This is a genomic window from Rhodosalinus sp. FB01 (genome assembly GCF_041365715.1).
Lineage (GTDB): Bacteria > Pseudomonadota > Alphaproteobacteria > Rhodobacterales > Rhodobacteraceae > Rhodosalinus.
In genome coordinates, this window is sequence record NZ_JBGFSH010000002.1 from 164625 (window position 1) to 219207 (window position 54583).

The following is a 54583-nucleotide window of genomic DNA, read 5'->3' on the forward strand; positions in this document are numbered from 1 at the left end:
GCGCCAGGCGTCAACCAGCGCGAGGGACAGGACAGATGGCCACCGCCGCAGATTTCAACGACCGCATGCTCTCGCTCGGGCTGGCGCGCGTGGCCGAACAGGCCGCCATCGCCGCCGCGGACCTCGTGGGACGGGGCGACGAGACGGCCGCCGACCAGGCCGCCGTGAACGCCATGCGCGAGCAGCTGAACCGGCTCGACATCGCGGGGCGGGGGGTCATCGGCGAGGGCGAGCGCGACGAGGCGCCGATGCTCTTCATCGGCGAGGAGGTCGGCACCGGGAACGGCCCCGCCGTCGACATCGCGCTCGATCCGCTCGAGGGCACCACGCTCACCGCCAAGGACATGCCCGGCGCGCTCACCGTCATCGCCATGGGGCCGCGCGGCTCGATGCTGCATGCGCCCGACGTCTACATGGAGAAGCTCGCGGTGGGGCCCGGCTATCCCGAAGGCGTGGTGACGCTCGACATGGCCCCGGCGGAGCGGGTGCGCGCGCTCGCCGCCGCGCGCGGCTGCGCCGCCGCGGACATCACCGTCTGCATCCTGGAACGGCCGCGCCATGCCGGGATGATCGCCGACGTGCGGGCCACGGGCGCGGCGATCCGGCTCATCACCGACGGGGACGTGGCGGGCGTGATGCACTGCGCCGAGGCGGAGATCACCGGCATCGACATGTACATGGGCACCGGCGGCGCGCCCGAGGGGGTGCTGGCCGCCGCCGCGCTTCGGTGCATGGGCGGGCAGATCCTGGGGCGGCTCGTCTTTCACGACGACGACGAGCGCGAGCGCGCCGCGCGCGCCGGCATCACCGACCTGAACCGCGTCTACGCGCTGGGGGACATGGTGCGCGAGGACGTGATCTTCGCCGCCACGGGTGTCACCGACGGCTCGCTCCTGCCCGGGATCCGGCGCCGCCCCGGCTGGGTCGAGACCGAGACGGTGCTCATGCGGTCCCGCACCGGGTCCGTGCGCCGGGTGAGCTACCGCTCTCCCCTGCGCTGAGGCATGCCGGCGGCGGCCCTCATCCTGATCGACATCCAGACCGGTTTCGACGCCGCGAGCTGGGGCGAGCGCAACAACCCGGACGCCGAGGCACGCGCGGCCGCCCTGCTTTCGGCGTGGCGGGCGCGGCGGAAGCCGGTCGTGCATGTCCGGCACGTCTCGACCGAACCGGGCAGCCCCCTCGCCGGGGCGGGCACGCGGTTCAAGCCGCAGGTCGCGCCGGTCGAGGGAGAGACCGTCATCGAGAAATCCGTGAACGCGGCCTTCATCGGAACGACGCTCGAGGACCGCCTGCGGGGGCTCGGCGTGCAGGATCTCGTGCTTTGCGGCCTGACCACGCCGCATTGCGTCTCCACGACCGCGCGCATGGCCGCCAATCTCGGCTTCTCCGTCCGGCTCGCTCATGATGCCTGCGCGGCCTTCGCGACCAATGCGGACATGAGCTGGTGCGGCGGCGAACCGATGCCGCCCCAGGCCGTCCACGATGCGGCGGTCGCCCATCTGCATGGCGAATTCGCGCAGGCCCTGTCCGTCGCGGATCTGCTGGAGGCGCCCCGGTGAGCGCCTATCTCGGCGTCGATCTCTCGCTGACCGGTCGCCGCTGGGAGGGGCCGGACGCCGAACTGCTCCGGCAGGCCGAGGCCATCGCCCAGCGCACCGATCTCGCGCCCGCCGTCTGCGCGACGCTGGCGCGCGCCGGCGTCGCGCCCGAGGCGGCCGAGGGCTACCTGTCGCCCCAGCTTCGCGAGCTTCTGCCCGACCCGAAGGGCCTGCGCGACATGGAGCGCGCGGCGGCGCGCATCGTCTCGGCCGCGACCCGGGGCGAGCGGATCGCGATCTTCGCCGATTACGACGTGGATGGCGGCGCTTCGGCGGCGCTGCTCCTCGACTGGCTCGCCGCTGTGGGGCGCGGCGCCACGCTTTACGTCCCCGACCGCATCGACGAGGGCTACGGACCCAACGTCCCGGCCATGCGCGCGCTCGCGGCCGAGCACGACCTGATCGTCTGCGTGGACTGCGGCACCCTCAGCCACGACCCCGTGGCCGCCGCCGAAGGCGCGGATGTCGTCGTGCTCGACCATCACCTCGCCGGAGAGACGCTGCCGCCGGCCCATGCCGTGGTGAACCCGAACCGCCAGGACGAGGACGGACGCCTGGCGCATCTCTGCGCCGCCGGGGTGGTCTTCCTGATGCTGGTAGAGGCGGGCCGGCAACTGCGCGCAGCGGGGCGCGCGGGGCCGGACCTCGTGCCGCTTCTAGATCTCGTGGCGCTCGCGACCGTCGCCGACGTTGCCCCGCTCACCGGGGTCAACCGCGCGCTCGTGCGCCAGGGGCGGAAGGTGATGGGCTGGCGCGAACGCCCGGGCCTGGTCGCGCTCGCCGACGTGGCGCGCCTCGACCGCGCGCCGGATCCTTACGCGCTGGGCTTCGTGCTGGGGCCCCGGATCAACGCGGGCGGACGCGTGGGACAGGCCGACCTGGGCGCCCGGCTTCTGGCCACCCGCGACGCGGCCGAGGCCGAGGCGCTCGCCCGCAGGCTCGAGGCGCTCAACGAGGAACGGCGCGGGATCGAGGCGTCGGTGCGCGCCTCCGCGATGGCCCAGGCCGAGGCGCGCGGGCTCGACGCGCCGCTCGTCTGGGCGGCGGGCGAGGGCTGGCACCCGGGCGTGGTCGGCATCGTCGCCTCGCGCCTCAAGGAGGCCGCCAACCGGCCCGCGGTGGTGATCGGGCTCGAGGGCGGCGAGGGCAAGGGCTCCGGCCGGTCCGTCGCGGGCGTCGATCTCGGCGCGGCGGTGCAGAGGCTCGCCGCCGAGGGGCTTCTCCTCAAGGGCGGCGGGCACCGCATGGCGGCCGGCCTCACGGTGGCGCGGGAGCACCTCGAGCCCGCCATGGCCCGGCTCGCCGAACTTCTCGCGCGGCAGGGCGCGGGCGCGGCGGGCCCGCGGGCGCTCAGGCTGGACGGCACGCTGATGCCCGGCGCGGCGACGCCCGAACTCGTGGAGGCGCTCGAGACGGCAGGCCCCTTCGGCGCCGGCGCGGCGGCGCCGCGGTTCGCCTTTCCCGCCCTCGCCATCCGCCACGCGAAGCGCGTGGGCGAGACGCATCTGAAGCTTTCGCTGTCCGACGGCATGGGCGGCACGATCGACGCCATCGCCTTCGGCGCCTTCGACGGCGATCTCGGGCCGCGCCTCGAAGCCCATGGCGGCGTCCGCGTGCATGTCGCGGGGCGGCTGGAAATGAACCACTGGCGCGGCCGGTCGACGGTGCAGCTTCGCCTCGAGGATGCCGCCTTCGCAAGCGCCTGAGCCGCGCCCCGAGGGCGAGCGCCGCGCAGGCCGGAACGGCACATTTTCCCCTTGCAAGCCCGCGCCGGTTTTCCTATTCACCCGTCACGCTGGGCCAAGGCCCGTTCGTCTATCGGTTAGGACGCCAGGTTTTCAACCTGGAAAGAGGGGTTCGATTCCCCTACGGGCTGCCAGCGCCTTCATCCCCGCTCACTAGCGCCGACGCCCATTGACCCGCGCGCATGCTTCGTGGTTCAGCTTTCGCGCGCCCGCCGCGAGGTTTCCGATGCCGCCCATGACGTCCGACGACCACGTTCTCGATCTCTTTGTCGTGGGCGGGGGCGTGAACGGGTGCGGGATCGCGCGGGATGCGGCCGGGCGGGGGCTGTCGGTCGGGCTCGCAGAGAAGGGCGACATCGGCGGCGCGACCTCCTCGGCCTCGACGAAGCTCTTTCACGGCGGGCTGCGCTACCTGGAATATTTCGAGTTCCGCCTCGTGCGCGAGGCGCTGGCCGAGCGCGAGACCCTGCTCGCCGCCATGCCGCATATCGCCTGGCCCATGCGCTTCGTGCTGCCGGTGGACCCGGCGCTGCGCGTCGGCGCGGACACGCCCGCGGGGCGCTGGCTCGGCCGCCTCATGCCCTGGGCGCGGGGGCGGCGGCCGGCCGCGATGATCCGCGCGGGGCTTCTGCTTTACGACGCGATGGGCGGGCGGAAGGTGCTGCCGGCGAGCCGTGCGCTCGACCTTGCGCGCGACCCGGCGGGCGCGGCGCTGCGGCCCGGCCTCGGCCGCGCCTTCGAGTATTCCGACGTCTGGGTGGAGGATAGCCGTCTCGTCGCGCTCAACGCGCGCGACGCCGTGCGCCTCGGCGCCCGCATCTGGCCCCGGCAGGAAGTCGTGGAGGCATGGGCTGTGGACGGTTTCTGGCGGGTCCGCCTGCGCTGCACGCGGCCCGGCGCGGCGCGCGAGGTCCACGCCCGCGCCCTCGTCAACGCCGCCGGGCCCTGGGCGGCGGAGGTGCTGTCGGGCGCGATCGGGCGCAACGCCGCGGCGCGCGTGCGCCTCGTGCGCGGCAGCCACATCGTCACCCGCCGCCTCTTCGACCACGACAGGGCCTACTTCCTGCAGGGCGAGGACGGGCGCATCGTCTTCGCCCTGCCCTACGAGCGCGACTTCACCCTGATCGGCACCACCGACGCGCCGCACCCCGACGCCGATACCGCCCCGGTCTGCACCGAGGCGGAGGCCGACTACCTTCTGGCCTTCGTGAACCGCTGGTTCCGCGCGCCGGTGTCGCGGGACGACATCGTCTGGCGCTTCGCGGGCGTCCGGCCGCTTTACGACGACGGCGCGGCCTCGGACACCGCGGCGACGCGCGACTACGTTCTCGATCTCGACACGGCCGTCGGCGCGCCGCTGCTCAGCGTGTTCGGCGGCAAGATCACCACCTACCGGCGTCTCGCCGAGGCGGCGCTGGCGCGGCTCGCGCCCGACCTGCCTGCGATGGGCGGGGCCTGGACGGCGGCCGCGCCGCTGCCCGGCGGCGATCTTCCGCTCGACGAGGTCGAGGCGCGGATCGCCGCGCTGCGCGCCGCGTATCCATTCCTTGCGGACGACGGGGCGCGGCGGCTTTTCCGCGCCTACGGCACCAACGCCGAGACGATCCTCGGCACCGCGCGGTGCGCCGAGGACCTCGGCCGGTCCTTCGGCGCCACGCTCACGGAGGCGGAGGTCGCCTGGCTCATGGCCCGCGAATTCGCCATGACGGCGGAGGATGTGGTCTGGCGGCGCTCCAAACTGGGCCTGCGGCTCTCGCCCGACCAGATCGCGGCGCTCGACGACTGGATGCGCGCGGCCCGTGGGGCGGTCGCGGCCGCGGAGTAGGGACCCATGCGCCACGTTCTCGCCATCGACCAGGGCACCACCTCCACACGCGCCGTGGTCTTCGACGAAGCCCGCCGCCCCGTCGCCCAGGCGAGCCAGGAGTTTCCACAAAGCTACCCCGCCCCGGGCTGGGTTGAGCATGACCCCCTCGACCTGTGGTCGACCGCCGCGGCCACGGCGCGCGCCGCGATCGAGCAGGCCGGACTGCACGCCGGCGACATCGCCGCGCTCGGGCTGACGAACCAGCGCGAGACCACGCTTTTATGGGACCGCGCCAGCGGCAAGCCGCTTTACCCCGCCATCGTCTGGCAGGACCGGCGGACCGCGCCCGCCTGCCGCGCGCTTGCCGCGGCGGGCCACGAGGCCGCCGTCACCGCGCGGACGGGACTTCTGCTCGATCCCTATTTCTCGGCCACGAAGCTCGCCTGGCTTCTCGACAACGTGGAAGGCGCGCGGTCGCGGGCCGCGCGCGGCGAGCTGGCCTTCGGCACGGTGGACAGCTGGCTTCTCTGGAACCTCACCGGCGGCAAGGTCCACGCGACCGACGCCACCAACGCCGCGCGCACCATGCTCTACGACATCCACGCGGGCGAATGGTCCGCGGAGCTCTGCGCGCTCTTCGACATCCCCGAGGCCGTGCTGCCCGAGGTCCGCGACTGCGCGGACGATTTCGGAGAGACCCGGGCGGACCTTTTCGGGCGGCCGATCCCGATCCTCGGCGTGGCGGGCGACCAGCAGGCGGCGGCCATGGGGCAGGCCTGTTTCGCGCCCGGCATGGTGAAATCCACCTACGGGACGGGCTGCTTCGCGCTTCTCAACACGGGCGAGACGCCGGTGGCGTCGCGCAACCGGCTGCTGACGACCGTCGCGGCGCGGCTGAACGGGCGGACGACCTACGCGCTCGAGGGCTCGATCTTCATCGCGGGCGCGGTGGTGCAATGGCTCCGCGACGGGCTGGGACTCGTGCGCCGCGCCGAGGAGACGCAGCCCCTGGCCGAGGCGGCGGATCCCGAGAGCGGGGTCGTGCTCGTCCCGGCCTTCACCGGGCTCGGCGCGCCCTACTGGGCGCCGGACTGCCGGGGCGCGATCTTCGGGCTCACGCGGAACTCCGGCCCGGCGGAGCTTGCCCGCGCGGCGCTGGAAAGCGTGGGCTTCCAGACCCGCGACCTCCTGGAGGCGATGCAGACCGACTGGCCCGAGGCCGGGGAGGCGGTGCTGCGGGTCGACGGCGGCATGAGCGCGAGCGACTGGACGATGCAGTTCCTGGCCGACATCACCGGCGCGCCGGTGGATCGCGCCGAGGTCCTCGAGACGACGGCCCTCGGGGCGGCCTGGCTCGCCGGCCACCGGGCCGGGCTTTATCCCGGCCCAGAAGAGGCGATGGCGGCCTGGGCGCGGGACCGCCGCTTCGCGCCCGCCATGGGCGACAAGACCCGGGCGGCGAGATACGCGGCGTGGAAACGGGCCGTCGCCGCGGCGATGGCCGCCTCGGGCGCGGATCAGCCGGCGTAGAAGTCCCAGACGGCGCGGCTCGCGAGCGTGCGGTCCATGAGCCGCGCGCGATCGGCCAGAAGCGCCTCGGCCTGGGAAAGCCGCGCGGGCGCGAGCGCGGGGTCCGCCGCGCGGTTCACCAGGCAGTCGGGATCCTCGTCCAGATCGTAGAGCGCGGGCGGCAGGCCGGGGCTTGCCATGTAGAGGTGCCGCCCGTCCATCCGGCATTGGAGCACGCAATCCTCCGGGGCGAGGCCGAAGCGCGCTGCGTCCTCGCCCAGAAGCAGGCGGAAATCGAACTCCCAGAGCGCGGCCGCGCGCCAGCGGCGGGGCGCCTGCCCGTCGAGAAAGGGCGTCAGCGAGGCGCCGTCCGGGGCATGGCCGGGCGCCACGCCCATGAGATCGCAGAGTGTGGGGAAGATGTCGGCGGCCGAGGTGAACGCGTCCACCTGCCCGGCGCCCCGCCCGGGGATCCGCATGATCAATGGGATGTGATAGCTTTGCGGGAAGAAGCCGCCCTTTCCCAGCATCCAGTGGTCGCCCATCATCTCGCCGTGGTCGGAGGTGAAGACGATCACCGTCTCCTCCCACTGCCCCGCCGCGCGAAGCGCCTCGAAGATCCGGCCGCACTGCGCGTCCACTTCCGAGACGAGACCGTGGTAGAGCGCGCGGAGCCGCGCGAAATCCCGCGGCGCGAGATCCCGTGCCCGTCCCGCGCCGCCTTCCACGAAATCCGAAAGCTGCTGGTAGCCTTGTATCGCCGCCACGAAGGGATGCTGCGCGGCCTCGGCATCCGGGTCGGCGTGACGCGCGAATTCCGGTCCCTCCTCCTCGCCATACATAGAGGCATAGGGCTCGGGCACGGCGAAGGGCGGGTGCGGGCGCAGGAAGCTCAGATGCGCGAACCAGGGCCGGTCGATGGGCTGCTCGGCCCGCCACTGAAGGAAGGCATCGGCGAGGAAGGCCGTCTGGGTCTCCTCGCTCGAATAGACCGGCGGACGGCGCGAGATGCGCGCGCCCTCCTCGGGCGGCACCCGGTGCATCGCGCCCGGGTCAGAGATGTCATGGCCCCGCGCGCCGAGCCAGCTCACCCATGGCCGCTCCGCATCGTCGAGGTTGAGCCGTACCCGGAACCCCGGCAGCACGCCTTCGAACGTGGCAAGCGCGGGGTCGGCCGGCGCGAGGTGGCGGGGATCGGGCGCGGTGTCGGTGTAGCCGAAGAGGGTGGGCAGGTAGCCCGCGCGCCGGGCGGCGAGCGCGAGGTTGTCGAAACGCGCGTCGAGCCCCGCGCCGTTCCACACCACCCGGTGGTTCATCTGGTAGAGCCCGGTATAGAGCGACGCGCGCGCCGGCGAGCAGGGCGCGCAGGTGGCGTAATGCCGCGCGAAGAGCGTGGCCTCCTCCGCCAGCCGGTCGAGCGCGGGGGTCCGCACGACATGACCGAGCGCGCCCAGCGTGTCGCCGCGCCACTGGTCGGCGGTGATGAAAAGGATGTTGGGCCGCATCACGCCACCTCCAGCCGGTCGAGAAGCGCGGGCAGGTCCGCCACCGTGTCGATGACGTGATCGGCGCCCGCCTCCTTCAGCATTACCGTGGCGCCCGCGCGCCGCCGCTCCACCTCGTGCGCGTGCATCGCGGCAAGCTCCCCGGGCGTGCACCCGACCGCGTTGCCCGAAAGCGCCACGCCCACGGTGACGCAGCCCGCCGCCACGCCTTCGGCGATGCCGGGCGCGGTGTCGTCCACCGTGATCACGGACTCGGGCGGGTAGACGACGAGGTCGATGAAGCACTGGTACATGCAGAGCGGGCCGGGCCGCCCCTCGGGCAGGTCGTCGGCACAGACGCGATTGTCGGGGGCGTAGCCCTGTTCGGCCGCCTTCGGCAGCACCCGCTCCATGATCGAGCGGGTGTAGCCCGTGGTGGAGCCTATCTTCATGCAGCGCGCCCGCAGGTTTTCGACGGTCTCGACGGTGCCGGGCACGAGGGTGGCGTAATCCGCGACGACCTCCTCGTTCATCGGCACGAAGACCTCGTAGACGCTGTCGACGTCGGCCGCCCGCGGCGCGTGGCCGAAGCGCGCCTGCCACTGATCGGCGATCCCGGGCATCTCCAGCATGGCCCGGACATGGTCCCGCTTCGCCGCGCCCATGGGTGCGCGGGCCTGTGCCACGCTCGCCTCGATCCCGAAGCGGCGGAACGCCTCGACGAAAACGGCCATCGGCGCGAAGGATCCGAAATCGATCGTGGTGCCCGCCCAGTCGAACACCGCCGCCTTGAACCGTGCCATGAATCGCCCCCTCTCAGCCCGCCAGGCGCGTGCGACGCGCGGCCCTGACCGACGCACCGCGCGCGCCACGCCCCTTTTCCTGCAACACTTCGCAGGCCGCCGCCACCATCTCGTGTATCGCCCCGGCATCGAGCGGGCCGATGCCGCCGCCCGGCCGACCACCGCCGCCTTGACCCGGCCCCCGCCGGGCCTTGGAGGGGGGCGAGAAGGCGGCACGCCGCCAGGACGCGTGTCGCCGCCGGGCGCAGGGGCGCGAGCGCCACGCCTGCCGGCGCGCACCGGCGCACTGCCGACGCGGCAAGCTGGTGTCGGGGGAGCGCCGTGCCGGCGCAGCGGAATTGCCGCGTGTGCTGCGCGGTCACGAAAGACGGCCGGCCCGCCACGGGAACAAGCCTTCGCAGGCGCCGCGGGGCGCTTGCCGGCGACGGGGCGGGCCGCGCCCGGCATTCGGGGTGCCCGCGGCACGGGGTCAGCCGCTGTCGGCCTCCCGTGGCGCGCCGAAAAGATGCCGGCCGCGCCCTGCGTTCTTCGCAGCGTAAAGCGCGGCATCGGCGTCGGCGAGCATCCGCGCGGGCTCCGGCCGGGGATAGTCCCCGGACATGACAGAGCCCGCACTGGCCGCGATACGCGCCGCGCGGCCGTCCACGACGATGGGCCTTGCGAGCCGATCGATGATGCGCCGTGCGACACCTGCGACGGCGGCGCGGTCTTTCGGAGCCTCGAGCACGAGCACGAATTCGTCGCCGCCGATGCGCGCGACCGTATCGCGGGCGCGCGTCTCTTCCACCAGGACACGCGCCACGACCTGAAGCACCTGGTCCCCCGCCGGGTGGCCCAGCGTGTCGTTGACGTCCTTGAAATGATCGAGGTCGATCTGCGTGAGCGCGAAACGCACCCCGCCCGCGGCCAAGCGTTCCAGCACATGCTCCAGCGCGCGGCGGTTCTTCAGGCCGGTCAGGGTGTCGGTGAAAGCCTGTTCCTCGGCCGAGATGCGCGCGGCCTGAAGGCGCAGGTTCAGCCTGCGCGATGCCTCCATCGCCGCGGATTTCGCCTCGATCAGGTAGAGCATCTCCACCGCGAGATCGGTGGCCGCGAAATCGGCGCTGGTCAACGAGAAATCCCGCACGCCGTCGAGGATCGAGATCCCGAAGGACAGGTTGACGACGGCGCCATCGCCGCCCGGCAGGGCCACCAGCACGCCTTTCAGCTTGGTGTGCGGCGCCGCGCAGCGCCGCAGGTGCAGCTTCGTGGAGGCCATGGCCATGAGTTCGTCCATGTCCTGCATGGCGCGCGGGCGGGTCACCTCGAAGAGGTCGAGAAAGCGCCGGCCGGCCAGCCGCGCGTCGGGAAAGAGCTTCGCGAGGGTCGGGCCGGCATGCGCGACGCGCCCCCCGGGGTCGAGCCGCGCGTGCATCGGGCAGAGCGCATCCAGTATCCCGTCCGGAAACCGCATCCGTTTCAGAGCGCTTGCGCGCCGAGGTCGAAGCGCCGCCCCTCGGCGAAGGAGGATTCGTAGAGCGTGATGTCGATGATGTCCTCCTCGTCGGATGCGAGGGCGAGTTCGAGGTAGGCGAGCGCGCCGTAGTCGTCCGCCATGGCGCGCAGAAGCCCGACGAAAACATGCCCGACGCCCGCAGGCCCGCCGCGGCAGGACAGGCGGAACCGGCCGGATCCCCGCTCGGCCAGTTCGAGTTCGGGCAGGTCGAGGTCGGCCACGGCGAGGCGCGCCCGCTCGGGCAGATCGTCCAGCGAATGGAGGAAGTCGAGAAAGCTGTCGCCGCCGAAGCGCATCAGCCGGCGCAGCGCCTCGGTGTTGCGGTGGGAGACGAGGTAGGTTCCCAGATCCTCGAGCAGCGCCTCGCGCGGCTTGTCCAGCACATCCTCCGCCGCAGAGAGAATGCGCGGCGCGAGCGCCGGATCGTAGCTCAGCATCGCCTCGAACCCGGCCATTTCCAGCCCGGCGCGGTGCGCGATCCCGTCCCACCGCGATGCGCCATAGGTGTCGATGATGAACGATTGTATCGCCCGGTTGATCAGACCATGCATTCCGCGTCCCGCGCCGGTGAAACCGCGGCGAGGATGCCGCTCGCGGCTTAAGATTTCCCGAACGCGTTCAATTGTCCGGAACGAGGCGTCGGCCGCCGATCGACAGGGCGCGCGCACCGCTGGGCACGAGCTCGAAACGGCCCTCCCGAAGGGCTTCCAGCGCATCGGCGGGAAGAATGGCGGGTGTGCCGGCGGCAAGATCCCGCGCCGCACCGGCAGGCCGCAACCCGCCGTCGTGAAGGTCGTAGGCGCGCACCTCCACAGGGCCGTCCGCGCTGCGAAGGAAGGCGAGCACCTGCGCGGGCCCCTCGCCCGCGCGCAGCCGCGCGGCCAGCAGCGCGCAGCCCGGCCGGCCCTCGGCGTCGCGCCGGGCGCAGGCGTCCTGCCAGTCGCGCAGCACCGCGGACGGAAGCGCCGCGAGCGCGCCTTGGGGAAGCTCGGCGTCGCCAAGCACCGGCATCACGCCCGCCAGCGCCGCGGCGAGCGCCTCCGCCTCGGCGCGTTCGATCGTTCTCGCGAAGCCGCGCGGTCCCTCCGCCTCCTCTAGCGCGGCAAGCCTTGTCCGGAGCGCCGCACCGTCGCGCTCCTCCGCAAGCGCGGACAGGTGCGCGACCGCCCGCGCGCCGGGTTTTCCCCACTCATGCGCCATCTCCCACAGCGGCACCTCGTCGAGCGGCAGGCGCGCTTGCTGGTACCGGACGAGCTGGCTTTGCGCCGACCACCGCTCGGGCGCGACAAGCGGGGTCAGCCAGAGCGCGCCGATCACCGCGCTTGCGGGCATCAGCACGACGGCCGCGCGCCGAAGCCGTGCCGGCCAGTCGCCGCCGGGCAATGCGGCAAGCGCGAAGGAGAGCGTCCAGGCCAAAAGCAGCCCCGCCCCGAATGCCGCGGGCACGCGCGGCGGGGTCCAGCCATAGGACCCGACCCGCTGCGCGATCGACAGCGCCGCGGCGCCGGCGAGGACCGGCAACAGGAGCGCGAGCATCCGCGTGGCGCCCCGCATCGCGGCGCCCCGCACCTCGTCCTGCGGGCCGCGATCCACCGCCCCCGCGACGAGGACCAGGCCCGCCGCCGCCATCGACATCAGTACCGGGGCGGGCGACAGGCCGCCCAGAAGCAGCCCGAGCCCCCGCAGCGGCAGGGCGAGCACGAAAGCCGCCACCACCGGAAGAAGCGCCGGGACGAGAAGCCGCAGAAGGCGCAAGACAAGCACCGGCGACAGAAGCGCCGCGTAGTCCTCGGCGACGGCAAGGCCGAGCCCGATCGCCGCGCCGCTGAAAATCCACGGCACCGGGTCGATCTCGAGGATCCGGTCGATCGCATCGACGCCCACGAGACCCAGAAGCGCGTCGGACAGGCCGATCACCGCCCAGGCCAGCCCGAGGAACACCGCCGCGGCCGCCGTCCGCATAGCGATCGACCAGACCGCGTCGAAGACCGCCGCGGGATCGCGCCAGCCGCCTGGCGCCGCGAGCCCGGCCAGCGCGACCGGCGCTCCGAAGCCGCCGTAGAGGCCGAGCGCGACGAGCGGATGGCCCGCCAGCAGGGTTTGCGGGACGGAGACGAAACCCAGCGCCGCCCACCACATGAGCGCCGCGGCCGGGACCGCGAGCGCCGCCGCCCCCGCCGCGGCGCGCCGAAACCCCAACGGGCCGGTGAAGAGCAGCGTGAGCCCGAACCAGCCCGCCGCGGCGATGACCGACACGAGGTGCAGCCGGGGTTCGGCGAAGGCGTCGCGGAAGACGTCGAGCAGAAGCCACCCCGCGCCGCCCGCCGCGCCCCCGAGGCCCGCGAGCGCGACGCGCCGGAGGCGCCGGTCAGCCGCCATCGGCACGCCCCAGCAGATCGTCGAGGACCTCCGAGAACAGGGCCACGCCCTCGGCGATGAGCGCGTCGGGGAAATCGTAGCCCGCGTCGTGAAGCGGCGGCTGGTCTGCCCCGGCGCCCCGCAGCAGAAGCGCGCCGGGCGCCGCCGCACCGAAACGGCCGAAATCCTCGGAAAACCGCATGGGCAGCCCGTCGGCCGAAACCGAGAGGCCTGCGGCCGCCGCGCCGCGCGCGAGGGCCCGGGCCGGTTCCCGCGCGTTCACGCAGGCGGCGAAGACATCCTCCCACCCGACATCCAGGATGAGGCCGTGCCCCGCGGCCGCCGCCTCGGCCAGCGCCCGGGCCTCTTCCACGAGCGCGTCCATCTCTTCGTCATCCCGGGTGCGAAGCGTGGCGAAAAGCTCGGCGCGCCCGGGGGAGATGCCGAAGGCGGGCGCGCCCATCCGCGCATGGGTGAGCGTGACCATGCGAAAGCCCGGGTCCGCGGGGCCTGCCCCGGCGCAACGCGCGGGCAGTTCTTGCAGCCGGCGCGACAGGGCCGGGGCGGGTGACAGGCCGGTCTCGGGGCTGGAGGCGTGGGCCTCGCGGCCGCGCAGCCTGATCCGCATCCCCCGCGACGCGCAGCAGGCCGGGCCGGGCGCCACCCGGACCGCGCCGCGCGGCAGGCCCGGCAGGTTGTGAAGCGCCACCGCCATGTCCGGCGCGATCTCTGCGAAGCGCGGATCGGCGAGCACGGCCGCCGCCCCCGCGCCCGTCTCCGCGGCGGGCTGAAAGAGAAGGATCGCGCGGCCGCGCGCGGGACGGACCCGGCCGAGCCGTCGCGCCAGCCCGGCGAGGATCGCCATGTGCCCGTCATGGCCGCAGAGATGGGCCCGCCCCGAGAATTCCGAGACATGCGGCGCGCTGCTTTCCTCGGCGATCGGCAGCGCGTCGAGTTCCGCGCGGACCAGAATCGCGGGGCCCGGCGCCGCCCCGGCCCACGTCGCGGCCACGCCGTCCCCGCCGAGCCCCGTCCATATCCGGTCGGGCCCCTGCGCGGCGAGCATCCGGGCCACGGCCGCGGCGGTCTCCGCCTCCGCGCCCGAGAGCTCCGGTCGGCGGTGAAGGGCGCGGCGCCAGTCGGCGAGCGCGCCAAGGTCTTCCGGGCCGAGATCGCTGGGGTGCACGGTCATGGCCGCCACTCCGCCCCGCCCCCGCGGTGGTGTCAAGCCCGGCGGCCGCGCGCCGCCGCCGGGTCAGAAATCGGTGGGCGCGCCGCCCTCGGCCTTGCGGAGGCTGACGAAGGCCTCGAGCTCCTCGCGCACCGCCGCGTCCATCGGCGGGGCCTCGAAGCTGCCGATGATCTCCTTGAAGACGCGGTGCGCGCGCTCGGCGGTCCAGACTGCGCCCGCGGCTTCCCATGCCTCGTAATTCTTCCAGTCCGAGACGAAGGGCTGGTAGAAGGCCGTGGTGTAGCGATCCTGGGTATGCTGGATGCCGAAGAAATGGCCCTGGTCGCCCACCTCCGCCACGGCGTCGAAGGCGATCTCTTCGGGTCCTGTGGCGCAGATCTCGGGCTCCATGTAGCGCTGGATCATCTGCAGGATCTCGCAGTCCATCACGAATTTCTCGGGGCTCGCGATCAGCCCGCCCTCGAGCCAGCCCGCGGCGTGGTAGACCATGTTGGCCCCCGACTGCACCGCCGACCACAGGCTGTTGGAGGTCTCCCACATCGCCTGCCCGTCGGGCACGTTGGCCGCGCAGACGCCCGAGGCGCGCATCGGCAGGCCGTAGAACCGCGCGAGCTGGCCGGTCATCTGGGTGGCCCTCATGTATTCCGGCGTGCCGAAGGCGGGGGCGCCCGACTTCATGTCCACGTTGGAGGTGAAGGTGCCGATGGCGACGCAGGCGCCGGGCCGGATCGCCTGCGCCAGCACGACGGCCGAGAGCGCCTCGGCGAGACTCAGCGACACTGCCCCCGCCATGGTCACCGGCGCCATCGCGCCAGCCAGCGTGAAGGGCGTGACCACGAGGCCCTGATTGCGCCGGGCAAGGCGCATCCAGCCATCCATCATCGGGTGGTCATGCTTCAGGGGCGAGGTCGAGTTGATGTTGGTGTACATCTTCGGCCCGGACTCGAACGCCTCGTGCGAGTGACCGCCGGCGATGCGTACCATCTCCATCACGTCGTCCACCCGCTCGGCGCCCAGCGCATACGCATGCATCGCCTTGTCGGTGAGCGTGAGCTTGTCGAAGAGCACGTCGAGGTGGCGCACCGACGCGTGCAGGTCCACCGGCTCGACGGGATAGCCGCCGGCGAAGTGGATGCAGTTGAAGTACTGCGTGAGCTTCAGCAGGTGGGCGCATTGCTCGCGGGTGCCGGGCACCTTCCGGCCGATCTCCATGTCCCAGTAGTTCGGCGGAGAGGAGACGTTGCCGAAGAGGATGTGCTTGCCGCCCATGGTGATGCGCCGCTCGGGGTTGCGCGGCGTGATGTCCCACTGGCGGGGCGCTCTCGCCACCATCTCCATCACCATGTCGCGGCCCATGCGCACGTTCTGGCCGCTCACCGTGCAGCCCGCCCGGGCGAGAATGTCCACCGCCTCGGGATTGAGGAAGGTGATCCCGATCTCCTCGAGGATGCGCATGGCGCCGTCATGAATGGCCTGAACGCCGTCCTCGCTCAGCGGTTCCGTGGGGCGGTCGATGTTCACGGGCAGCCGCCAGGGCATCTGCTCGATCACGGCGGTGCCGCGTCGTGCAGCGTTGCCCGCGCGCCCGCCGCCGCGGCGGCGGCGCTCGGGCGCGAGGGTCTCGGTGGGTCTGGGCATGCTCGAGGCCATGGGTCCCTCCTGCCGGTGTCCGGGCCAGAAGAAACGCCGCGCGCGGCCCGGTCGTGCCGGTTTGCGACGGATATGGTCGCGATTCTTCATCCCGCTCCGGAATGCGGCGATGCCGTGACGCAAGGGCACCCATCGCGCGGGCGCGTGCCCGGAAACGCCCCCGGACGGGCGCGATCCGATCATCCTTTCGCCGCAACGGGCGGCTATCGTTCAGGTTGGGAATGACCGGGGAAAGGCGCACGGATCGTGACGGTGGTCGTCGGACAGGAAAGGCTCGCTCCGGATTGGCGGCTTCTGCGCACCGCCGACGGGGTGGTGCGTATCCTGCGCGATCCGCCCTGTGCGAGGCGGGCCTACGACCCGTTCGGGCCGAGGGGGCGCTGCCCGGCAGAGGACATCCTGATGACGCTCTTCGGAGATTTCGTCGTGCCGCTCGGGCCACTTTCGACGGAAGACGAGGTCGTGGTGGGGATGTGGCGGGCGCTGCCCTGCAACGACAACCGCGATCCCGGCACGGGCGCGACAGCGACGCCGTCGCGCCGGCCGCGTCTGAACTAGCCCGCACCCCGTCAGGCGGCCGCCGCGGCGCACGCCGTCACGCCGTGCCGAGGCCAAGCCACGCCGGCAGATGCCCGATATCGGGCAGAACGACATCGGCGAGCGGTGCGAGCGACGCCTCGCCCGCCGGCCCGGTCAGCACCGCCACCGTCTGCATGCCCGCCGCGCGCCCGGCATGCAGATCGTGCGGGCTGTCGCCGACCATCACCACCCGCGATGGCGCGACCCCCGCCGCACGCGCGAAGGCGAGAAGCGGCCCGGGCGCGGGCTTGGCGCCATGACCGCTGTCGGCCCCCGCCACGAAGGCGAAGGCCTGCTCCACCCGCGCCGCGGCTAGATGCGCGCGCGCCGAGGCCTCGCTGTCGTTCGTCATGACGCCGAGGGTCATGCCCGCCGCCCCGAGCGCCTGCATCAGCGGCGCGAGCGGCACCGCCTCCGAGAGCGGCGCCTCGGCGGCGCGATCGGCCAGCCAGAGTTCGAGCGCGGCGGGGTCCGCGCCCGGAAGCGCCGCGGCCAGCAGTTCGGCCGCCTCGCGGTTGGTGCCCGCGATCACGGGACTTTCGGGCAGGAAGGCCCCGGCCGTCAGGTCGTAGCCCACCGCGCGGGCCAGAACGGTCGCCCGCGCCGGCGCGCCGCCCGACAGCGCGCCGATCACCTGCTCGGCCCAGGGGCCCCAGGTCGCCTCGAATCCGAACAGAGTGCCGTCCTTGTCGAACAGCACCGCGTCGGCGCGCCGCGCGGTCATGTCCAGTGCACCTGCGTACCGCCGGGAAGCCGCGCCCGCGCCTCGGCCGGGCGCGTGCAGGGATGGCCGGTGGCCTCGCAGAAGGCGGTCACCCAGAGATCGTCCATCAGCAGGAAGTCGAGGACGGCGGCCAGCGTCTCGGGGCGGTCGGCCTCGCTCCGCAGCGTGTCGGCGTCCAGCCCAGTGGCCCCCATGAACACGCCCAGAAGATCCGCATCGGCGGCAAGCCACGCCAGCGCCTCCGCGGCGAGCGCCTCTGCCGCGTCGTCGCTCATCGCCATGCCGATCCTCCTACCGAAAGATTTTCTTAACCAGTTTCATAAAGAGTGGGCATTAGGAAAGACAAGCGCGCCGCAACCGCGCGAGGAGCGAGCATGCCGGGCAGATTGCTCATCGTCGAGCCGGAAACAACCCGCCGCATCGCCTTGCGCGCGCGGCTCGCGGGCACCTTCCCCGACCCGGTCCTCGCCGCCGACGCGGACGAGGCGCGCGCGCTCACACGGGCGGACGCCCCGGATCTCGCGGTGCTCGGCGCCGGGCTGGCCGGCGCCGAGATCGAGCGCCTTGCCGCCACGCTCCGCACCCTGCCGGGCGAGGCCCCCGCGATCGTGGCGCTGCGGCCCGCCGCCGACGGCGCAGGCCGGCGCGCCGCCCTCGCCGCCGGGCTCGACGACGCCCTCCCGGATCTGCGCGACGGCGCGCTTCTCCTCGCGCGGCTGCGCAGCCTGCTACGCGACCGCGGCGACGGGCTCGCGCCGGAGGTGCGCCGCAGCGCCGAGGCGGCGATGGGCTGCGCCGAGGCAGCGGCGGGCTTCGCCCCCGCGCCGCGCATCGCGCACGTCGCCGCCGAAGGGGTGTGCGCACGGGCGCAGGCCGATGCGCTGTCCGCGGCGCTGGGCGTACCGGTCCCGCTCACGCCCGCCGCGGCGCTGCTGACGGCCCAGGGGCCCGCACCCGACGCGGTGCTGATCGGGCTGCCGCCCCACGCCGACGCGGAGCTGGAACTTCTTCCGGCGCTCCGCGCGCAGCACGCCCTGCGCCGCGCGGCCATCGTGGTCCATGGCGGCGACGCGGGCGGCCGCGCCGTCGCGCGCGCGCTCGACCTCGGGGCGCATGACGGAATGCCCGGCCCCTTCGAGGTCGAGGAGCTCGCCCTGCGGCTGCGGGGCAGGCTGGCCGCGAAGCGGCGCGCCGACCAGATGCGCGCGGCGCTCGAGGCCGGTCTTGCCGCGGCCGTCATCGACCCGCTCACCGGCCTGCACAACCGCCGATACGCGGTCCCGCAGCTTGCCCGGATCGCGGCGGCGGCGCGCCGGGAGGATAGGCCCTTCGCTGTGATGATCGCCGATCTCGACCATTTCAAGCAGGTCAACGACCGGCACGGCCACGCCGCCGGCGATGCCGTGCTGACCGAGGTCGCGCAGCGATTGCGCGCCGGGCTCGGGCCCGACGCTCTCGCAGCGCGGATCGGCGGCGAGGAATTCCTCCTCGTGGTGCCGGACATGCAGCGCCACGCGGCCGAGGCCGCGGCACGACGCCTTTGCGCCGCCGTCGCCGAAAGACCCTTCGCGCTGCCCGATGGCCAGGGTGCGGTGCGGGTGACGATCTCCATCGGTCTCGCCGTCGGGCCCGACCCGATGGCGGCGGGACATGCCGAACCCGAAGCGCTGCTCGTCCAGGCCGACCGCGCCCTCTATCGCGCCAAGGCGCGCGGACGGAACTGCGTCCGCCTCGGCCGCCCCGCCGCGTGACGCCCGACGCGCCTCAGGGGCGACCCGCGCCGCCATGGCGGCCGCCGCGCATGGCCTCGGCAAGCCGGTCGGCATAGCGCGCACGCTCTTCCGGGCGCATCGCCGCGATCTTCGCAAGAAGCGCGCGCCGACCGGCGTCCTGTACGAGACTCGCCGCCGCGAACTGGCGGGAGAGAAGCGCCTCGAACCGCTCGACCGAAAAGGGATCGTCCCGAAGGAGCGAAAGCGCCTCGTCAAAACTCGACCGTCGCGCCTCGCGGGTCATGCCGCCGGCCCGCAGGGCCTGCCGGATGTCCCGGCCCACAGCCAGGCGGTCCCTCACCGGCAGTGCCGCGACGTAGGGCCAGCCGCCGTCGCGTGCCATCGGCGCGCGCCCCTCGCCCCGCAGGGCGAAGCCCGCCACCATCCCCACCACGAGGAGATTGAGCGCAAGCGAGCCCACAAGCAGGATCCTCACCCAGAGCGGCGTCCCCGGGCGGCCGTCGCCGCCTTGGCTGCCGCGTTCCGCTTCCGACTCGGTCATCGCTCAAAGCTCCTCCAGCGCCAGCTCGAACCCGGCCGCGGGCCCGGGCATCGCCGCGCCGCCGCCCGCGAGGGCGGCGAGGCCACCGTCGAGCGCCCGCGGCGCCGCCACCCCGATCCAGACCCCGGCGAGCGCCGCCGCGGAGAGCCCCGCCGCCGCGGGCCAGCCGCCGAGCGTCCGCCAGATCTCCAGAAGCGGCCCCGGCGCCCGGGCGCGCCGCGAGGCGGGCGCGGGATACAAGGCAGCGGCATCGGCACGCACGCGCTCGGAGAGACCCGCGGGCGGCTCGGGCCTCGCGGCCCGAGCGGTAGCGAAATGGCGCTCGAGCAGCGCCTCGGTCTCGCGGTCGATGTCATTCATCGCGGTATCCCAGTGCATCGCGCCGCCCGGACAGACTGCGGGCGAGCGCTCTCTTGCCCCGGGCGGTGAGACTTTCCACCGCCTCGGGGCCGATCTCCATGATGCGGGCGATCTCGGCATTTCCAAGCCCCTCGATATGGCGCAGCACCACCGCCTGGCGCTGGCGCGGCGGGAGCGTGGCGAGCGCGGCCTGGAGCGCCTCGGCGCGCGCCGTCTCCTGCAAGGCCGCCTCGGCGCCCGGCCGCGTGTCCGCGGGCTCCGGCACCCGGTCGAGCGCGAGCGCGCCGCCCGGTCCCGGCCGGGCCGTCCGGCGCTGTCGGTCGATGCAGAGATTGGCCGTCACCCGGTAGAGCCATGTCGTCACCTTCGCTTCGCCCGCCCGCCACTCCGGCGCCACCCGCCAGAGCCGGAGCATCGCCTCCTGCGCCACGTCCTCGGCTTCGGCCGCATCGCCCAGAAGGCGGACGGCATGGGCGTAGACCACCGGCAGGAGCCGATCCGTCAGACGGCACGCGGCCGCCCGATCGCCCCGGGCGGTCGCGGCCAGCAGCGCCGCGTCGTCCAGTTCCGGGCCAGCGTCCTGAGGCATCGCCATGTCGCTCCGGCGTAGTCGCAAGTCCTGCCCGGCGCAATCGGCGGGAAGCGCGCCCCCGCCGGATGTGGCCCGCGCCGCCCGATTCAGGGCCGGCCGACCCCGCCGTGATGCGCCCCGCGCATCCCGCGGATGGCGGCGAACTCCTCCCGCGTGAGCGCGCCGTCGGAATTCGCATCGAGCCGCGTGAACATGCGGTCCGCGCCGCGACGCGCTGCAAGCTCGGCCCGGTCGAGCGCACCGTCGCCGTTCATGTCGAGCCGCGCCACCATGCGCGCGATGCGTTCGGCGCGACGCCGCTCGGCCGCCGCCTCGAGTTCGGCCGGCGAAAGCGTGCCGTCGCCGTCGGCATCGGCCGCGGCGAAACGGGACGCCGCGCGGGCCTCCAGCTCTTCGCGGGTGAGCCGGCCGTCGCCGTCGGCGTCGAGCGCCTCGAAACGGGGCATCTCCCGGGCGCCGTCTTGCGCGCGCGCCGCGCCGGCCGCGGAGGTCAGGGCGAGGGCCGCCAGCGCGCCGAGAAGGGCGGCGGGGGTCAGGAACGAACGGGTCATGTCTGTCTCCTTGGTGTCGCGTTTCGGTCAGGACCCGGGTCCTTTGCGTCCGGGGTCGCAGGCTGATACGACGCGCGGCGCGCGTTCCGTCGCCGAACGCCGCGGCAAGGTGGCCGCCGCGAGCGCGGCATCCCGCCGCAAGGACAGGCTGCCGCGTTTCGGGCAAGGGCATGGCAGGGCAGTGTTGGCGGCACGCGAGCGAGGTGAGACGATGCAAGATCACACGACCATTCCCGACCCGCGCCCGGCCCTTCCGGCGCTCTGGCACGGATGGCGGCGGCGCTGCCCGAGCTGCGGCCAGGGCCCGTTGCTTTCGGGTTACCTCGAGGTGCGCAACGCCTGCACCGTCTGCCGCGAGGAGCTGCACCATCATCGCGCGGATGACGGGCCCGCCTATCTCACGATCCTCATCGTCGGACACGTGATGGCGCCGCTTCTGCTCATGGTGTTCATGGCATGGCGACCCGAGCCGCTGGTGCTCTTCACCATCTTCGCGGTTGGCTGCGTCGGCCTCTCGCTGTATCTCTTGCCGAGACTGAAAGGGATGGTGGTGGCCTTCCAGTGGTCGCGGCTGATGCACGGCTTCGGCGAGGATCCGGCCTGACCCGCCATCCGGGGGGAGCCATGACCGCCGACAGCACGCCGATCCGCGACGCCGCCTCGGTGATCGTCCTGCGCGACCGGGCCACGGAGCCGCGCATCCTGATGGGGCAGCGCGGGGCGGCCGCGGCCTTCATGCCCAACAAGTTCGTCTTTCCCGGCGGCGCGGTCGATCCGCGCGACGCCGGGGTCCCGCTGGCCGAGGGGCTTCACGAGGTCTGCGCCGCGCGGCTGGCCGAGGACGCGGCGGCGAACCTCGGCCCCGCGCTCGCCGCGGCGGCCGTGCGCGAACTCTGGGAGGAGACGGGCCTCATCCTGGGCGCGCCCGGACGCTGGCAGGGCACGCCCGGCGTGGACTGGACGGAGTTCGCCGCCACCGGCCACGTGCCCAGCGCGGCGGGGCTCAGCTTCGTCTTCCGCGCGATCACTCCCCCGGGCCGGCCGCGCCGCTTCGACGCGCGCTTCTTCCTCGTGGACGCCGACCGGCTCGCCTCGGACCCCGACGATTTCAGCCGCGCGCAGGACGAACTGAGCCATCTGCAATGGGTGCCGCTCGCCCGCGCGCGGGAGGTGGACCTGCCCTTCATCACCGAGGTGGTCCTCGCAGAGGTGGCCGGGCGGCTCGCCGATCCCGGCCCGCCGCCCTCGGTCCCCTTCTTCCGGAACACCGACGAGGAAAGCCTGTTCCTGCGGCTGCGGGGCAAGAGCCCGCTCGCGGCGGGCTGAGGCGCGTCAGGCGACGAGGACGAGGCTCACCACGGAGGCCGAGAGCAGCGCGATCCCGGCGAGTTCCGTGCGGCTCACCCGCTCGCGGAACACGAGCACGGTGATCGCCAGCGAGAAGATGAGCTCAACCTGCCCCACGGCCTTCACGAGCGCCGCCGTCTGAAGCGTGAAGGCGAGGAACCAGCAGAAGCTGCCCGCCATGCTCGAAAGCCCGACCCAGAGCGCCACGCGGCGCGCGCCCCAGACCGCGGCGAGCTGGCCGGGCTCGCGGGCGCGCAGGTAGAACGCCATCCCGATCATCTGCGCCGCGGTCACGGCCGCCAGCGTGACGCCCGCGCGGAGGAGCGGGTCTTCGCTCGCCACCTCGAGGGTCGCGCCGCGGTAGCAGACGGAGGAGATCGCGAACAGGAACCCCGAGCCCAGCCCGAGCGCCGCGGCGCGGTTGGCCAGGCGCCGCCAGCCGCGCACCACCTCGCCCGGCGCGGCCGAAAGGAGCCGGACGCCGAAGAGCCCGAGCAGGATCGCGGCGAAGGCCGCCCAGGAGATGCGCTCGCCCAGAAGCGCAACCCCCACGACCGCCGTCTGAACGACCTCGGTCTTCTTGAAGGTGATGCCGACAGCGAAGTTCCGCGCCCCGAAGAGCGCGACCACGCAGGCCGTGGCCAGCACTTGCGCGGTGCCGCCGGCCAAGGCGTAGGCCCAGAAAAGCGCGCCGGTTGCAGGAAGGCCGCCGCCGGTGACTGCGAGGTAGGCCGAGAGCGCGAGCGTCACCAGCGGCGCGGAGTAGGCGAAGCGCGCGAAGGTCGCGCCGACGGTGCTGAGCGCGCCCATGCGCAGCACCTTCTGCAGCGTGAAACGCAGGGTCTGGAACGCGGCGGCCAGGAGGGTGACGAGGATCCAGAGCTCCATCGCTTCCTACTGGCGCGGTTTCAGCCCCTTGGCCAGAGCGGATGCGGCACGGGATCCTTGGCGCGGCGGAAGTACCGCGCGAACACCTCGCCATAGCTCGCGTAGCGGTAGCTGTCGTTCCGCGCGAGGTAATGCGCGCGATTCGCGGCATAGACCGCGGGAAGCCGGTACCAGGGCACGCGCGGGTGCAGGTGGTGCACGACGTGCAGGTTGTTGTTCAGGAAGAGCAGGGAAAGCGGCCCGCGATCCTCCACGATCACGGTGCGCGCGCGGGGTTTCTCATGCGCCTGGTGTTCGAGGAAGGTGCGGATCTTCAGGATCGAGAGCGCGCCGTAGACCGAGGCGAGATAGGCCCACCACGGCATCGCCGCGACCGCGCCCATCCAAAAGACCACCAGCGCCACCGCCGGCACGTGCAGGAGCCAGCCGGCCAGCACCCGGCGGTCGCCCGCGCGGATCGCGCGCCAGTCGGCGGCCATGAAGGCCCACTGCCCGATGGCGGGCCCCACCAGAAGCCGCCCGGCGAGCGTGTTGTTGAACGCCAGCAGGCGCTTCTGCCACGCGGGCAGCCGCGCCCAGACCCGCGGATCGCGGTAGTTGCTTTCCGGATCGTCGTATGGGTCGGTGATGATCGCGTCGTTGTGGTGGGCGAGATGCGTGTCCTTGAAGCGCAGGTAGGGCACGACGAGCGTCAGCGCGGGGAAGACCAGCGCCGCGTTCAGAAGCGGATTGCGGAACGGATGGCCGTGCAGCACCTCGTGGCTGAGCGAGGAGTGCAGCGCCCCCGAAAGCGCCACCAGCACGATGCCGAGAGGAAGCCAGAACGCCGCGGCCCAGGTGGTGCCGAGCGCCCAGACGCCGTAGGCACCGACCAGAAGCGCGAGCGTGGGCCACTCTACCCTCCGGGCGGTGCGGGGATGCGCGCGGGCGTCCGGAGGGGCCTTGGCGGAGAGAACGGGCCGCGAAAGGTCCGTCGTCGCCGCCCGGGCATCCGGGCACAGGGCGTCACGTTGCAAGCCGCGTGGTTGCGTCGTCATTCACGTCTCCGATTGTCTGAAACCGCAGAACGAGTATCAGCGGACGATGTGCTGCGGAATTCCGTATGTGATTAACAAAACGCCGCGAACGTGATACAAATCACCACATGACGCAGATTATCGACAAACGCCGCCGCGCGGAACAATTCCGCCAACGGCTCCGCCAGGCGATGGACGTCACGCAGACCAGCCAGAGCGCGCTCGCCCGCGCGATCGGCGTGGACCGCTCCACCGTCTCGCAGCTTCTCAAGGAGGGCGGCGCGCGGCTCCCGAACGCGCAGGTGGTCGGCGAATGCGCCGCGGCGCTGCGCGTCTCGGCGGACTGGCTGCTCTCGCTCTCCGACCGGCCCGAAAGCGCGGCCGAGATCATGGCCAATTCGCTCACCCTGACAGAGGCGCCCCGGGCGCTCGTGGACGAGCAGATCTTCGCCTGGCATCGCGAGGCGGAGGGCTACAAGATCCGCCACGTTCCCGCCGGGCTGCCCGACATGCTCAAGACCCAGGCGATGCTCGAATGGGAGTATTCGCCCCATCTGGGCCGCACCGCGCAGCAGGCGATCGGCGCCGCGCAGGACCGGCTGGCCTGGATGCGGAGCGCGCAATCGGACTACGAGATCGCGATGCCGCTTTTCGAGATCGACAGCTTCGCCGCCGCCGAAGGGTATTATTCCGGCCTGTCACGAGAGATTCGCCTGGGCCAGATCGACCGTCTGCTGGAGCTCAACGACCAGTTCTATCCCCGGCTGCGGATCTTCCTGTTCGATGCGCGGCGCGTCTATTCCGCGCCGGTCACGGTGTTCGGGCCGATGCTGGCGGTGCTCTATGTCGGGCGGAACTACCTCGCCTTCCGCGACAGCGCGCGGGTGCAGGCCTTCGTACAGCATTTCGACTGGCTCGTGCGCGAGGCCACGGTCTCGGACCGCGACTTCGCCGCACATCTCGCCCCGCTGCGCGCCGCGCTCGCCTAGACGCGCGACCTTGCAGGGAGGGCTCTTGCCCTTTTCCTTTCGCCCGGCTGCGGGCAAGACTGCGCGGGGAAAGCCAGCAAAGGGAACGACACGGATGGCGGAACGCATGGTCGGGGTGATCGGGGGCTCAGGTCTCTACGAGGTGGAGGGGCTTGCGCAGCCGCACTGGCGCACGGTCGAGACACCCTGGGGCGCGCCCTCGGATTCGGTCCTGACCGGACGGCTCGACGGCGTGGCCATGGCGTTCCTGCCCCGCCACGGGCGCGGCCACCCGCTCGACCCCGCCTCGGTGCCCTATCGCGCCAACGTCGCGGCGATGAAGATGCTGGGCGTGACCGACCTCGTCTCGGTCTCGGCGGTGGGCTCGTTCCGCGAGGCCATGAAGCCCGGCGACTTCGTGATCGTGGACCAGTTCATCGACCGCACGAAGGGCCGGGCGCAAAGCTTTTTCGGCCCCGGCTGCGTGGCGCATGTGAGCCTCGCCCACCCCACCTGTCGCCGGCTGATGGACGCGGCCGAGGCCGCCGCGGCGGCGGCGGGCGCGACCGTGCACCGGGGCGGCACCTACCTCGCCATGGAGGGCCCGCAGTTCTCCCCCCTGGCCGAAAGCCGCCTCTACCGCGAGGTGTGGGGCGCGGACGTGATCGGCATGACCAACCTGCCCGAGGCGCGCCTCGTGCGGGAGGCGGAGATCTGCTACGCCTCCGTCGCCATGGTCACAGATTACGACAGCTGGCATCCGGACCACGGGGAGGTCGAGGGGACCGAGATCCTGAAGACCGCCGCCGCCAATGCCGAGACCGCGCGCCGCATGCTCGCCGCGCTGCCCGGGCTTCTGGGCCCGCACGCGCCCTGCCCGGAAGGGTGCGACCGGGCGCTCCAACACGCGATCATCACCGCGCGGGACGCCCGCGACCCCGAGATGGTGGGCCGGCTGCGCCCGATCGCGGGCCGGGTGCTGGATTGACACCGCAAGCACGCCGACGCGCGCCGCGCCCCCACATTCCTGCAGGAAGAGTTTCTCATGAACGACGTCAAGGATTACATCCGCACCATCGTGGACTTCCCCCATGAAGGAATTCTCTTTCGCGACGTGACGACGCTGTTCGCCGACCCGCGCGGGTTTCGCATGGCGGTGGATCGGATGCTGCATCCCCATGCCGGCCGGCGCATCGACATGGTCGCGGGCCTCGAGGCGCGCGGCTTCATCCTGGGGGGCGCCGTCGCGCACCAGATCGGCGCGGGCTTCGTGCCGATCCGCAAGAAGGGCAAGCTTCCGGCCGCCACGATCTCGGAAAGCTACACGCTCGAATACGGCGAAGCGGTGATGGAGGTGCACGACGACGCGATCGCGCCCGGCCAGTCTGTGCTGATCGTCGACGATCTGCTGGCCACCGGCGGCACCGCCGAGGCCGGCATCCGCCTCATGGAGCGGTTGGGCGGCGACATCGTCGGCTGCGCCTTCGTGATCGAACTGCCGGAACTTGGCGGACGCCGCAAGCTCGAGGCGCTGGGCATGGACGTGCACGCGCTTTGCGCGTTCGAGGGCGCTTGAGACCCCCAGGACCGCATGCGCCGCCACAAATTCGTGAGGCGCGCGCAAGTCGGCTCGACAGGCCGCGGGGACCGCGATAGCCAGCTATGCAACCCGTCCAAGATCGTGCGAGTGCCGTGACAATCCTGCCTGCCCTGGCTCGTCTTTGCCTTCTCGTCACCGCGCTTGGCCTTGCGGGGTGCGCCGCACCGCGCGAGGGCCCGCCGCCCCCCGGCACCGCCGCCGAGATCGATGAGCTGCGCCTCGGGCTTCTGGCGCTCGGCCCCGACGTCGACCCCGAAGAGGCCGCCCGCGCGGCGCGGCTGACCTATGACACGACGCATCGCCTCGCCCTCGAATACCGGATCGTGGATCCGCCACTCGTGCACAACGCGAAGGTGAATGCGGGTCTTAAACCGCGCGGCCTTTGCTGGCACTGGTCAGTGGATCTGGGCGCGCGGCTCGAGCAGGAGAACTTCGAGACGCTCGAGGTGCATTACGCCATCGCCAACGCCTTCAACCCCTTCCGGATCGAGCACAGCACGGCCATACTCAGCAGCCGCGGCGACAGCATGTATGACGGCATCGTCGTGGATCCGTGGCGCAAGGGCGGCGTTCTCTTCTGGTTGCCGATCGCGGAGGATGTCCGCTACGACTGGCAGCCGCGCATGGAGGTGTTCGCGCGCAAGCGCGCGGTGCAGGAGCGGCGCGAGGAGCTTGCCGCGCGCGAAAGCTTCTAAGGCAGGCGCGCGTCAGGCCCGCAGCATGGCGCCCGGGTTCATGATGCCCATCGGATCGAGCGCCGCCTTGATCGCGCGCATCGCGGCCAGTTTCGCAGGGTCGGCGTAGCGCTCCAGATCCTCGACCTTGAGGCGCCCGACGCCGTGCTCGGCACTGACCGACCCGCCGAGCGCGTGCACCAGGTCGTGGACGCAGCGCTTGATGTCGTCGCGCCGGGCCGCGTGGTCCGCGCGCCCCTGCCCCGGGACGGGAAAGACGTTGTAGTGCAGGTTGCCATCGCCCACATGGCCGAAGCAGTTGAGGCGGAACGCCCCGATCTTCGCCAGCGCGGGGCCCGCGCGGTCGATGAATTCGGGGATCGCGGCCAGCGGCACGGAGATGTCGTGGCTCGAGATCGCGCCGATGTGGCGGTTGGCCTCGGGTATGCGCTCGCGCACCGCCCAGAACTCGGCGCGCTGCGCCTCGGACTGCGCCACGATCCCGTCATCCGACAGACCCGCCTCGAGCGCGTGTTCGAAAAGCGTCTCCAGTGCCGCAGCGGGGTCGAGCCCGCGGGGCAGCCCCACCTCGATCAGCACCGACCATTCCGGCGGCTCCGGCCAGGGCAGGCGCGTCTCGGGCATGGTCTCGGCCAGGAAGTCGAAGCCCTGCCGGTGCATCAGTTCGAAGGCGCTGATCCCGTCGCCGAGCTGGTCGCGGGCCAGCGCGAGCAGCGCAAGCGCGGCCGCGGGGCTTTTCACGGCCAGAAGCGCCGTGCCTTCGCCCGCCGGGCGCGGGTGCAGCGCGAGCGAGGCCGCGGTGATCACGCCGAGCGTGCCCTCGGAGCCGATCAGCAGGTCACGCAGATCGTAGCCCGCGTTGTCCTTCCTGAGCGGCGTGAGGCCGTGCCAGAGCGAGCCGTCGGGCAGCACCGCCTCGAGGCCGAGGCAGAGCGCCCGGGCGTTGCCGTAGCGCAGCGTGTTGACGCCGCCCGCGTTGGTGGCCAGAAGCCCGCCGATGCGCGCACTGCCTTCCGAGGCGAGCGAGAGCGGGAAAAGCCGCCCGGCGCCGGCCGCGGCGGCCTGCACGTCAGCGAGGATCGCGCCCGCCTCGGCCACGAGGACGTTCTCTTCCGGCGTGACCGAGCGGATCGCGGTCATCCGCTCCAGCGACAGGATGACCGGGGCGGGGCCCTCCGGCGCGATCTGCCCGCCCACCAGCCCGGTGCCGCCGCCATAGGGCAGGACCGGCACCCGTGCCTCCGCGGCGGCGCGGATCACGGCCGCGACCTCCTCGGCGCAGGCGGGGCGCACCAGCACGCCGCCCTGCCCCTGCCAGCGTCCGCGGGGCTCTTCGAGATAGCCCGGCGCGAGCGGGCCGATCGCGCCCGCCCCCAGCCGTGCGGAAAGGCGTTCCGCGAAGCCGGCGTCGGCGGAGACGAGATGGGGCTGGCCGTCCGCCATCACTCGTCCCGCAGCCAGGCGGGCTGGAGGAAGACGACGGTGGGCCGGTCCGGAAGCGTGGCGAGGCTGATGTCGATGTAGGGCGCGCCCTGGTCCACGATGGCGAATTCGTCGGCCATGCCCGCGCGGAACGCGCCCAGAGAATGGCCCGAGAACCAGTGCATCGGCAGCACGACCGAAGACCGCAGGCGCTTCAGCGTGGCGACCATGTCCGACAGCCGAAGCGTATAGCCCCCGTCCACCGGCGCCATCACGACATCGAGCCGTCCGAGCGCGGCGAACTGTTCGTCGGTGGGAACGTGGTGCAGGTGCCCCAGATGCCCGATGCAGAGCCCCGCCACCTCGAAGACGAAGATCGAATTGCCTTTGGGTTCGTCGGCCCCGCCGAAGCCCGAGCGGATGTCGGTGGACACGTTGCGCACCAGCATCTCGCCGAGATCGAGGTGATGGTCGACTCCTTCCCCGAACGCCGCCCCCCAGCCGCGCAGCACATGGGGGATCGCCGGGTCGGGGTTGGCCGTCCAGTGGGTTTCATGGGCGTGGTTCATCGTCACGACATCGGGAATGAGCGCGGTGTTCCCGATGAATCCGGTGTAGTCCGTGACCGCCGTAAGCCCGCCATGGGTACGCAGCAGAAAGGAGGCGTGCGCGATGAAATGCAGCCGCACCGTGTTTTCTGGCAAGGGCTCGGTATGGGAGGCCGTGCCGCCTGCCGCGTGGGTGCCCTCGTGGGCGCGCCAGAGGCGTTCGGGCCCGGCGGCCGAAGCGCGGTGCAGGTAGTGTAGCCCCGGCGCCTGCTCGGCGACGGCGATGCAGTGGCTGGCGCGGCGCTCCTGCGCGGCGGCCGGCAGGGCGAAAAGGACGAGCGCGACGGCAACGGCAATCCGGATCATCAGGGCACCTCCTGATTGAAACGATAGCACGGATGGCGCGATCCTCCATCCGAAGGTGTCCCTCGGCCCGGCCGGTCCGCGGGCGCCGCGCGGCCCGGGACCGCCGTGTCCGCGCAGCGCCCGTTCATCCCGCATCCGTCCGGCCCCGGCGATCGGCGCGCAGCGCCGCGTAAAGCACATGGGTGCGCCATCGCCCGGCGATCTGAAGATAGCTCTGCGCGACACCCTCGTATTTGAAGCCCGCGCTTTCCAGAAGCCCGCGCGAGGCGACGTTCTCGGGCAGGCAGGCGGCCTCGATCCGGCTGAGGTCGAGCCGGTCGAAGGCGTGGTGGACCACCGCGTCGATCGCCTCGCGCATGTAGCCCTGCCGCGCGTAAGGCGCGCCCGTCCAGTAGCCCAGCGTCCCCGACTGCGACGGCCCGCGCCGGATGTTGTCGAGCGTGATCGCCCCCACGAGGACCTGATCGTCGCGCCGGATCATGAAGAGCGGCACGCCGGTGCCGCCCGAGACCGCCCGGCTGGCCCAGTAGACCCGGTTGGTGAAGGCCTTGCGCGAGAGGTGGTCCGTGGCCCAGGCGGGTTCCCAGGGCGCGAGGAAGGCTTCGCTGTTGCGGCGCAGCGTGGTCCAGTTGCGGAAATCGGCGTGCTGGGGCGGGCGCAGGGTCAGCCGCTCGGTCTCGAGCCGCACCGTACGCCGCGCAAGAAGCATCACGCCGCCCGTCGCGCCTGCAAGTCGTCGAGGCCGGGCGCGCCCGCGACGGGCCCGTAAAGCGTGAGCGCGGCGCGCGACCCGGTGACGAGCCGCGCACCGAAATCGCGCACGTCACCGGTGGTGACCGCATCGACCCGCGCCACGGTGTCCTCGACCGTGGGCACCTCGCCCCAGATCTGCACCATGCGTGCGAGGCGCTCGGCACGGTTCGACGGGCTTTCGAGGCCCATCAGCAACCCCGCCTTCATCTGCGCGCGCGCCCGCGCCACCTCGTCCGGGGTCATGTCGTCGGCGGCGCGCTTCATCTCGTCGAGTGTGATCCGCGCGAGCCCCCCAAGCTGGTCGCCGCCGGTGCCAGCATAGATCGTCATCATGCCGGTGTCGGCATAGGCGCCGGCCTGGGCGAAGATCGTGTAGCAGAGGCCGCGCCGCTCGCGCAGTTCCTGAAACAGGCGGCTCGACATGCCGCCGCCGAGTGCGACGGAATAGACCTGCGCGGCGTAGACCTCGGGATCGGTCTGCGCAGGGCTTTCGAAGGCCAGGGCGAGATGCGCCTGCTCGAGCGGTTTCTCGCAGCGCATTTCGCCGCCGCGGAACTCGGCGCCGGCGGGCGCGGGCGCCTCGCGCGGGACGAGATGCCCGAACCGGTCCCCGGCCGCGCGCAGCAGCCAGTCATGGTCGATATCCCCCGCCGCGGCGAGGATCATCCGCCCGGGCCCGTAATGCTCGGCCACGAACCGCGCGAGGTCCTCGCGCCCGAAACGGCCCACCTTCTCGGCGGGGCCGAGGATCGGCCGCCCGATGGGCTGGCCGGGATAGGCCACTTCCTGAAGCCAGTCGAAGATGATGTCGTCGGGCGTGTCGAGCGCCTGGCCGATTTCCTGAAGGATCACGCCGCGCTCGAGCTCGATCTCGCGCTCCTCGAAGCGCGGCGCGAGCAGGATGTCCGAGATGAGGTCGAGCGCCAGCGGCACGTCCTCGCCCAGAACCCGTGCGTAGTAGGCCGTGGCCTCGCGCGAGGTATAGGCGTTGATGTAGCCGCCCACGTCCTCGATCGCCTCGGCGATCTGCAGCGCCGTGCGCCGCTCCGTGCCCTTGAAGGCCATGTGCTCGAGGAAATGGGCGATGCCGTTCTGCTCTTCCCGCTCGTCGCGCCCGCCGGCGCAGACCCAGATGCCGATGGCGGCGGATTGCAGCCCGGGCATGTGTTCGGAAACCACGCGCAGGCCGTTGGGCAATGTGTCGAGTCGGGTCGTCAATTCCGGATACGCTCTCTTACGATGTCTTCCAGCGCGGCGAGGTCGTTGGGCGCCTCGGTCACGCGTTCGTCAAGCTCATAAAGGTTCGCCATGCGCGGGGGAAGCCCCGGGCGGATCCCGGTGGCCTTTTCCACCGCGTCGGGAAACTTCGCCGGGTGCGCCGTGGCGAGCGTGACCATCGCGGTGCCGGGCTCCCGCAACTCCTCGGCGACCTTCACCCCCACCGCGGAATGGGGGCAGAGAAGCTCCCCGGTCCGGCCGAGCGTGCGCTCGATCGTCTCGAGCGTCTCCGCCTCGGTGGCGCGGCCCGAGGCGAAGACCTCGCGCAAGCGCTGGAGCGCGCCCTGGCTGACCGCAAAGCCGCCCTCGGTCTTCAGCTCGTCCATCAGCGCGGCCACGGCGCGGCCGTCGCGGTCATAGGCGTCGAAGAGCGCGCGCTCGAAGTTCGAACTCACCTGGATGTCCATGGACGGGCTGACCGAGGGGATCACCGCCTCGGTGCGGTACTCGCCGGCGGCGAGGCACCGGTGCAGGATGTCGTTCTGGTTGGTGGCGACGACCAGGCGCTCGATCGGCAGCCCCATGGCGCGGGCCACCCAGCCCGCGAAGACGTCACCGAAATTCCCGGTGGGCACCGTGAAGCTGACGGGGCGGCCGGGCGCGCCGAGGCTGGCCGCGGCGGAGAAGTAGTAGACGACCTGCGCGAGGACCCGCGCCCAGTTGATCGAGTTGACGGCGCCCAGCCGCACCGCGTCGCGGAAGGCGAAATCGTTGAACATGTCCTTCACGCGCGCCTGGCAGGCGTCGAAGTCGCCGTCGAGCGCGATCGCGTGGACGTTCTCTTCCACCGGCGTGGTCATTTGCCGGCGCTGCACCTCCGACACCCGGCCGTTCGGGAAAAGGATGAAGACATCCACCGCCTCGAGCCCGCGGAACGCCTCGATCGCCGCGCTGCCGGTGTCGCCGCTCGTCGCGCCCACGATGGTCACCCGTTCGCCCCGGCGCTTGAGCGCCGTTTCGAAGAGCTGCCCGATGAGCTGCATCGCGAAGTCCTTGAAGGCCAGCGTGGGCCCGTGGAAGAGTTCGAGCAGGAAATGGTTCGGCGCCAGCTGCTTGAGCGGCGCGCGTGCCGCGTGGCCGAAGCCCGCATAGGCGCGCGATGCAAGCTCGGCGAAGGCGTCCTCGGTGAAGCTTTCCGAGACGAAGGGATACATGACGCGCACCGCCGCCTCCTCGTAGGGAAGCCCCGCCAGCGCGGCGATGTCGCCCTCGGCCATGCGCGGGATGGCCTCGGGCACATAAAGCCCGCCGTCGCGCGCAAGCCCCGTCAGCATCGTGTCCTCGAAGCCAAGAACGGGCGCCTGCCCCCGCGTGGAAACGTATCTCATGACCGGGTGTCCCTCCGTCCCGTCCTGCCGAGCGTGCGCCAGACAAGAAACATGCTCATCGCCGCCCAGACCGCCGCCAGCCCGAACCAGGTGACCGCGTATTCGAGGTGATCGTTCGGGATGCCGGCAGTGTCCACCGGCAGCGGCGTCAGGCCCGGCGCCGAAAGCGACGTTTCCCGCACCACGACGAGCACCGGCTCGGTTCCGAGCGCCTCCGCCATCCGGGGCACGTCGCGCGCGAACCAGATGTTCGCATCGGGGTCGGGCTCCGGCGTGAAGCCGTCCACCTCGTCGGGCCAGTGCAGGTTGCCGACGATATCGGCCGCGCCGGTCGGGCGATCGGCCTCCTTGGCCTCGTTGCGCACGTAGCCCCGATCGACCATCACGCGCCGCCCGGCCTCGGTCGAAAGCGGCGCGATCACGCGAAAGCCCGCCCCCTCGGCCCGCGTGGAGACGAGGACGTGCAGCTCGTCCTCGCCGATCTCGCCCGACACCGCGACGGGCAGGTAGCGGTCCGCCTCGGGATCCGGCTCGGCCGGCAGCGGCACGGGCTCCGCCGCGATCCGGGCCTCGATGTCGGCGAGCACGCCCTCCTTCCACGCCAGCCGCTGGACCTGCCAGACGCCGAGCGCGATCAGGACGGCGGTGCCGAGGATGCCGATGAGCAGCGGGCCGAGGATACGGCGCATGACGAACTCTCCCGGAACGGATCGGGGCGCGCGACCCCTGCCCGCGCGCCCCGTCTTGAACCTGCCCGCGACCGGATTTGCAACCGGACGCGGCACCTTTCGGCCCGCCGCGGGTCAGATGCCCCAGATGTAGACGGCGAAGAAGAGGAACAGCCAGACCACGTCGACGAAGTGCCAGTACCAGGCCGCCGCCTCGAAGCCCATGTGGTTCTCGGCGGTGAAATGCCCGGCCCGCACCCGCAGGTAGCACACGAACAGGAAGATCGTGCCGATGATCACGTGCAGGCCGTGGAATCCCGTGGCCATGAAGAAGTTCGAGAAGAACTTGTCCCCGCCGAAGGTCCAGTCCTGCTCGACGAGCAGGTAACGGTACTCGTAGGCCTGAAGCGCGGTGAAGGCGACGCCCAGGATCACGGCGATCAGAAGCCCGTTCGCCACGTCCTTGCGGGGCCCGTTGTGCACCAGCGCGTGGTGCGCCCAGGTGACCGCGGTCCCGGACAGCAGAAGCACGAGCGTGTTGATGAGCGGCAGGTGGAACGCGTCCACCTGATAGAATTCCGGCGGGACGTAGCTGGAGCCCGCGTATTCGTTCATCGGGTAGATCGCGTGCTTGAAGAAGCTCCAGAACCAGGCCGCGAAGAACATCACCTCGGACATGATGAAGAGGATGAAGCCGTAGCGCAGCCCGATGAGCACCACCGGCGTGTGATCGCCCTGCAGGTTCTCGGCCACCGTGTCGGCCCACCACGCATACATGACGTAAAGCACCAGGGCGAAGCCGATCAGTGCCATCCACGGGCCGCTGCCGTGCATCCACAGAACGGCCCCGAACAGCATCACGAAAGCCCCGACCGCGCCGAGGAACGGCCAGATGGAGGGGTTCAGGATGTGATAGTCGTGGTTTTTCTCATGCGCCATTACGGGTCCCTCGCTAAAGCGCTTACTTCACTGTCGTCGCGTCCGGCTGCGTCAGCGCGGCCTGGGTGGTCGCGTCGGGCAGCGGAATCTCGTGGAACGTATAAGAGAGCGTGATGTGCGGCAAATGCTTGGCGTCGCGGTCGTCGACGATGTCGGGGTCCACGAAGAAGGTCACTGGCATTTCCACCCTCTCGCCGGGTTGCAGCACCTGCTCCTCGAAGCAGAAGCAGTCGATCTTGGCGAAGAACCCGCCCGCCTCGAAGGGCGCCACGTTGTAGCTTGCCGTGCCGGCCACCGGACGGTCTGTCGGGTTGTAGGCCTCGTAGAAGGCCAGCCCCGTCTCGCCGATGCGCACCTCCATGCTGCGCTGTATCGGGCGGAACTCCCACGGCATGTCGCGAGCCTTTGACGCGTCGAACCGCACGGTGATCGTCTGATCGAGGATCACGTCAGAATCGGCACCTGCCCGGCTCGTCTCCCCGCCATAGCCCGTGACCCGGCAGAAAAGGTCGTAAAGCGGCACCGACGCCCATGCCATCGCGCCCATGAAGAGAAGCGCCGAGCAGACCTGCACGACCGTCCGGGTCTTGGGCTCGAGCGCGGCGAATGGATTGCGCAGGCTCATCCGTATCCCTCCTCCAGCTTGGGCGGTTCGTACTCGCCCTCCGACACCTTGGCGACCGTCACGGCGAAAACGATGATGACGAGCGCGGCGAGCGCGAGGCCCACGCCGAGATTGCGCCCGAGACGGCGCTTATGCAGGTCGTGCGTCCGGCTCAGAGCCATGCCCACACCCCCAGCCGTGTCAGCCCGGCATCGACGAGGATCGCGCCGAAATGCGCGAAGAGATAGATCAGCGACAGCCGGAAGAAGCGCTTCTCCACCGCGTAGGAATCCGCCTCGGCCGTCGCCTCGTCGCGCTGCCAGATGCGCCACGCCCCGACAAGGAACATCGCGTTCAGCACCACCGCGGCGGCGAGGTAGACCGGCCCGCCGATCGGCGTCGCCGCCACCCAGAGCGCCAGCGCGGCCAGCGCCACGGTATAGGCGAAGACGTGCCGCCGCGTCGACCGGCGGCCGTGGGTCACGGTCAGCATGGGCACGCCCGCGTCGTCGTAGTCGGACCGCATGAAAAGCGCGAGCGCCCAGAAATGCGGCGGCGTCCACATGAAGATCAGCGCGAACATCAGCCACGGCTCTAGGCTCGTGCCGCCCGTCGCCACGGCCCAGCCGATCACGGGCGGAAAGGCGCCCGCCGCCCCGCCGATGACGATGTTCTGCGGCGTCGAACGCTTCAGCCACATCGTGTAGACGACCGCGTAGAAGAAGATCGTGAAGGCGAGCAGACCGGCGGCGAGCCAGTTCGCCGCGAGACCGAGCAGCACCACCGACAGCCCCGACAGACCGAGCCCGACGGCAAGCGCCTCGTCGGGGGTCACGAGCCCGGCCGGCACGGGGCGCCGGCGGGTGCGGCGCATCACGGCGTCGATGTCGGCGTCCCACCACATGTTGAGCGCGCCCGAGGCGCCCGCGCCGACCGCGATGAAGACGATCGCCGCGAAGCCGATCACCGGATGCACGCCGCCCGGCGCGGCCAGCAATCCGACGAGCGCGGTGAACACCACCAGCGACATCACGCGCGGCTTCAGCAGCGCGAAATAGTCGCCGAAGCCCGCTTCCTGCGGTCCGCTCGCACTCTGGAGGCTGACGTCGGTCATGGTCTTCCTTCGATGGCGGCGGGCCGCGCAGGGCCCGCCTGTCGAGACGTGCGCCGGCTTACTCCGCCGCGGCCACGTCGTAGGCCGCGGGCTGTCCCGCGTATTCCGCCCGCGCGCCGTCGAGCCACTGCTCGTAGGCCTCGGGGCTCACGACCTTCACCGTGATCGGCATGTAGGCGTGGTCCTTGCCGCAAAGCTCGGAGCACTGGCCGAAGTAGACGCCCTCCTTCTCGGCGTTGAACCACAGCTCGGCCAGGCGGCCGGGAACGGCGTCCTGCTTCACGCCGAAGGCGGGGATCGTCCAGGAATGGATCACGTCGGCGGCGGTCACCTGCATCACGACGGTCGCGCCGCTCGGGACCACGACGGCCGTATCCGTGGCCAGAAGGTACTCGTTCTGGCTGTAACCGTACTCCTCGAGCTGGTCGCGCTGCAGCATGAAGCTGTCGAAGGCGAAGCCCTCGTCGACGTATTCGTACCCCCAGAACCACTGGTAGCCGGTCACCTTGATGGTGATGTCGGCCTCGGGAATCTCCTGCTGCTTGAAGAGCACGGGCAGCGAGAAGGACCCGATGAACACCAGGATCACGATCGGCACGACGGTCCAGGCGACCTCGATCGGCGTGTTGTGGGTGAATTTGGCGGGCTCGGGGTTGCGGCGGCGATTGTAGCGCACGATCGAGACCGCCAGCAGCGCGGTGACGAACAGCACGATCGCGGTGATGATCAACATGAGCATCCCGTCGAGCCACTGCAGGTCGCGTGCGAGCTCGGTCGCCGCGGGCTGGAACCCGGTGGCGCGGTCCACCGGGCGGCCGATGATCTCCAGCCCTTCGGTGGCGGCGTTCATGTCCTGCGCGGCTGCGGGAAGGGCGGTCATCGCAGTCAGAGCGGCGGAAAATGTCTTGATCGGTCGCATGAATCACCCTGATCGTTGGCTGGCACTGGTCCCGGCTGGCGGGGCGGTGGGTGCCGGTTGTCTCGCGGCTGGTAGAAACCATATTCCGAGAGACAGATAAAGCACCATCCTTGCGGCAAAGGGCCGCTTTTTTTGATCTGGATCAAATCCGAGGACCGTAAGCCAATGTCGCACAGCGCTTTCCGCCCCTTCGATACGCATCTCGACCGCGACGCGACGCTCGCCGCGCTGCGCGCCGCCACGGACGGCGCCGATGACGGCGAGATCTTCCTCGAACGGGCCAGAAGCGAAAGCCTCGTCTACGACGACGGGCGCCTTCGCAGCGCCTCCTACGACGCCTCCGAAGGATTCGGGCTGCGCGCGGTGCGGGGCGAGGTCACGGGCTATGGCCACGCCACCGAGATCAGCGCCGCGGCGCTCGACCGCGCCGCCGAGACCGCGCGGCTTGCGGTCGGCGCGGGCGGCGGCACCTGGTCGGAGCCGCCCGCGGCCACGAACCGGCACCTATATTCCGACATCGACCCGATCGCCGGCGCCGAGTTTCCCTTGAAGGTCGAGACGCTCCGCGCCATCGACGACTACCTGCGCGCGGCCGACCCGCGCGTGGTGCAGGTGACGGCGAACGTGGCCGCCGCGTGCCAGGAGGTCGAGATCCTGCGCCCCGACGGGACCCATGTGCGAGACGTGCGGCCGATGGCGCGCCTCAACGTCTCCGTGATCCTCGAGGAGAACGGCCGCCGCGAAGCGGGCAGCGCCGGCGGCGGCGGCCGCATCGGCCTCGAGTCGCTCATCGACCCCGCGGCCTGGCGCGAGCGCGCCGACGAGGCGCTTCGGATCGCGCGGGTCAACCTGCGCGCCGAGCCCGCGCCGGCAGGCGTCATGGACATCGTGCTCGGCCCCGGCTGGCCCGGCATCCTGCTGCACGAGGCGGTGGGCCACGGGCTCGAGGGCGACTTCAACCGCAAGGGCAGTTCGGCCTTCGCCGGGCTGATGGGAAGCCAGGTCGCGGCGAAGGGCGTCACCGTCGTCGATGACGGCACGCTTCCCGATCGCCGCGGCTCCATCACCGTGGACGACGAGGGCACGCCCAGCGCCCGGAACGTGCTGATCGAGGACGGTGTCCTCGTGGGCTTCCTCCAGGATCGGCAGAACGCGCGGCTGATGGGCGTGGCGCCCACCGGGAACGGACGACGCCAGAGCTTCGCCCACGCGCCGATGCCCCGCATGACCAACACGATCATGGAAGGCGGCGATGCCGACCCGGAAGCGATGATCGCCGAGTTGAAGGACGGCATCTACGCCGTGGGCTTCGGGGGCGGCCAGGTCGACATCACCAACGGCAAGTTCGTCTTCTCCTGCACCGAGGCCTACCGCGTGAAGAACGGCAAGATCGGCGCGCCGGTGAAGGGCGCCACGCTGATCGGCGACGGCGCGACGGCGCTGCGCAACGTGCGCGCGGTCGGCAACGACATGGCGCTCGATCCGGGCATCGGCACCTGCGGCAAGGACGGGCAGTGGGTGCCCGTGGGCGTGGGCCAGCCGAGCGTGACGATCGGCGGGCTGACCGTGGGCGGCGCGCAGGCGGGGTGATCGACTCCGCCCGCTGGCCGGCGCTGCGCACGAAACCGGTCGCGCGGCCGCCCCTTCAACGGCTCGCCGCCGCTGCGCTCGCCGCATGGATCGCGCCGCCGGCGGCCGGTGCGGCGCTGCTGGTGCTGGGCAACCTTTTGCCGCCGGGGCCCGGCCCGACGGCTCTGAGCGTCGAGGGCTTCTTTCTCGTGTCGTCGGTGCGACTGTCCTGGGCGGGCCTCCTGGCCGGCGTGCCGCTGTCAGTGCTGGCGCTGCGCGCGGGGTTGGCCGGCTGGGCCGTGGCGCTGGGGGCCGGTGCGGCGCTGGGTGTGGGCGCAGGCCTTGCGGTCGGGCTCGAGCCCGGGATCGTGCTGCCCGGTTCGGTCATGGCAGCCGCCGCCTACTGGCTGACGCTGCGCGGGGCGATCGGGCCGGACCGGATGAGACCCGAGGACCGCTGACGCCGCGACCAGAGTTTACGCGCCATTAACCCTCGAGGGCCTACAAGCGATTCTGCAAGACGGCGGAGCGGCGATGGCCGGAACATCAGTTTCTTCCACTCACCCCCCACTCCCACACACCATGGAAGACGACGTGGTCACGTGGCTTCGCCTCTTGCGCTCGCGGCGGGTGGGGCCGACCACGTTCCACAGGCTCATGGCGGAGCACGGCTCGGCGGCGGCCGCGCTTGACGCGCTGCCCGGGATCGCCCGCGCCGCCGGGATCGAACACTACCAGCCCTGCCCCCCCGGCGTCGCGCAGGCCGAACTTGCGGCAGGGCACGCGGCCGGCGCGCGGCTCCTGCGCTTCGGACAACCGGGTTATCCGGCCGCGCTCGCCGATCTGCCGGATGCGCCGCCCGCGCTCTGGGCGGTCGGACGCCCCGACAGCCTCGCGCGGCCGCTCGTCGCACTCGTGGGGGCGCGAAACGCCTCCTCGCTCGGCACGCGGATGGCCCGCGCGCTGGCGCGCGGCCTGGGCGAGGCGGGCTATGCCGTGGTCTCGGGCCTTGCCCGCGGGGTCGACACCGCCGCGCATCACGCCGCGCTGGAAACCGGCACGATCGCCGTGCTGGCAGGCGGCGTCGACGTCGCCTACCCTTCCGAAAACGCGGAGCTTTTCCAGATGATCGGGCGGCAGGGGCTGCGGCTTTCGGAACAGCCCCCCGGCCGGGTCCCGCAAGCGCGCCACTTCCCCGCGCGCAACCGCATCATCTCGGGGCTGGCGCGCGCGGTCGTCGTGGTGGAGGCGGCGGCGCGATCGGGCAGCCTGATCACCGCGCGCGCCGCGCTCGACCAGGGGCGCGAGGTTCTGGCCGTGCCCGGCCACCCGTTCGACGCGCGCGCCGCGGGCTGCAACATGCTGATCCGCGACGGGGCGCGGCTGGTGCGCCGGGCCGAGGACGTGATCGAGGCGATAGGGCTGCCCGGGGACCACCCGACCGGCCAGCCGGACCTGCCCCTGGCGCCGCCCGCGGCCCGGACATCGACGGAGGCGGGAGGGTCGCCGCCCGCGGTGCCGCATTGCGGTGTCCCGCGGGGCACCGCATCGCTCCGGGACGACATACTGGACAGGCTGGGCCCGTCCCCACTGGCCGAGGATCAGCTTGTGCGCGACCTCGCGCGGCCCGCGGCCGAGGTCGCCCCCGCGCTTCTGGAGCTCGAACTCGACGGCCGGATCGCGCGGCGGCCGGGCGGCCTTCTCACCCGGACCTGACGGGCCCGGCGGGCGGCAGGGCCTCGCGGCGCCGATTGACTCGAGGGGCTTGCACGCCAAGTGTTGCGCGGTCATATCCCAGCACAAACCGCAGGAGCCGCCCCCCAGCATGCCCGTCGTCGTCGTCGAATCCCCGGCCAAGGCCAAGACCATCAACAAGTATCTGGGCGACGACTATACCGTTCTGGCCTCCTACGGGCATGTCCGAGACCTGCCGCCCAAGGACGGATCGGTGGATCCCGAGCACGGCTTCGACATGAAATGGGAGGTGGCGAGCGACAGCCAGAAGCATGTCCGCGCCATCGCCGAGGCGCTCAAGGACGACCCCGAACTCATCCTCGCCACCGACCCCGACCGCGAGGGCGAGGCGATCTCCTGGCACCTCGAGGAGGCGCTCAGGAAGCGCCGTGCCCTCAAGAAGGACACGCCGGTGCGCCGCGTCGTCTTCAACGCGATCACCAAGTCGGCCGTCACCGAGGCGATGAAGAACCCGCGCGACATCGACGCCCCGCTGGTCGAGGCCTATCTCGCGCGCCGGGCGCTCGACTACCTCGTGGGGTTCAACCTCTCCCCCGTGCTGTGGCGCAAGCTGCCCGGCGCGAAATCGGCGGGCCGCGTGCAGTCGGTCTGCCTGCGCCTCATCGTCGAGCGCGAGATGGAGATCGAGGCGTTCCGGCCCCGCGAATACTGGACGGTGACGGCCGAACTCGCCACGCCGCGCGGCCAGACCTACGCGGCGCGGCTTACCGTGCTGGGCGGCAAGAAGCTCGACAAGTTCGACATCGCCGACGCCACGCAGGCCGAACTTGCGGTGCAGGCGATCACCTCGCGCGATCTCGCCGTCAGCTCTGTCGAGGCCAAGCCCGCCACCCGCAACCCGGCGCCGCCCTTCATGACCTCCACGCTCCAGCAGGAGGCCAGCCGCAAGTTCGGCATGGGCGCGCGCCAGACCATGAGCACGGCGCAACGGCTCTACGAGGCCGGGCACATCACCTACATGCGGACCGACGGGATCGACATGGCGCCCGAGGCGGTGCACGCGGCGCGCGACGCGATCGCGGACCGTTTCGGCGCGGACTACGTCCCGAAATCGCCCCGCATGTACAAGAACAAGGCGAAGAACGCGCAGGAAGCGCACGAGTGCAGCCGCCCCACCGACATGACGAAGGATGCCGCGGCGCTGCGCCTCTCCGACGCCGACCAGCGCAAGCTCTACGACCTGATCTGGAAGCGCACGCTCGCCTGCCAGATGGAGGCCGCGCGGCTGGAGCGGACCACCGTCGAGATCGGCAGCCGCGACGGCCAGGTGGGCCTGCGCGCCACGGGCCAGGTCGTGCTTTTCGACGGTTTTCTCAAGATCTACGAGGAAGGCCGCGATGACGCCGAGGACGAGGACGGCAACCGCCTGCCGCAGATATCCGAGGGCGAGGCGGCCGAGAAGCGCGACATCAAGCCCGAACAGCATTTCACCCAGCCCCCGCCGCGTTACACCGAGGCGACGCTGGTGAAGAAGATGGAGGAGCTGGGCATCGGCCGGCCCTCGACCTATGCCTCCATCGTCACCACGATCCAGGACCGCGGCTATGTCCGCAAGGACAAGAACCGGCTTCTCCCCGAGGACAAGGGGCGGCTCGTGACCGCCTTCCTCGTCAATTACTTCCGCAAATACGTCGGCTACGACTTCACCGCCAAGCTCGAGGACGAGCTCGACGATGTGAGCGCGGGCGAGCGGGACTGGAAGGACGTTCTGGACCGGTTCTGGCGCGATTTCTCCGCGGCGCTGGCCGAAACGTCGGACCTGCGCATCTCGGAGGTGCTCGACAAGATCGACGAGGTGCTCGCGCCCCATCTCTACCCGCCGCAGGAGGACGGGGGCGACCCGCGCGCCTGCCCCATCTGCGGCAACGGGCGGCTTTCCATGCGCACCTCGCGGGCGGGCGGCGCCTTCATCGGCTGCTCGAACTACCCCGAGTGCCGCTTCACCCGCCCCTTCGGCCCGCCGGGCATGGAGGACGGCGACGAGATCGGCCCCGACGGCAAGTTGCTGGGCCATGACGCGGGCGACGCGATCACGCTGCGAAAGGGCCGGTTCGGGCCCTACGTGCAGCGCGGCGAAGCGAGCGAGGCGCAGCCCAAGCCGCCGCGCGCCTCGCTGCCCAAGGGGTGGGAGCCGTCTGAGATCGACCTGGAAAAGGCGCTCCTTCTGCTCAGCCTTCCGCGCGAGGTCGGTCCCCATCCCGACGACGGCGAGATGATCGAGGCCGGGATCGGACGCTACGGGCCCTTCGTGAAGCACGGCAAGAAATACGCCAACCTTGCCAGCGTCGACGAGGTCTTCGAGATCGGCCAGAATCGCGCCGTCGAGGTTCTGGCCCAGAAGAAGACGCGCGGGGCGAGCGCCGCCAAGCCGCTCAAGGAGCTGGGCGAGCACCCCGAAAACGGCGGGCCCATCGCCGTGATGGATGGCCGCTACGGCCCTTACGTGAAATGGGAGAAGGTGAACGCGACGCTGCCCAAGGGCACCGATCCCGCCGACGTGACGCTCGACATGGCGGTGAAGCTCGTGGCCGAGAAGGCTGCGAAGAAGGGCGGCGGCAAGACGGCGGCGAAGAAGCCCGTCTCCGCCAAAAAATCCGGCGGCGCGAAGAAATCCGGCACGGCGAAGAAATCCGCCGCGTCGGGCGGCGGCTCCACGGCGCGCCGCAAGGCCGCGGGCGGCTGAAACCGGTTCCCGGCCCGCGACGGGCCCCGCTGCGCCGTTGACACTCCGCGGACGCGCGGCCACAACTCGCCGCGATATTCGGCCATCAGGGAGACCGGCATGAACAAGGTCTATGGCAGCGCCGCCGAGGCGCTCGACGGGCTCTTGCACGACGGGATGTTCATCGCGGCGGGCGGCTTCGGCCTCTGCGGCATCCCCGAGCTGCTCTTGCAGGCGATCAAGGAGGCGGGCACGAAGGATCTGACCTTCGCCTCGAACAATGCCGGGGTGGACGATTTCGGCATCGGCATCCTGCTTCAGACCCGGCAGGTGAAAAAGATGATCTCCTCCTACGTGGGCGAGAACGCGGAATTCATGCGCCAGTACCTGTCCGGAGAGCTGGAGCTGGAGTTCAACCCGCAAGGCACGCTGGCCGAGCGGATGCGCGCGGGCGGCGCGGGCATCGCCGGATTCTACACCAAGACCGGCTACGGCACGCAGATCGGCGAGGGCAAGGAAGTGAAGGAGTTCGGCGGCGAGCCCTACATCCTCGAGCGCGGCATCTTCGCCGACCTGTCCATCGTCAAGGCGTGGAAGGCCGACACCACCGGAAACGCGATCTTCCGCAAGACCGCCCGCAACTTCAACCCGCCGGCCGCGATGTGCGGCAAGGTCTGCGTCATGGAGGTCGAGGAGATCGTTGAGCCGGGCGAGCTCGACCCCGACGGCATCCACCTGCCCGGCATCTACGTGCATCGCCTGATCCAGGGCGATCACGAGAAGCGCATCGAACAGCGGACGGTCCGCAAGAAAGAGGAGGCGCCGGCATGACCCTCAGGGCCAGCGATATCGAGAAGCTTCTGGCCGACAGCGCCAGCTCGGAGGTCTTCATCGAGATGGAGGACGCCGAGGTCGAGATGGACACCGGTCACGGCAACCTCGAAAATCTCGCGAAAGCGCACGGTTACCGCCTCGGCGACCGGATCCATCAGGACGGCCGGAGCGGCCGCATGTTCCACCTCTACCCGGAGAAGAGCTGATGCCCTGGGACCGCGATCAGATGGCCGAGCGGGCCGCTCGGGAACTCGAGGACGGGATGTATGTCAACCTAGGCATCGGCATCCCGACGCTGGTGTCGAACTACATCCCCGAGGGCGTGCAGGTCACGCTCCAGTCGGAGAACGGGATGCTCGGCATGGGCCCCGTTCCGATCGAGGGCACGGAGGATCCCGACCTCATCAACGCCGGCAAGCAGACGATCACCGAACTGCCGCACACCGCCTATTTCGACAGCGCGACCAGCTTCGGCATGATCCGGGGCGGCAAGATCGCGATGGCGATCCTGGGCGCGATGGAGGGTTCGGAGGAGGGCGACCTCGCCAACTGGATGATCCCCGGCAAGCTGGTAAAGGGCATGGGCGGGGCCATGGACCTGGTGGCGGGCGTGAAGCGCGTCGTCGTGGTCATGGATCACACCAACAAGGCCGGCGCCGCGAAGATCCTCAAGGAATGCACCCTGCCGCTGACGGGCAAGGGCGTCGTGGACCGGATCATCACGAATCTCGGCGTGCTCGACGTGGCGCACAAGGGGCTTCACATCGTCGAGACCGCGCCCGGCGTCACCCGGGAGGAGATCATCGCCAAGACCGAGGCGGCGATCGTCTGAGGCGCGCGATCCGCGCGGGGCCGGCGCCGCCTGGCCTGCGCGCGGCGCGCGGGCTAGCTAGTTGCCGTTCGCGGCGACGTTCGTCGCGAAGACGCAGCCGTCGCTGAGGAACATGGGCGGGGTGATGCACAGGCCGCGCGCCACCTCGTAGGCGGCCAGCACCTTCGGCACGTAGTCGCGCGTCTCGGCGAAGGGGGGCACGCCCGCGTGGTCGTCCACCGCGCCCTCGCCCGCGTTGTAGCCTGCCAGCACCAGCATCGGGTCGCCGTCGAAACGGCGCATGAGCCAGTCCAGATAGGCGACCCCGCCGTCAATGTTCTGCGCCGTGTCGAAACTGTCCGTCACGCCGAAGCGCGCGGCGGTCGCCGGGATGAGCTGCATCAGCCCCTGTGCGCCCGCACGGCTCACCGCGTCGGCGCGCCCGCCCGACTCCACCGAGATCACCGCCAGCACGAGGGCGGGCGACACCCGCGTTCCGGCGGTGGCCCGCAGGATCGCCGCGCCATGGGCGCGCGCGATCTTCTGCAGGCTTTGCAGGCGCGGCGCGCGCACCGGCCCGTCGCCCGGGGCACGCCCGAGGGCGGCAAGCGCCGCGTCGAGCCGGCCCGGCCCGCCCTGCGCCCGGCCCGGAGAGACGGCCTCCCAGAACCATGCGTGGCGCCCGGCGTCGGGCGGCGTCGCACCCTCACCGGGCGTGGGTGTCCGCGCGCGCGGCTCGCGCGGCTCGAGCGGCCCCCAGGCGCGTTCCATGTCCTCCGGCGTGATCTGGACGGTCACGCGCGGCCGCTCCCCGGGGGCCGGCGGCTTGACGAACCGGGGCGACACCCCGGGCTCCTCGGGCGCGGTCTCGGCGGTGGCCATGCCGGCCAGCGCCATGGCGGCGACGGCGATCAGCCTGCCTCGCATGGGGGTCGCTCCTGCTCTGCCTCGCCGGCGCCTGGCGCGCCGGTCATCGTGTTTTTCTCCGCTCCGCCACGCATCGCGTGCGGCCAGAACCACCCTACACGCCCTGGCGCCCGCATCCGTGAGCGGGAACCGCGACCGGCTGACATTTCTTCTAATTGTGCCAGTTGCGCCTCAGTCGAACCACATTTCGAGGCGATTCATTACCTCAGCCGACACGGGGCAACGCTGCCAAACAGACCAGCCCACAGGCTCCGGACGGTGCAAAGTGAAACGCGACGATGTCATCGCAATATGGAGACGAGACAATGATGAACTTCCTCAAGACCTTCCGCAAGGACGAAGCCGGCGCCGTGACCGTGGACTGGGTCGTGCTGACCGCAGCCGTCGTGGCCCTCGCCATCGCCGCCTACGGCGCCATCAACGACAACGCGTTCTCGCTGGCTCAGGACGCGGCGGCAAACGTCGGCAGCACAAGCCCGGAGTACGGCAGCTAAGTCGCACGAACGGATGGCCCTTCGGGGTCGCAAAAGCCCGGCGCTCCAGCGCCGGGCTTTCTTCTTTGGCCCACGGGCAGACGGACGAAGGTCATGCCGTGCGGAGGGCACCCGGCTTCGGCACGCAGGATCGGGCCGCGGCGCCTGGCAGCCAGACAGCTCGCCCCATGCCCCAGATGACGTGGTGCGCCCGAAACGGTCCTTTTCCGGACCAGGGCCAATCCGCGCATCGCGGCGGATCTCCCCGGAAAGGACCGAAAATTCGTGCCGCCGCAACGCCCCGCGCGCTCGCGCGGGCACATTTGAAACCATTCACGCCAAAAATGCGCCCGAATTTTCACGTCTACTCTACGTCAACCGTAACGGGGGCGGCGGATCGAAAGGCTGCTGAAATTTGCGAAGCGGTGGTCGCCGAGCAACGCTTCGAACCGGAGATTTGATGATGCTTTATTTCCTGAAGACCTTCCGAAAGAGGGACGACGGCGCCGTCACCGTGGACTGGGTGGTCCTGACCGCGGCGGTCGTGGCCCTTGCCGTCGTCGCCTATGTGAACATCAACGACAACGCGATGACCCTCAGCACGGCCACCGCGAACCAGATCCCGACGGACCTCGAGGAATATTGAGTCCGCCGCACGCGGCAGCCGCGCCCCATACGCCGCAGGCGCGGCGCGGGCGGCCCGGCTTGCCCCGCCACGGGATGGGCACGCCCGCCAAGGCCCAACGCCCGCGGTCGCGCGTTTTCCCGCGGTTTTCCCAGAAATCGACACAATCTGGCGGCACAATCCGATCGAAGAATTCGCGCGCCGTGACAATCGGCAATTTTTCGTGGGCGCCGCGACCCCGCGCAAGCAGTGAGGATATGACATGCGACTCGTATTCGGCCTCGTGCTGATCCTCGGCCTCGCCCTGGCAGGCGGGGCGGTCTTCATGGCCAAGAACTACATCGAAGGATACCAGACGGCGCTGGCGCAGGAGCGCGCGGCCCGTCCCGCGCCGGTGCCCACCGAGGACGTGTTCGTCGCGGCCCGCGCGCTGAAATACGGAGAGATCCTCACGCCCGAGGACGTGCGCACGGTCGCGTGGCCCAAGGCCGCCCTGCCCGAGGGCGTCTTCCTTGCGAGCGCGGGATCGCTCTTCGACGAGGGCGAGGCCCGCCCGCGCACCGTGACCCGCGCCATGGAAGAGAACGAGGCAATCCTTGCCGTGAAAGTCACCGAGCCCGGCGAAGCGGCCGGGCTGACCACGCGCCTGCCCCGCGGGATGCGGGCCTTCGCGATCAAGGTGGACGTGGCCTCGGGCGTTTCGGGCTTCCTGCGCCCGGGCGACCGCGTGGACATCTACTGGACCGGCCGGGCGGTCGGCTCCGGCGGCGGCGACATGACGAAGCTCATCGAGACCGGTGTCGAACTCATCGCGGTGGACCAGAGCGCGGACAGCGCCGAGATCTCGGATACGACCATCGCGCGGACGGTGACGGTGGCGGCATGGCCGCAGCAGGTGGCGGCGCTGGCGCAGGCGCAGTCGACCGGGCGCCTCGCGCTGTCGCTCGTCGGCGTCAACGACGACACCGTCGCCGAGGCGATCGAGGTGGACCAGATGGAACTTCTCGGCATCGAAAAGCCCGAGCCGACCATGCAGAAGACTCCCGAGAAGGAGGTTTGCACGGTCCGGACGCGCCGCGGCAACGAGGTCGTCGAAATTCCGATCCCCTGCACAAACTGAAACAGTTTCAATCGGTTGCGGATCGCCCGCACGCGCAAAGCGTGCGGGCGATCTTGCATTCTCGGTGCACGTGTTGCCACTTGTCCACATAAGCTGCAAAGGCGAACCCTTTGATTCTTGATTGAAATCGGAAAATGGGCCACGGTCGGTTCAAAGGCGGCGACGAGACCGCTCCATCCCCGTGATCCGAGAGGCAGGTCACATGCAATTTAACCGAGTCGTCACGGCCGCCATGCTTGGTCTGGCCGCCGCCGCAGCAAATCCCCCCGCACCGGCCGCCGCCGAGACCGTCCGCGTGATTCGCGAAGGCACGTCTTCGCGCCTCGACGTCGCGGTCAGCCGCGCCGTGGTCGTCGAAAGCGACGTGCCCTTCGCGGAGCTGTCGATCGCCAATCCGCAGATCGCCGACATCTCGTCGCTGAGCGACCGCACGATCTACGTGCTCGGCCGCGCGCCCGGTGTCACGACGCTGTCGCTGTTCGACGCGGCCGGGCAGCTCATCACCAACGTGGACGTCCGCGTCGCCGCGGACGTGACCGAGTTCAAGGAGCGCCTTCAGCAGATCCTGCCGGGCGAGCGAATCGAGGTGCGCACCGCGAATGACGGCATCGTGCTTTCGGGCACGGTCTCCTCTTCCCAGAGGCTTCAGCGCGCCCTCGACCTGGCCGAACGCTACGCGCCCGACCGCGTCTCCAACCTGATGAGCGTGGGCGGTGTTCAGCAGGTCATGCTCAAGGTGCGATTCGCCGAGATGCAGCGCTCCGTGTCCAAGTCGCTGAGCAGCTCGGTCGCCCTCGGCGGCGCGGCGTTCGACGACGAGCTGGGCATCCAGTCCGGCACCAACACCGCACTTCCCTTCGGCGGCCAGCAAAGCACGCTGAACGGCAACCTGCCGGCGTCCAACTCCAACAATGGCGCCATCCTCTTCGGGTTCGACGTGGGCTCGGTCGAGGTCGGCATCCTGCTCGAGGCTCTGGAGTCGAAGGGCATGGTGCGCACGCTCGCGGAGCCCAACCTCACCGCCCTGTCCGGGCAGGAGGCCCAGTTCCTCGCCGGCGGCGAATACCCGGTGCCGATCGCGCAGGACGACGGCAACGTCACGGTGGAATTCAAGCCCTTCGGCATCGAGCTCAACTTCACGCCCCGGGTCGTGGACGGGGATCTCATCAACCTCGAACTCGAAGCGGCGGTCTCGGCCATCGATCCGGCCAACGGCATCTCGATCGACGCCTTCCGCATCGACGCGTTCCGCCGCCGCGAAGCGTCCACCACGGTGGAGATGCGCGACGGCGAGAGCTTCGCCATCGCGGGACTGCTTCAGGACGATTTCCGCGACCTGAACGGCCAGGTGCCGTGGCTGGGCGACATCCCGGTGCTGGGCGCGCTCTTCCGCAGCGCCGAGTATCAGCGCGAGCAGTCCGAGCTTGTGATCATCGTGACGCCGCATCTCGTGTCGCCGACGCGCGGCGAGGCGCTCGCGTTGCCGACCGACCGCGTCACGCCGCCGACGGAGCGGGACCTCTTCCTCTTCGGGCGCGTCGCGAGCGAGCGTAACGCCAACATGCGCGGCGGCGCGGGCGAGGTCGCACGGCAGGATTTCAGCGGGTCCTACGGCTACGTGATGGACTGAGGCACGGGACAGCGAACAGGAGATCGCGCCATGATGAAGTATCTCGCCCCGATCGGTCTGGTGGCGCTTGGCGCCTGTTCCGATCCCGGGAACCCGGGCACCCGCGCCTTCGACAGGCCCGCCGGCGCCATCACCGACGCACAGGGCGGGTTTGGCGCGGCCACGATGAACAACAAGCTGGTGATGACCGGCCAGCAAAGCGCGGCGATGAACCTCGCCAACCGCTTCGCGGAGGCCGTGCCGACCACGGTGAATTTCGCCTTCGACAGCGCGGTGCTCGACGCCGACGCGCAGCAGACCCTGCGCGCGCAGGCCGACTTCATCCGCCAGTTCCCCGAACTGCGCTTCCGCGTCTACGGCCATACCGACCTCGTCGGAAGCGCGGCCTACAACAAGCAGCTCGGTCTGCGCCGGGCGCAGGCCATCGTGGGATATTTCGCGAGCCTCGGCATCTCGCGCGACCGGCTGGAGGCGGTGGCCTCCTTCGGCGAGACGCAGCCGCTGATCCCGACGCCGGGCCGCGAGCGGCTGAATCGGCGCACGGTCACCGAGGTCTCGGGCTTCTACGAGCGCCACCCCAGCGTGCTGGACGGCAAATACGCGCAGGTTGTCTACCGCGAATACGTCGCGAGCGCGGTGCCGACATCGGGCCTCGAAGGGACCACTGCGGGCGATCTGTAAACAAACCCAGGGGCGAGGGCCGACCGTCGCCGCGGATCGAACAAATACGATCTTTCGGCCCTAATCTTGCCCAACTTCTCAGACACTTTCCCTCTAACGGGTTGGTGGGCCACCCCAAAGCCGGGACCGGCCCGAGCTTCCGGGGCCGCGCGATCCATCCGTGGACCCTGCCGCCCAAGGCTGCACGACTGCATCTGCGGCACAAGGCAAAGGACGAGAGGCGATGACGAGTAACGCGACGCTGCAAACCGAGCCAAGTCCGATCCTGGCCTGCACGGTAAGCCGGGATGTCCAGCATTTCGACCTTCTGATCGAGGACATGGAAGCGGTTCTGGGAGAGGCGTGGGGCGATCTCGGCTTCGCGGAGGCGCTGACCTTCTTCTCGCAGCCCGAGGCCGGCGCGCTCGAGTTCGTGGCGCTCGCCATCGACGAGGAGGACGAGCGCAACCTCGACCTTCTGGCCGAGGTCATCACCGCCGCCGCCAAGCACAAGATCAAGGTGGTCGTGATCGCCGAGGACGTCACGCCGGCGGCGCTGCACCAGCTTCTGCGCCAGGGCGCGGACGAATTCGTGCCCTATCCCCTTCCCGAAGGAGAGCTTGCCGCCGCAGTGCGCCGGCTGCGCACGCCGCCGCCCGCCGCGCAGGCCGCGGCGAGCCCGCTTGCGGAAAGTGGCGAAGGCGACGGCGTGATCCTCGCGGTGCACGGCCTCGCGGGCGGTGTCGGCGCCACGACCTTCGCGGTCAATCTGGGCTGGGAGCTCGCCAACGTGGTCAAGGAAGATCCGCCGCGTGTCTGCGTGATCGACCTCGACCTGCAATTCGGCACGGTCGCCACCTACCTCGACCTACCCCGCCGCGAGGCCGTGCTGGAACTCATCTCCGACATCGAGGCGATGGACGCCGAGGCCTTCGGGCAGGCGCTCATGTCCTTCGAGGATCGCATGCAGGTGCTCACCTCCCCGTCGGAACTGGTGCCTCTCGACCTGATGGGGCCGCCCGATGTGGAAAAGCTGCTGAACACCGCGGCGCGGCATTTCGATTTCGTGCTGGTGGACATGCCCTCCACCGTGACGCAATGGACCGAGACGGTCCTGAGCGCCGCGCATGTGTATTTCGCGCTGATCGAGCTCGACATGCGCTCGGCCCAGAACGCGCTGCGCCTGAAGCGGGCGCTGCAGGCCGAGGAGCTGCCCTTCGAGAAGCTGCGCTTCGGGCTCAACCGCGCGCCCAAGTTCACCGACCTCAACGGCAAGTCCCGCGTGAAGCGGATGGCCGAATCGCTCGGAATCTCCATCGAGCTTCAGCTTCCCGACGGCGGGCGCCCGGTGAGGCAGAGCGGCGACCACGGGCTTCCGCTGGCCAGTTCCGCCGCGAAGACCCCGCTCCGCCGCGAAATCGCGAAGCTCGCGCAGTCGCTCTACGACATCGGCCAGTCGAACGCCGAAGCCGCCGCCTGACGCACCCGAAGGAGCCCCCATGTTTTCGCGCTACAAGAAGCCCGGTCAGGAACCGGCCCAGAAGCCCGGCGGTGGCAGCCCCAAGGTCGCCGAGATCCCGCGCGCCCAGCCCGTCGACCAGCCTGCGGTCATCCGCAAGCCGATGCCCTACCGGCCCGCGCAGGCGGGCCCGCAGGACAAGGAAAAGAAGCGCAAGGAGAAGATGGGCGAGATCAAGCTCGACCTGCATCGCGAGCTGCTCGACAACCTGAACCTCGCCGCGCTGGAGCACGCCACCGAGGCCGATCTTCGCGCCGAGATCTCGGACATCGCCGGCGAATACCTTCAGGAACGCGGCATCGTCCTGAATCGCGACGATCGTGCCACCCTCACCCAGGAACTCTACGACGAGGTCCGCGGCCTCGGCCCGCTCGAGACGCTTCTCCAGGACGACAGCGTCAACGACATCCTCGTGAACGGCCCGCACCAGATCTTCGTGGAGCGCAACGGCCGGCTCGAGATGTCCGACGTCACCTTCAAGGACGAGCGTCACCTGCTGCGAATCATCGACAAGATCGTTTCGGCGGTGGGCCGCCGCGTCGACGAGTCCAACCCCTACGTCGACGCCCGCCTGGCGGATGGCTCGCGCTTCAACGCGATGGTTCCGCCCGTGGCGGTGGACGGCTCGCTCGTCTCGATCCGGAAATTCAAGAAAGAAAAGCTCGGGATCGACGACCTGATCCGCTTCGGCGCCTTCAACGAGGAGATGGCCGCCTACCTTCAGGCCGCGGTGGCCTGCCGGCTCAACATCATCGTGTCGGGCGGTACCGGCTCGGGCAAGACGACGACGCTCAACGCGCTGTCGAGCTTCATCGACGACGCCGAACGGATCCTGACGATCGAGGACACCGCCGAACTCCAGCTGCAGCAGACGCATGTCGGCCGGATGGAAAGCCGCCCGCCCAACGTCGAGGGCAAGGGCGCCGTCACCCAGTGCGACTGTCTGAAGAACGCGCTCCGGATGCGCCCCGACCGGATCATCGTCGGCGAGACGCGCGGCGAGGAGGTCATCGACATGCTGCAGGCCATGAACACCGGCCACGATGGCTCGATGACGACGATCCACGCCAACAACGCCCGCGATGCGGTCTCGCGTCTGGAGAACATGATCGCGATGGCCGGCATCGAGATGCCGCTGAAGGCGATGCGCAGCCAGATCGCCAGCGCCGTGCATCTGATCGTGCAGGCGAGCCGCCTGCAGGACGGCTCGCGCCGGATGGTGTCCATCACCGAGGTCACCGGCATGGAGGGCGACGTGATCGCCATGCAGGAGGTCTTCCGCTACCAGCGCGTGGGCCTGACGCCCGAAAACAAGATCATCGGACACTTTACCGCGACCGGCGTGCGCAGCCACTACGCCGAGCGTTTCCGGATGTGGGGCTACGACCTGCCGCCGGCCATCTTCGACCCTGTGGCGGCGGAGTAAGCCATGGAAGTCTCGGCAGAACCACTCATCTACGGCGCGATCTTCGTAAGCGTCCTCGTGCTTGTCGAGGGGATCTACCTGACCGTTTTCGGCAAGTCGATCAGCCTCAACAACCGGGTCAATCGCCGGCTCGAGATGCTTCAGTCCGGCGGGCGGCGCGAGGAGGTGCTGGCAAAGCTCCGCAAGGAGATGGACCAGCACATGCGCTCGCGCTCCGTGCCGCTCTACTCGCTGCTCGCGGACCGGGCGCAGAAGGCCGCCATCGCCTTCACGCCGAAGCAGCTCATCCTGATCATGGTGGCGCTGACCATGGTCGCGTTCATCGGCCTTTCGGTCGCCACCGAGACGGGCCTTGCGGTGCGCCTCGTGACCGCGGTCGCCATGGGCGTGGGCGGCGTCTATTTCTGGGTGAACTCCAAGGCGAAGAAGCGGATCGCGATGATCGAGGAGCAGCTCCCCGACGCGGTGGAGCTGATGGTGCGCTCGCTGCGCGTCGGCCATCCCTTCTCCTCGGCCATCTCGATCGTCTCAAAGGAGATCGCGGACCCGCTGGCCACCGAATTCGGCGTGATCGCGGACGAGGCCGCCTATGGCCGGGACGTGGGCGAGGCGCTGCGCCACATGGCCGAGCGCCTCGACATCCAGGACCTCCGGTTCCTGTCGGTGGCCGTCACGATCCAGCAGCAGTCGGGCGGCAACCTGGCCGAGATCCTCGCCGGCCTCGCCCAGGTGATCCGGGCGCGCTTCCGCCTCTTCCGGCGCGTCAAGGCGATCACGGCCGAGGCGCAATGGTCGGGCAAGTTCCTCTCGGCCTTCCCGATCGTCGCGCTGATCGCGATCAACATCCTCGACCCCAACTACTACGACGAGGTCCTGGACCACCCGTGGTTCGTGCCGGCCTGCTTCCTGGTGGGCATCTTTCTCACGGCGAACCTTTTCGTCATGCGCATGCTGATCAACATCAAGGTCTGAGTCCATGAACCCTCTCGCGCCCATCAACGACGTCCTGATCGAAATGCTGGGTCCGCTCGGCCCGATGATCGCGGTGGGCGGCCTCGGCCTGCTGCTCGTGCTTCTCACCGTTCCCTTCATGCTGAACGTGAAGAAGGACCCGCTGGACAAGCTGAAGGATGCGACCCGCGAGAAGCGCGACACCGACCGCGAGAATCAGGCCGCGCTGCGGCAGCGCGAGAAGGGCGAGAAACTCAAGCGCTATGCCAACTTCCTGGAGCCCCAGGACGCGAAGGAACTCTCGGCGATCAAGCTGAAGCTCCTGCGCGCGGGCTACCGCTCGCGCGAGGCGGTGCGCATCTTTCACTTCGCCCAGATGGCGTTCGGCCTGTTCGGCCTCGTCCTCGGGGTCGCCTACCTGCTCGCCTTCGGGGACGCCGATAA

56 protein-coding genes and 1 tRNA gene (1 of these 57 running past the window's edge) are annotated in these 54583 nt (G+C 70.8%); 30 read left to right on the plus strand and 27 right to left on the minus strand.

All coding sequences use genetic code 11. The features are described from left to right. Positions 1 to 35 precede the first annotated feature (35 nt). From glpX to glpK, 6 genes are all read left to right on the plus strand, one after another. Complete coding sequence (glpX, locus tag AB6A65_RS03500; protein ID WP_371036970.1) at positions 36 to 1001, plus strand: class II fructose-bisphosphatase; 966 nt, start codon at positions 36 to 38, stop codon at positions 999 to 1001. A gap of 3 nt (positions 1002 to 1004) precedes the next feature. Next, positions 1005 to 1562: a cysteine hydrolase family protein gene (locus AB6A65_RS03505; protein ID WP_371036971.1), complete on the plus strand. Its 558-nt coding sequence runs from the start codon at positions 1005 to 1007 to the stop codon at positions 1560 to 1562. Further along, entirely contained in the window at positions 1559 to 3307 is a 1749-nt protein-coding gene (gene recJ, locus AB6A65_RS03510; RefSeq protein WP_371036972.1) for a single-stranded-DNA-specific exonuclease RecJ, read from the plus strand. The genes AB6A65_RS03505 and recJ overlap by 4 nt, the downstream gene beginning before the upstream one ends. 98 nt (positions 3308 to 3405) lie before the next feature. Then, positions 3406 to 3480: transfer RNA gene (locus tag AB6A65_RS03515), tRNA-Glu, on the plus strand. Between the two features lie 92 nt (positions 3481 to 3572). Next, a complete protein-coding gene (gene glpD / locus AB6A65_RS03520) occupies positions 3573 to 5171 on the plus strand; it encodes a glycerol-3-phosphate dehydrogenase (protein WP_371036973.1) in 1599 nt (532 codons plus the stop codon). A 6-nt stretch (positions 5172 to 5177) separates the two neighbouring features. Then, positions 5178 to 6683: a glycerol kinase GlpK gene (gene glpK / locus AB6A65_RS03525; RefSeq protein ID WP_371036974.1), complete on the plus strand. Its 1506-nt coding sequence runs from the start codon at positions 5178 to 5180 to the stop codon at positions 6681 to 6683. Here the strand turns inward: glpK and AB6A65_RS03530 are convergent. From AB6A65_RS03530 to AB6A65_RS03560, 7 genes are all read right to left on the minus strand, one after another. Then, entirely contained in the window at positions 6671 to 8167 is a 1497-nt protein-coding gene (locus tag AB6A65_RS03530) for a sulfatase-like hydrolase/transferase (RefSeq protein ID WP_371036975.1), read from the minus strand. The two genes, glpK and AB6A65_RS03530, sit on opposite strands and share 13 nt — an antisense overlap. Continuing rightward, on the minus strand, positions 8167 to 8949 hold the full coding sequence (gene phnX, locus AB6A65_RS03535) for a phosphonoacetaldehyde hydrolase (RefSeq protein WP_371036976.1): 783 nt from the start codon (positions 8947 to 8949) through the stop codon (positions 8167 to 8169). Before phnX ends, AB6A65_RS03530 begins: the two co-directional genes overlap by 1 nt. Before the next feature lie 469 nt (positions 8950 to 9418). Further along, complete coding sequence (locus tag AB6A65_RS03540) at positions 9419 to 10402, minus strand: diguanylate cyclase domain-containing protein (RefSeq protein WP_371036977.1); 984 nt, start codon at positions 10400 to 10402, stop codon at positions 9419 to 9421. Between the two features lie 5 nt (positions 10403 to 10407). Then, positions 10408 to 10995, minus strand: coding sequence for a heme NO-binding domain-containing protein (locus tag AB6A65_RS03545; protein WP_371036978.1), 588 nt, complete (start codon positions 10993 to 10995; stop codon positions 10408 to 10410). 67 nt (positions 10996 to 11062) lie between these two features. Continuing rightward, positions 11063 to 12823, minus strand: a complete 1761-nt coding sequence (locus AB6A65_RS03550) for a hypothetical protein (RefSeq protein ID WP_371036979.1) — start codon at positions 12821 to 12823, stop codon at positions 11063 to 11065. After that, a complete protein-coding gene (locus AB6A65_RS03555; RefSeq protein ID WP_371036980.1) occupies positions 12813 to 13994 on the minus strand; it encodes an amidohydrolase in 1182 nt (393 codons plus the stop codon). The genes AB6A65_RS03550 and AB6A65_RS03555 overlap by 11 nt, the downstream gene beginning before the upstream one ends. 63 nt (positions 13995 to 14057) lie before the next feature. Further along, positions 14058 to 15632 (minus strand): trimethylamine methyltransferase family protein, encoded by a 1575-nt coding sequence (locus AB6A65_RS03560; RefSeq protein ID WP_371036981.1) that lies wholly within the window; start codon positions 15630 to 15632, stop codon positions 14058 to 14060. A 258-nt stretch (positions 15633 to 15890) separates the two neighbouring features. Between AB6A65_RS03560 and AB6A65_RS03565 the strand changes: the two genes are divergently transcribed. Then, entirely contained in the window at positions 15891 to 16202 is a 312-nt protein-coding gene (locus AB6A65_RS03565; RefSeq protein WP_371036982.1) for a hypothetical protein, read from the plus strand. 37 nt (positions 16203 to 16239) lie between these two features. Here AB6A65_RS03565 and AB6A65_RS03570 read toward each other — a convergent pair whose 3' ends face one another. Both AB6A65_RS03570 and AB6A65_RS03575 read right to left on the minus strand, forming a co-directional pair. Beyond that, positions 16240 to 16947, minus strand: coding sequence for an HAD family hydrolase (locus tag AB6A65_RS03570; protein WP_371036983.1), 708 nt, complete (start codon positions 16945 to 16947; stop codon positions 16240 to 16242). Further along, complete coding sequence (locus tag AB6A65_RS03575; protein WP_371036984.1) at positions 16944 to 17228, minus strand: DUF3572 domain-containing protein; 285 nt, start codon at positions 17226 to 17228, stop codon at positions 16944 to 16946. Before AB6A65_RS03575 ends, AB6A65_RS03570 begins: the two co-directional genes overlap by 4 nt. 93 nt (positions 17229 to 17321) lie before the next feature. Here AB6A65_RS03575 and AB6A65_RS03580 point away from each other — a divergent pair, with 93 nt between their 5' ends. Then, on the plus strand, positions 17322 to 18698 hold the full coding sequence (locus tag AB6A65_RS03580) for a diguanylate cyclase (RefSeq protein ID WP_371036985.1): 1377 nt from the start codon (positions 17322 to 17324) through the stop codon (positions 18696 to 18698). Positions 18699 to 18711: 13 nt separating this feature from the next. Here the strand turns inward: AB6A65_RS03580 and AB6A65_RS03585 are convergent, their stop codons facing one another. The 4 genes from AB6A65_RS03585 to AB6A65_RS03600 form a co-directional block, all read right to left on the minus strand. Then, positions 18712 to 19221: a periplasmic heavy metal sensor gene (locus tag AB6A65_RS03585; RefSeq protein ID WP_371036986.1), complete on the minus strand. Its 510-nt coding sequence runs from the start codon at positions 19219 to 19221 to the stop codon at positions 18712 to 18714. A 3-nt stretch (positions 19222 to 19224) separates the two neighbouring features. Then, positions 19225 to 19581, minus strand: a complete 357-nt coding sequence (locus AB6A65_RS03590) for a hypothetical protein (protein WP_371036987.1) — start codon at positions 19579 to 19581, stop codon at positions 19225 to 19227. Further along, a complete protein-coding gene (locus tag AB6A65_RS03595; protein WP_371036988.1) occupies positions 19574 to 20176 on the minus strand; it encodes an RNA polymerase sigma factor in 603 nt (200 codons plus the stop codon). The genes AB6A65_RS03590 and AB6A65_RS03595 overlap by 8 nt, the downstream gene beginning before the upstream one ends. Before the next feature lie 83 nt (positions 20177 to 20259). Beyond that, a complete protein-coding gene (locus AB6A65_RS03600; protein ID WP_371036989.1) occupies positions 20260 to 20724 on the minus strand; it encodes an EF-hand domain-containing protein in 465 nt (154 codons plus the stop codon). A gap of 211 nt (positions 20725 to 20935) precedes the next feature. Between AB6A65_RS03600 and AB6A65_RS03605 the strand changes: the two genes are divergently transcribed. Together AB6A65_RS03605 and AB6A65_RS03610 are read left to right on the plus strand one after the other, a co-directional pair. Beyond that, positions 20936 to 21328, plus strand: a complete 393-nt coding sequence (locus tag AB6A65_RS03605; protein ID WP_371036990.1) for a DUF983 domain-containing protein — start codon at positions 20936 to 20938, stop codon at positions 21326 to 21328. Between the two features lie 20 nt (positions 21329 to 21348). Continuing rightward, positions 21349 to 22050 carry an NUDIX domain-containing protein gene (locus AB6A65_RS03610; RefSeq protein ID WP_371036991.1) on the plus strand — a complete coding sequence of 234 codons (702 nt, stop codon included), beginning with the start codon at positions 21349 to 21351 and terminating at the stop codon, positions 22048 to 22050. A gap of 6 nt (positions 22051 to 22056) precedes the next feature. Here AB6A65_RS03610 and AB6A65_RS03615 read toward each other — a convergent pair whose 3' ends face one another. Both AB6A65_RS03615 and AB6A65_RS03620 read right to left on the minus strand, forming a co-directional pair. Next, entirely contained in the window at positions 22057 to 22959 is a 903-nt protein-coding gene (locus tag AB6A65_RS03615; protein ID WP_371036992.1) for an EamA/RhaT family transporter, read from the minus strand. A 20-nt stretch (positions 22960 to 22979) separates the two neighbouring features. Next, positions 22980 to 23996 carry a fatty acid desaturase gene (locus AB6A65_RS03620; protein ID WP_371036993.1) on the minus strand — a complete coding sequence of 339 codons (1017 nt, stop codon included), beginning with the start codon at positions 23994 to 23996 and terminating at the stop codon, positions 22980 to 22982. Between the two features lie 107 nt (positions 23997 to 24103). On the opposite strand from AB6A65_RS03620, the gene AB6A65_RS03625 reads away from it, so the two are divergent. The 4 genes from AB6A65_RS03625 (at position 24104) to AB6A65_RS03640 (ending at position 27238) form a co-directional block, all read left to right on the plus strand. Next, positions 24104 to 24964, plus strand: coding sequence for a helix-turn-helix domain-containing protein (locus AB6A65_RS03625; RefSeq protein ID WP_371036994.1), 861 nt, complete (start codon positions 24104 to 24106; stop codon positions 24962 to 24964). 94 nt (positions 24965 to 25058) lie between these two features. Beyond that, positions 25059 to 25931: an S-methyl-5'-thioadenosine phosphorylase gene (locus tag AB6A65_RS03630; protein ID WP_371036995.1), complete on the plus strand. Its 873-nt coding sequence runs from the start codon at positions 25059 to 25061 to the stop codon at positions 25929 to 25931. A 57-nt stretch (positions 25932 to 25988) separates the two neighbouring features. Continuing rightward, positions 25989 to 26519 carry an adenine phosphoribosyltransferase gene (locus AB6A65_RS03635; protein ID WP_371036996.1) on the plus strand — a complete coding sequence of 177 codons (531 nt, stop codon included), beginning with the start codon at positions 25989 to 25991 and terminating at the stop codon, positions 26517 to 26519. Positions 26520 to 26635: 116 nt separating this feature from the next. Further along, the gene (locus AB6A65_RS03640) at positions 26636 to 27238 is read left to right on the plus strand and encodes a hypothetical protein (RefSeq protein ID WP_371036997.1); all 603 of its coding nucleotides are present in this window, start codon (positions 26636 to 26638) and stop codon (positions 27236 to 27238) included. Positions 27239 to 27250: 12 nt separating this feature from the next. Here AB6A65_RS03640 and AB6A65_RS03645 read toward each other — a convergent pair whose 3' ends face one another. From AB6A65_RS03645 to coxB, 11 genes are all read right to left on the minus strand, one after another. Next, positions 27251 to 28681, minus strand: a complete 1431-nt coding sequence (locus AB6A65_RS03645; protein ID WP_371036998.1) for an FAD-binding oxidoreductase — start codon at positions 28679 to 28681, stop codon at positions 27251 to 27253. Further along, the gene (locus AB6A65_RS03650) at positions 28681 to 29574 is read right to left on the minus strand and encodes an MBL fold metallo-hydrolase (protein WP_371036999.1); all 894 of its coding nucleotides are present in this window, start codon (positions 29572 to 29574) and stop codon (positions 28681 to 28683) included. The genes AB6A65_RS03645 and AB6A65_RS03650 overlap by 1 nt, the downstream gene beginning before the upstream one ends. Positions 29575 to 29698: 124 nt before the next feature. Then, the gene (locus AB6A65_RS03655; RefSeq protein ID WP_371037243.1) at positions 29699 to 30283 is read right to left on the minus strand and encodes a GNAT family N-acetyltransferase; all 585 of its coding nucleotides are present in this window, start codon (positions 30281 to 30283) and stop codon (positions 29699 to 29701) included. Beyond that, complete coding sequence (locus tag AB6A65_RS03660) at positions 30283 to 31545, minus strand: M16 family metallopeptidase (protein ID WP_371037000.1); 1263 nt, start codon at positions 31543 to 31545, stop codon at positions 30283 to 30285. The genes AB6A65_RS03655 and AB6A65_RS03660 overlap by 1 nt, the downstream gene beginning before the upstream one ends. Next, on the minus strand, positions 31542 to 32933 hold the full coding sequence (thrC, locus tag AB6A65_RS03665; RefSeq protein ID WP_371037001.1) for a threonine synthase: 1392 nt from the start codon (positions 32931 to 32933) through the stop codon (positions 31542 to 31544). Before thrC ends, AB6A65_RS03660 begins: the two co-directional genes overlap by 4 nt. Then, positions 32930 to 33622, minus strand: coding sequence for an SURF1 family protein (locus AB6A65_RS03670; RefSeq protein ID WP_371037002.1), 693 nt, complete (start codon positions 33620 to 33622; stop codon positions 32930 to 32932). Before AB6A65_RS03670 ends, thrC begins: the two co-directional genes overlap by 4 nt. Before the next feature lie 114 nt (positions 33623 to 33736). Further along, complete coding sequence (locus AB6A65_RS03675) at positions 33737 to 34540, minus strand: cytochrome c oxidase subunit 3 (RefSeq protein ID WP_371037003.1); 804 nt, start codon at positions 34538 to 34540, stop codon at positions 33737 to 33739. Between the two features lie 22 nt (positions 34541 to 34562). Further along, on the minus strand, positions 34563 to 35165 hold the full coding sequence (locus AB6A65_RS03680; RefSeq protein WP_371037004.1) for a cytochrome c oxidase assembly protein: 603 nt from the start codon (positions 35163 to 35165) through the stop codon (positions 34563 to 34565). Beyond that, positions 35162 to 35326 carry a hypothetical protein gene (locus tag AB6A65_RS03685; protein ID WP_371037005.1) on the minus strand — a complete coding sequence of 55 codons (165 nt, stop codon included), beginning with the start codon at positions 35324 to 35326 and terminating at the stop codon, positions 35162 to 35164. Before AB6A65_RS03685 ends, AB6A65_RS03680 begins: the two co-directional genes overlap by 4 nt. Further along, entirely contained in the window at positions 35317 to 36258 is a 942-nt protein-coding gene (cyoE, locus tag AB6A65_RS03690) for a heme o synthase (protein WP_371037006.1), read from the minus strand. The genes AB6A65_RS03685 and cyoE overlap by 10 nt, the downstream gene beginning before the upstream one ends. Positions 36259 to 36316: 58 nt before the next feature. Continuing rightward, positions 36317 to 37138: a cytochrome c oxidase subunit II gene (gene coxB, locus AB6A65_RS03695; RefSeq protein ID WP_371037007.1), complete on the minus strand. Its 822-nt coding sequence runs from the start codon at positions 37136 to 37138 to the stop codon at positions 36317 to 36319. Positions 37139 to 37342: 204 nt separating this feature from the next. Between coxB and tldD the strand changes: the two genes are divergently transcribed. The 7 genes from tldD (at position 37343) to AB6A65_RS03730 (ending at position 44829) form a co-directional block, all read left to right on the plus strand. Then, entirely contained in the window at positions 37343 to 38767 is a 1425-nt protein-coding gene (gene tldD, locus AB6A65_RS03700) for a metalloprotease TldD (protein WP_371037008.1), read from the plus strand. Then, the gene (locus tag AB6A65_RS03705) at positions 38764 to 39207 is read left to right on the plus strand and encodes a hypothetical protein (RefSeq protein WP_371037009.1); all 444 of its coding nucleotides are present in this window, start codon (positions 38764 to 38766) and stop codon (positions 39205 to 39207) included. Before tldD ends, AB6A65_RS03705 begins: the two co-directional genes overlap by 4 nt. Positions 39208 to 39280: 73 nt before the next feature. Then, a complete protein-coding gene (gene dprA / locus AB6A65_RS03710; RefSeq protein WP_371037010.1) occupies positions 39281 to 40462 on the plus strand; it encodes a DNA-processing protein DprA in 1182 nt (393 codons plus the stop codon). A gap of 109 nt (positions 40463 to 40571) precedes the next feature. Then, a complete protein-coding gene (gene topA, locus AB6A65_RS03715; RefSeq protein ID WP_371037011.1) occupies positions 40572 to 43184 on the plus strand; it encodes a type I DNA topoisomerase in 2613 nt (870 codons plus the stop codon). Positions 43185 to 43283: 99 nt separating this feature from the next. Further along, positions 43284 to 43994 carry a CoA transferase subunit A gene (locus tag AB6A65_RS03720; RefSeq protein ID WP_371037012.1) on the plus strand — a complete coding sequence of 237 codons (711 nt, stop codon included), beginning with the start codon at positions 43284 to 43286 and terminating at the stop codon, positions 43992 to 43994. Then, on the plus strand, positions 43991 to 44203 hold the full coding sequence (locus tag AB6A65_RS03725) for a hypothetical protein (RefSeq protein ID WP_371037013.1): 213 nt from the start codon (positions 43991 to 43993) through the stop codon (positions 44201 to 44203). Before AB6A65_RS03720 ends, AB6A65_RS03725 begins: the two co-directional genes overlap by 4 nt. Beyond that, entirely contained in the window at positions 44203 to 44829 is a 627-nt protein-coding gene (locus tag AB6A65_RS03730; protein ID WP_371037014.1) for a 3-oxoacid CoA-transferase subunit B, read from the plus strand. The genes AB6A65_RS03725 and AB6A65_RS03730 overlap by 1 nt, the downstream gene beginning before the upstream one ends. A 57-nt stretch (positions 44830 to 44886) precedes the next feature. Here the strand turns inward: AB6A65_RS03730 and AB6A65_RS03735 are convergent, their stop codons facing one another. Beyond that, positions 44887 to 45735 carry a lytic transglycosylase domain-containing protein gene (locus tag AB6A65_RS03735; RefSeq protein WP_371037015.1) on the minus strand — a complete coding sequence of 283 codons (849 nt, stop codon included), beginning with the start codon at positions 45733 to 45735 and terminating at the stop codon, positions 44887 to 44889. A gap of 305 nt (positions 45736 to 46040) precedes the next feature. On the opposite strand from AB6A65_RS03735, the gene AB6A65_RS03740 reads away from it, so the two are divergent. The 9 genes from AB6A65_RS03740 to AB6A65_RS03780 form a co-directional block, all read left to right on the plus strand. Further along, on the plus strand, positions 46041 to 46229 hold the full coding sequence (locus AB6A65_RS03740) for a hypothetical protein (protein ID WP_371037016.1): 189 nt from the start codon (positions 46041 to 46043) through the stop codon (positions 46227 to 46229). A 439-nt stretch (positions 46230 to 46668) separates the two neighbouring features. Continuing rightward, positions 46669 to 46854, plus strand: a complete 186-nt coding sequence (locus AB6A65_RS03745) for a hypothetical protein (protein WP_371037017.1) — start codon at positions 46669 to 46671, stop codon at positions 46852 to 46854. A 241-nt stretch (positions 46855 to 47095) separates the two neighbouring features. Next, positions 47096 to 47953, plus strand: a complete 858-nt coding sequence (cpaB, locus tag AB6A65_RS03750; RefSeq protein WP_371037018.1) for a Flp pilus assembly protein CpaB — start codon at positions 47096 to 47098, stop codon at positions 47951 to 47953. Between the two features lie 202 nt (positions 47954 to 48155). Continuing rightward, positions 48156 to 49583, plus strand: a complete 1428-nt coding sequence (locus AB6A65_RS03755) for a type II and III secretion system protein family protein (protein WP_371037019.1) — start codon at positions 48156 to 48158, stop codon at positions 49581 to 49583. A 33-nt stretch (positions 49584 to 49616) separates the two neighbouring features. Next, positions 49617 to 50264, plus strand: coding sequence for an OmpA family protein (locus AB6A65_RS03760; protein ID WP_371037244.1), 648 nt, complete (start codon positions 49617 to 49619; stop codon positions 50262 to 50264). Between the two features lie 223 nt (positions 50265 to 50487). Further along, positions 50488 to 51723 carry a CpaE family protein gene (locus tag AB6A65_RS03765; protein ID WP_371037020.1) on the plus strand — a complete coding sequence of 412 codons (1236 nt, stop codon included), beginning with the start codon at positions 50488 to 50490 and terminating at the stop codon, positions 51721 to 51723. Positions 51724 to 51742: 19 nt separating this feature from the next. After that, positions 51743 to 53188: a CpaF family protein gene (locus AB6A65_RS03770; RefSeq protein ID WP_371037021.1), complete on the plus strand. Its 1446-nt coding sequence runs from the start codon at positions 51743 to 51745 to the stop codon at positions 53186 to 53188. 3 nt (positions 53189 to 53191) lie between these two features. After that, a complete protein-coding gene (locus AB6A65_RS03775; protein ID WP_371037022.1) occupies positions 53192 to 54160 on the plus strand; it encodes a type II secretion system F family protein in 969 nt (322 codons plus the stop codon). 4 nt (positions 54161 to 54164) lie between these two features. Then, on the plus strand, positions 54165 to 54583 hold the beginning of the coding sequence (locus tag AB6A65_RS03780; RefSeq protein WP_371037023.1) for a type II secretion system F family protein. The gene runs 568 nt beyond the window's last position; only the first 419 of its 987 coding nucleotides appear in the window; it begins with the start codon at positions 54165 to 54167; its stop codon lies off the right edge, out of view.

Excerpts from the sequence above, each read along its gene's own strand:
- AB6A65_RS03720 (WP_371037012.1), top strand. The coding sequence starts at position 43,284 with ATGAACAAGGTCTATGGCAGCGCCGCCGAGGCGCTCGACGGGCTCTTG.
- AB6A65_RS03745 (WP_371037017.1), top strand. The coding sequence starts at position 46,669 with ATGATGCTTTATTTCCTGAAGACCTTCCGAAAGAGGGACGACGGCGCC.
- glpD (WP_371036973.1), top strand. The coding sequence starts at position 3,573 with ATGCCGCCCATGACGTCCGACGACCACGTTCTCGATCTCTTTGTCGTG.
- AB6A65_RS03755 (WP_371037019.1), top strand. The coding sequence starts at position 48,156 with ATGCAATTTAACCGAGTCGTCACGGCCGCCATGCTTGGTCTGGCCGCC.
- cyoE (WP_371037006.1), bottom strand. The coding sequence starts at position 36,258 with ATGACCGACGTCAGCCTCCAGAGTGCGAGCGGACCGCAGGAAGCGGGC.
- AB6A65_RS03530 (WP_371036975.1), bottom strand. The coding sequence starts at position 8,167 with ATGCGGCCCAACATCCTTTTCATCACCGCCGACCAGTGGCGCGGCGAC.
- AB6A65_RS03605 (WP_371036990.1), top strand. The coding sequence starts at position 20,936 with ATGCAAGATCACACGACCATTCCCGACCCGCGCCCGGCCCTTCCGGCG.
- AB6A65_RS03585 (WP_371036986.1), bottom strand. The coding sequence starts at position 19,221 with ATGACCGAGTCGGAAGCGGAACGCGGCAGCCAAGGCGGCGACGGCCGC.
- AB6A65_RS03570 (WP_371036983.1), bottom strand. The coding sequence starts at position 16,947 with ATGACCGCGCGGCGCGCCGACGCGGTGCTGTTCGACAAGGACGGCACT.
- AB6A65_RS03600 (WP_371036989.1), bottom strand. The coding sequence starts at position 20,724 with ATGACCCGTTCGTTCCTGACCCCCGCCGCCCTTCTCGGCGCGCTGGCG.
- AB6A65_RS03765 (WP_371037020.1), top strand. The coding sequence starts at position 50,488 with ATGACGAGTAACGCGACGCTGCAAACCGAGCCAAGTCCGATCCTGGCC.
- coxB (WP_371037007.1), bottom strand. The coding sequence starts at position 37,138 with ATGACCGCCCTTCCCGCAGCCGCGCAGGACATGAACGCCGCCACCGAA.
- AB6A65_RS03685 (WP_371037005.1), bottom strand. The coding sequence starts at position 35,326 with ATGGCTCTGAGCCGGACGCACGACCTGCATAAGCGCCGTCTCGGGCGC.
- AB6A65_RS03625 (WP_371036994.1), top strand. The coding sequence starts at position 24,104 with ATGACGCAGATTATCGACAAACGCCGCCGCGCGGAACAATTCCGCCAA.
- AB6A65_RS03675 (WP_371037003.1), bottom strand. The coding sequence starts at position 34,540 with ATGGCGCATGAGAAAAACCACGACTATCACATCCTGAACCCCTCCATC.
- AB6A65_RS03735 (WP_371037015.1), bottom strand. The coding sequence starts at position 45,735 with ATGCGAGGCAGGCTGATCGCCGTCGCCGCCATGGCGCTGGCCGGCATG.
- AB6A65_RS03615 (WP_371036992.1), bottom strand. The coding sequence starts at position 22,959 with ATGGAGCTCTGGATCCTCGTCACCCTCCTGGCCGCCGCGTTCCAGACC.
- phnX (WP_371036976.1), bottom strand. The coding sequence starts at position 8,949 with ATGGCACGGTTCAAGGCGGCGGTGTTCGACTGGGCGGGCACCACGATC.
- cpaB (WP_371037018.1), top strand. The coding sequence starts at position 47,096 with ATGCGACTCGTATTCGGCCTCGTGCTGATCCTCGGCCTCGCCCTGGCA.
- glpX (WP_371036970.1), top strand. The coding sequence starts at position 36 with ATGGCCACCGCCGCAGATTTCAACGACCGCATGCTCTCGCTCGGGCTG.
- AB6A65_RS03595 (WP_371036988.1), bottom strand. The coding sequence starts at position 20,176 with ATGGCGATGCCTCAGGACGCTGGCCCGGAACTGGACGACGCGGCGCTG.
- AB6A65_RS03560 (WP_371036981.1), bottom strand. The coding sequence starts at position 15,632 with ATGCCCAGACCCACCGAGACCCTCGCGCCCGAGCGCCGCCGCCGCGGC.
- AB6A65_RS03620 (WP_371036993.1), bottom strand. The coding sequence starts at position 23,996 with ATGACGACGCAACCACGCGGCTTGCAACGTGACGCCCTGTGCCCGGAT.
- AB6A65_RS03580 (WP_371036985.1), top strand. The coding sequence starts at position 17,322 with ATGCCGGGCAGATTGCTCATCGTCGAGCCGGAAACAACCCGCCGCATC.
- AB6A65_RS03540 (WP_371036977.1), bottom strand. The coding sequence starts at position 10,402 with ATGCGGTTTCCGGACGGGATACTGGATGCGCTCTGCCCGATGCACGCG.
- AB6A65_RS03555 (WP_371036980.1), bottom strand. The coding sequence starts at position 13,994 with ATGACCGTGCACCCCAGCGATCTCGGCCCGGAAGACCTTGGCGCGCTC.
- AB6A65_RS03770 (WP_371037021.1), top strand. The coding sequence starts at position 51,743 with ATGTTTTCGCGCTACAAGAAGCCCGGTCAGGAACCGGCCCAGAAGCCC.
- tldD (WP_371037008.1), top strand. The coding sequence starts at position 37,343 with ATGTCGCACAGCGCTTTCCGCCCCTTCGATACGCATCTCGACCGCGAC.
- AB6A65_RS03645 (WP_371036998.1), bottom strand. The coding sequence starts at position 28,681 with ATGGCGGACGGCCAGCCCCATCTCGTCTCCGCCGACGCCGGCTTCGCG.
- AB6A65_RS03545 (WP_371036978.1), bottom strand. The coding sequence starts at position 10,995 with ATGCATGGTCTGATCAACCGGGCGATACAATCGTTCATCATCGACACC.
- dprA (WP_371037010.1), top strand. The coding sequence starts at position 39,281 with ATGGCCGGAACATCAGTTTCTTCCACTCACCCCCCACTCCCACACACC.
- AB6A65_RS03680 (WP_371037004.1), bottom strand. The coding sequence starts at position 35,165 with ATGAGCCTGCGCAATCCATTCGCCGCGCTCGAGCCCAAGACCCGGACG.
- AB6A65_RS03650 (WP_371036999.1), bottom strand. The coding sequence starts at position 29,574 with ATGATCCGGATTGCCGTTGCCGTCGCGCTCGTCCTTTTCGCCCTGCCG.
- AB6A65_RS03630 (WP_371036995.1), top strand. The coding sequence starts at position 25,059 with ATGGCGGAACGCATGGTCGGGGTGATCGGGGGCTCAGGTCTCTACGAG.
- AB6A65_RS03505 (WP_371036971.1), top strand. The coding sequence starts at position 1,005 with ATGCCGGCGGCGGCCCTCATCCTGATCGACATCCAGACCGGTTTCGAC.
- topA (WP_371037011.1), top strand. The coding sequence starts at position 40,572 with ATGCCCGTCGTCGTCGTCGAATCCCCGGCCAAGGCCAAGACCATCAAC.
- AB6A65_RS03775 (WP_371037022.1), top strand. The coding sequence starts at position 53,192 with ATGGAAGTCTCGGCAGAACCACTCATCTACGGCGCGATCTTCGTAAGC.
- AB6A65_RS03635 (WP_371036996.1), top strand. The coding sequence starts at position 25,989 with ATGAACGACGTCAAGGATTACATCCGCACCATCGTGGACTTCCCCCAT.
- AB6A65_RS03590 (WP_371036987.1), bottom strand. The coding sequence starts at position 19,581 with ATGAATGACATCGACCGCGAGACCGAGGCGCTGCTCGAGCGCCATTTC.
- AB6A65_RS03740 (WP_371037016.1), top strand. The coding sequence starts at position 46,041 with ATGATGAACTTCCTCAAGACCTTCCGCAAGGACGAAGCCGGCGCCGTG.
- AB6A65_RS03575 (WP_371036984.1), bottom strand. The coding sequence starts at position 17,228 with ATGGCGATGAGCGACGACGCGGCAGAGGCGCTCGCCGCGGAGGCGCTG.
- AB6A65_RS03655 (WP_371037243.1), bottom strand. The coding sequence starts at position 30,283 with ATGCTTCTTGCGCGGCGTACGGTGCGGCTCGAGACCGAGCGGCTGACC.
- AB6A65_RS03760 (WP_371037244.1), top strand. The coding sequence starts at position 49,617 with ATGAAGTATCTCGCCCCGATCGGTCTGGTGGCGCTTGGCGCCTGTTCC.
- AB6A65_RS03610 (WP_371036991.1), top strand. The coding sequence starts at position 21,349 with ATGACCGCCGACAGCACGCCGATCCGCGACGCCGCCTCGGTGATCGTC.
- AB6A65_RS03670 (WP_371037002.1), bottom strand. The coding sequence starts at position 33,622 with ATGCGCCGTATCCTCGGCCCGCTGCTCATCGGCATCCTCGGCACCGCC.
- AB6A65_RS03730 (WP_371037014.1), top strand. The coding sequence starts at position 44,203 with ATGCCCTGGGACCGCGATCAGATGGCCGAGCGGGCCGCTCGGGAACTC.
- AB6A65_RS03550 (WP_371036979.1), bottom strand. The coding sequence starts at position 12,823 with ATGGCGGCTGACCGGCGCCTCCGGCGCGTCGCGCTCGCGGGCCTCGGG.
- thrC (WP_371037001.1), bottom strand. The coding sequence starts at position 32,933 with ATGAGATACGTTTCCACGCGGGGGCAGGCGCCCGTTCTTGGCTTCGAG.
- AB6A65_RS03725 (WP_371037013.1), top strand. The coding sequence starts at position 43,991 with ATGACCCTCAGGGCCAGCGATATCGAGAAGCTTCTGGCCGACAGCGCC.
- glpK (WP_371036974.1), top strand. The coding sequence starts at position 5,178 with ATGCGCCACGTTCTCGCCATCGACCAGGGCACCACCTCCACACGCGCC.